This window comes from Thermoplasmata archaeon, from assembly GCA_035622275.1.
Taxonomy (GTDB): Archaea; Thermoplasmatota; Thermoplasmata; order Lutacidiplasmatales; family UBA184; genus Lutacidiplasma.
On record DASPVQ010000007.1, the window covers coordinates 54639 to 111199 of the forward strand.

General features: G+C 72.3%; 57 protein-coding genes and 1 tRNA gene (1 of these 58 only partly in view). 20 read left to right on the forward strand and 38 right to left on the reverse strand.

The annotated features are described in order from the left end of the window. The 14 genes in view from VEL82_02645 to VEL82_02710 are tightly spaced (at most 42 nt apart) and all read right to left on the reverse strand, a layout consistent with a single transcriptional unit that may run on beyond the window. Window positions 1-223, reverse strand: partial view of a CoA-binding protein gene (locus tag VEL82_02645; GenBank protein ID HXW66764.1) — the 5' portion only. Its footprint begins 212 nt before the window's first position; only the first 223 of its 435 coding nucleotides appear in the window; it begins with the start codon at window positions 221-223; the stop codon falls past the left edge of the window. A 21-nt stretch (window positions 224-244) separates the two neighbouring features. Beyond that, window positions 245-1111: a type II CAAX endopeptidase family protein gene (locus VEL82_02650; GenBank protein HXW66765.1), complete on the reverse strand. Its 867-nt coding sequence runs from the start codon at window positions 1109-1111 to the stop codon at window positions 245-247. Between the two features lie 24 nt (window positions 1112-1135). Then, window positions 1136-1381 carry a KEOPS complex subunit Pcc1 gene (locus VEL82_02655; GenBank protein HXW66766.1) on the reverse strand — a complete coding sequence of 82 codons (246 nt, stop codon included), beginning with the start codon at window positions 1379-1381 and terminating at the stop codon, window positions 1136-1138. Further along, complete coding sequence (locus tag VEL82_02660; GenBank protein HXW66767.1) at window positions 1378-2376, reverse strand: DUF1028 domain-containing protein; 999 nt, start codon at window positions 2374-2376, stop codon at window positions 1378-1380. The genes VEL82_02655 and VEL82_02660 overlap by 4 nt, the downstream gene beginning before the upstream one ends. A gap of 27 nt (window positions 2377-2403) precedes the next feature. Further along, entirely contained in the window at window positions 2404-2745 is a 342-nt protein-coding gene (locus tag VEL82_02665; GenBank protein HXW66768.1) for a hypothetical protein, read from the reverse strand. A 5-nt stretch (window positions 2746-2750) separates the two neighbouring features. After that, a complete protein-coding gene (locus tag VEL82_02670) occupies window positions 2751-3395 on the reverse strand; it encodes a hypothetical protein (protein HXW66769.1) in 645 nt (214 codons plus the stop codon). Window positions 3396-3414: 19 nt separating this feature from the next. Further along, window positions 3415-4605, reverse strand: a complete 1191-nt coding sequence (locus tag VEL82_02675) for an NAD(P)/FAD-dependent oxidoreductase (GenBank protein ID HXW66770.1) — start codon at window positions 4603-4605, stop codon at window positions 3415-3417. A gap of 24 nt (window positions 4606-4629) precedes the next feature. Further along, complete coding sequence (locus VEL82_02680; GenBank protein ID HXW66771.1) at window positions 4630-4821, reverse strand: 4Fe-4S binding protein; 192 nt, start codon at window positions 4819-4821, stop codon at window positions 4630-4632. 42 nt (window positions 4822-4863) lie between these two features. Continuing rightward, a complete protein-coding gene (gene trxB / locus VEL82_02685) occupies window positions 4864-5856 on the reverse strand; it encodes a thioredoxin-disulfide reductase (GenBank protein HXW66772.1) in 993 nt (330 codons plus the stop codon). A gap of 35 nt (window positions 5857-5891) precedes the next feature. Next, complete coding sequence (locus VEL82_02690; GenBank protein ID HXW66773.1) at window positions 5892-6422, reverse strand: flavin reductase family protein; 531 nt, start codon at window positions 6420-6422, stop codon at window positions 5892-5894. Next, a complete protein-coding gene (locus VEL82_02695; GenBank protein HXW66774.1) occupies window positions 6419-7519 on the reverse strand; it encodes an ABC transporter permease in 1101 nt (366 codons plus the stop codon). The genes VEL82_02690 and VEL82_02695 overlap by 4 nt, the downstream gene beginning before the upstream one ends. Then, window positions 7516-8448 carry an ABC transporter ATP-binding protein gene (locus VEL82_02700; GenBank protein HXW66775.1) on the reverse strand — a complete coding sequence of 311 codons (933 nt, stop codon included), beginning with the start codon at window positions 8446-8448 and terminating at the stop codon, window positions 7516-7518. The genes VEL82_02695 and VEL82_02700 overlap by 4 nt, the downstream gene beginning before the upstream one ends. Before the next feature lie 32 nt (window positions 8449-8480). Beyond that, a complete protein-coding gene (locus tag VEL82_02705) occupies window positions 8481-10664 on the reverse strand; it encodes an amylo-alpha-1,6-glucosidase (GenBank protein HXW66776.1) in 2184 nt (727 codons plus the stop codon). After that, entirely contained in the window at window positions 10661-11146 is a 486-nt protein-coding gene (locus VEL82_02710) for a hypothetical protein (GenBank protein HXW66777.1), read from the reverse strand. The genes VEL82_02705 and VEL82_02710 overlap by 4 nt, the downstream gene beginning before the upstream one ends. A 153-nt stretch (window positions 11147-11299) precedes the next feature. Here VEL82_02710 and VEL82_02715 point away from each other — a divergent pair, with 153 nt between their 5' ends. Then, entirely contained in the window at window positions 11300-12214 is a 915-nt protein-coding gene (locus VEL82_02715) for a hypothetical protein (GenBank protein HXW66778.1), read from the forward strand. 14 nt (window positions 12215-12228) lie between these two features. Here the strand turns inward: VEL82_02715 and VEL82_02720 are convergent, their stop codons facing one another. Further along, entirely contained in the window at window positions 12229-13329 is a 1101-nt protein-coding gene (locus VEL82_02720; protein HXW66779.1) for a hypothetical protein, read from the reverse strand. A gap of 53 nt (window positions 13330-13382) precedes the next feature. Continuing rightward, window positions 13383-14042 (reverse strand): hypothetical protein, encoded by a 660-nt coding sequence (locus VEL82_02725; GenBank protein HXW66780.1) that lies wholly within the window; start codon window positions 14040-14042, stop codon window positions 13383-13385. Between the two features lie 54 nt (window positions 14043-14096). On the opposite strand from VEL82_02725, the gene VEL82_02730 reads away from it, so the two are divergent. The 8 genes from VEL82_02730 to VEL82_02765 are packed head-to-tail and all read left to right on the forward strand — an operon-like array spanning window position 14097 to window position 21871. After that, on the forward strand, window positions 14097-15362 hold the full coding sequence (locus tag VEL82_02730) for an argininosuccinate synthase (GenBank protein HXW66781.1): 1266 nt from the start codon (window positions 14097-14099) through the stop codon (window positions 15360-15362). Between the two features lie 14 nt (window positions 15363-15376). Further along, window positions 15377-16759, forward strand: a complete 1383-nt coding sequence (gene argH / locus VEL82_02735) for an argininosuccinate lyase (GenBank protein HXW66782.1) — start codon at window positions 15377-15379, stop codon at window positions 16757-16759. Further along, a complete protein-coding gene (gene lysW, locus VEL82_02740; GenBank protein ID HXW66783.1) occupies window positions 16756-16917 on the forward strand; it encodes a lysine biosynthesis protein LysW in 162 nt (53 codons plus the stop codon). Before argH ends, lysW begins: the two co-directional genes overlap by 4 nt. Beyond that, window positions 16910-17761: a lysine biosynthesis protein LysX gene (lysX, locus tag VEL82_02745; protein HXW66784.1), complete on the forward strand. Its 852-nt coding sequence runs from the start codon at window positions 16910-16912 to the stop codon at window positions 17759-17761. Before lysW ends, lysX begins: the two co-directional genes overlap by 8 nt. Beyond that, window positions 17758-18783 carry an N-acetyl-gamma-glutamyl-phosphate reductase gene (gene argC / locus VEL82_02750; protein HXW66785.1) on the forward strand — a complete coding sequence of 342 codons (1026 nt, stop codon included), beginning with the start codon at window positions 17758-17760 and terminating at the stop codon, window positions 18781-18783. The genes lysX and argC overlap by 4 nt, the downstream gene beginning before the upstream one ends. A 10-nt stretch (window positions 18784-18793) precedes the next feature. Further along, window positions 18794-19588, forward strand: coding sequence for a [LysW]-aminoadipate kinase (locus VEL82_02755; GenBank protein ID HXW66786.1), 795 nt, complete (start codon window positions 18794-18796; stop codon window positions 19586-19588). Further along, complete coding sequence (locus VEL82_02760) at window positions 19585-20742, forward strand: aminotransferase class III-fold pyridoxal phosphate-dependent enzyme (GenBank protein ID HXW66787.1); 1158 nt, start codon at window positions 19585-19587, stop codon at window positions 20740-20742. Before VEL82_02755 ends, VEL82_02760 begins: the two co-directional genes overlap by 4 nt. Before the next feature lies 1 nt (window position 20743). After that, entirely contained in the window at window positions 20744-21871 is a 1128-nt protein-coding gene (locus VEL82_02765; GenBank protein ID HXW66788.1) for a M20/M25/M40 family metallo-hydrolase, read from the forward strand. On the opposite strand, the gene VEL82_02770 is transcribed toward VEL82_02765, so the two are convergent. Next, window positions 21840-22715 (reverse strand): pirin family protein, encoded by an 876-nt coding sequence (locus VEL82_02770; protein ID HXW66789.1) that lies wholly within the window; start codon window positions 22713-22715, stop codon window positions 21840-21842. The genes VEL82_02765 and VEL82_02770 overlap by 32 nt on opposite strands. 137 nt (window positions 22716-22852) lie before the next feature. Between VEL82_02770 and VEL82_02775 the strand changes: the two genes are divergently transcribed. Next, window positions 22853-23701: a DUF973 family protein gene (locus VEL82_02775; protein HXW66790.1), complete on the forward strand. Its 849-nt coding sequence runs from the start codon at window positions 22853-22855 to the stop codon at window positions 23699-23701. A gap of 10 nt (window positions 23702-23711) precedes the next feature. Here the strand turns inward: VEL82_02775 and VEL82_02780 are convergent, their stop codons facing one another. From VEL82_02780 to VEL82_02810, 7 genes are all read right to left on the reverse strand, one after another. Next, the gene (locus VEL82_02780) at window positions 23712-24770 is read right to left on the reverse strand and encodes a response regulator (GenBank protein ID HXW66791.1); all 1059 of its coding nucleotides are present in this window, start codon (window positions 24768-24770) and stop codon (window positions 23712-23714) included. Between the two features lie 101 nt (window positions 24771-24871). Continuing rightward, window positions 24872-26341, reverse strand: a complete 1470-nt coding sequence (locus VEL82_02785) for an ATP-binding protein (protein ID HXW66792.1) — start codon at window positions 26339-26341, stop codon at window positions 24872-24874. Between the two features lie 122 nt (window positions 26342-26463). After that, window positions 26464-27111, reverse strand: a complete 648-nt coding sequence (locus VEL82_02790; protein ID HXW66793.1) for a GNAT family N-acetyltransferase — start codon at window positions 27109-27111, stop codon at window positions 26464-26466. 8 nt (window positions 27112-27119) lie between these two features. Next, complete coding sequence (locus VEL82_02795) at window positions 27120-28172, reverse strand: zinc-binding dehydrogenase (GenBank protein HXW66794.1); 1053 nt, start codon at window positions 28170-28172, stop codon at window positions 27120-27122. Between the two features lie 90 nt (window positions 28173-28262). Then, on the reverse strand, window positions 28263-29078 hold the full coding sequence (locus VEL82_02800) for an ABC transporter permease (GenBank protein HXW66795.1): 816 nt from the start codon (window positions 29076-29078) through the stop codon (window positions 28263-28265). Window position 29079: 1 nt separating this feature from the next. Beyond that, a complete protein-coding gene (locus VEL82_02805) occupies window positions 29080-29877 on the reverse strand; it encodes an ATP-binding cassette domain-containing protein (GenBank protein ID HXW66796.1) in 798 nt (265 codons plus the stop codon). A 101-nt stretch (window positions 29878-29978) separates the two neighbouring features. Beyond that, window positions 29979-30410, reverse strand: coding sequence for a cyclic nucleotide-binding domain-containing protein (locus VEL82_02810; GenBank protein HXW66797.1), 432 nt, complete (start codon window positions 30408-30410; stop codon window positions 29979-29981). A 188-nt stretch (window positions 30411-30598) separates the two neighbouring features. Between VEL82_02810 and VEL82_02815 the strand changes: the two genes are divergently transcribed. From VEL82_02815 to VEL82_02830, 4 genes are read left to right on the forward strand one after another with little or no spacing between them, the layout of a single operon-like run. Further along, window positions 30599-31036 carry a metal-dependent transcriptional regulator gene (locus VEL82_02815; GenBank protein HXW66798.1) on the forward strand — a complete coding sequence of 146 codons (438 nt, stop codon included), beginning with the start codon at window positions 30599-30601 and terminating at the stop codon, window positions 31034-31036. A gap of 27 nt (window positions 31037-31063) precedes the next feature. Further along, entirely contained in the window at window positions 31064-32149 is a 1086-nt protein-coding gene (locus VEL82_02820; protein HXW66799.1) for a zinc ABC transporter substrate-binding protein, read from the forward strand. A 6-nt stretch (window positions 32150-32155) separates the two neighbouring features. Further along, window positions 32156-32992, forward strand: coding sequence for an ATP-binding cassette domain-containing protein (locus VEL82_02825; GenBank protein ID HXW66800.1), 837 nt, complete (start codon window positions 32156-32158; stop codon window positions 32990-32992). Then, window positions 32989-33888 carry a metal ABC transporter permease gene (locus VEL82_02830; GenBank protein ID HXW66801.1) on the forward strand — a complete coding sequence of 300 codons (900 nt, stop codon included), beginning with the start codon at window positions 32989-32991 and terminating at the stop codon, window positions 33886-33888. The genes VEL82_02825 and VEL82_02830 overlap by 4 nt, the downstream gene beginning before the upstream one ends. Window positions 33889-33919: 31 nt before the next feature. On the opposite strand, the gene VEL82_02835 is transcribed toward VEL82_02830, so the two are convergent. Then, on the reverse strand, window positions 33920-34435 hold the full coding sequence (locus VEL82_02835) for a helix-turn-helix domain-containing protein (protein HXW66802.1): 516 nt from the start codon (window positions 34433-34435) through the stop codon (window positions 33920-33922). A gap of 69 nt (window positions 34436-34504) precedes the next feature. Here VEL82_02835 and VEL82_02840 point away from each other — a divergent pair, with 69 nt between their 5' ends. The 5 genes from VEL82_02840 (at window position 34505) to VEL82_02860 (ending at window position 41528) form a co-directional block, all read left to right on the forward strand. After that, window positions 34505-34831, forward strand: a complete 327-nt coding sequence (locus VEL82_02840) for a MoaD/ThiS family protein (GenBank protein ID HXW66803.1) — start codon at window positions 34505-34507, stop codon at window positions 34829-34831. 14 nt (window positions 34832-34845) lie between these two features. Next, the gene (locus VEL82_02845) at window positions 34846-35976 is read left to right on the forward strand and encodes an exo-alpha-sialidase (GenBank protein ID HXW66804.1); all 1131 of its coding nucleotides are present in this window, start codon (window positions 34846-34848) and stop codon (window positions 35974-35976) included. Window positions 35977-36057: 81 nt separating this feature from the next. Then, the gene (locus tag VEL82_02850; GenBank protein HXW66805.1) at window positions 36058-36594 is read left to right on the forward strand and encodes a MarR family transcriptional regulator; all 537 of its coding nucleotides are present in this window, start codon (window positions 36058-36060) and stop codon (window positions 36592-36594) included. 4 nt (window positions 36595-36598) lie between these two features. Then, entirely contained in the window at window positions 36599-38218 is a 1620-nt protein-coding gene (locus VEL82_02855; GenBank protein HXW66806.1) for an MFS transporter, read from the forward strand. 271 nt (window positions 38219-38489) lie between these two features. Beyond that, window positions 38490-41528, forward strand: coding sequence for an AAA family ATPase (locus tag VEL82_02860; GenBank protein HXW66807.1), 3039 nt, complete (start codon window positions 38490-38492; stop codon window positions 41526-41528). A gap of 168 nt (window positions 41529-41696) precedes the next feature. Here the strand turns inward: VEL82_02860 and VEL82_02865 are convergent. From VEL82_02865 to thsB, 12 genes are all read right to left on the reverse strand, one after another. Further along, a tRNA-Lys gene (locus VEL82_02865) sits at window positions 41697-41770 on the reverse strand. A gap of 58 nt (window positions 41771-41828) precedes the next feature. Further along, on the reverse strand, window positions 41829-42767 hold the full coding sequence (locus VEL82_02870) for a deoxyhypusine synthase (protein HXW66808.1): 939 nt from the start codon (window positions 42765-42767) through the stop codon (window positions 41829-41831). 22 nt (window positions 42768-42789) lie between these two features. Continuing rightward, window positions 42790-43758: a presenilin family intramembrane aspartyl protease PSH gene (locus tag VEL82_02875; GenBank protein HXW66809.1), complete on the reverse strand. Its 969-nt coding sequence runs from the start codon at window positions 43756-43758 to the stop codon at window positions 42790-42792. Between the two features lie 6 nt (window positions 43759-43764). Continuing rightward, window positions 43765-44382, reverse strand: coding sequence for a translation initiation factor IF-2 subunit beta (locus VEL82_02880; GenBank protein ID HXW66810.1), 618 nt, complete (start codon window positions 44380-44382; stop codon window positions 43765-43767). Window positions 44383-44423: 41 nt separating this feature from the next. Beyond that, window positions 44424-45116: an HAD-IB family phosphatase gene (locus VEL82_02885; GenBank protein HXW66811.1), complete on the reverse strand. Its 693-nt coding sequence runs from the start codon at window positions 45114-45116 to the stop codon at window positions 44424-44426. Continuing rightward, window positions 45088-45999 (reverse strand): aldo/keto reductase, encoded by a 912-nt coding sequence (locus VEL82_02890; protein HXW66812.1) that lies wholly within the window; start codon window positions 45997-45999, stop codon window positions 45088-45090. The genes VEL82_02885 and VEL82_02890 overlap by 29 nt, the downstream gene beginning before the upstream one ends. 102 nt (window positions 46000-46101) lie before the next feature. After that, window positions 46102-48768, reverse strand: coding sequence for a valine--tRNA ligase (locus VEL82_02895; protein HXW66813.1), 2667 nt, complete (start codon window positions 48766-48768; stop codon window positions 46102-46104). After that, entirely contained in the window at window positions 48765-50444 is a 1680-nt protein-coding gene (locus tag VEL82_02900) for a hypothetical protein (protein ID HXW66814.1), read from the reverse strand. Before VEL82_02900 ends, VEL82_02895 begins: the two co-directional genes overlap by 4 nt. After that, complete coding sequence (locus VEL82_02905) at window positions 50441-51244, reverse strand: ABC transporter ATP-binding protein (protein ID HXW66815.1); 804 nt, start codon at window positions 51242-51244, stop codon at window positions 50441-50443. Before VEL82_02905 ends, VEL82_02900 begins: the two co-directional genes overlap by 4 nt. A 46-nt stretch (window positions 51245-51290) precedes the next feature. Then, window positions 51291-52766, reverse strand: a complete 1476-nt coding sequence (gene lysS / locus VEL82_02910; GenBank protein ID HXW66816.1) for a lysine--tRNA ligase — start codon at window positions 52764-52766, stop codon at window positions 51291-51293. A 61-nt stretch (window positions 52767-52827) separates the two neighbouring features. Next, the gene (locus VEL82_02915) at window positions 52828-53229 is read right to left on the reverse strand and encodes a hypothetical protein (protein ID HXW66817.1); all 402 of its coding nucleotides are present in this window, start codon (window positions 53227-53229) and stop codon (window positions 52828-52830) included. Window positions 53230-53315: 86 nt separating this feature from the next. Continuing rightward, window positions 53316-54941: a thermosome subunit beta gene (thsB, locus tag VEL82_02920; protein HXW66818.1), complete on the reverse strand. Its 1626-nt coding sequence runs from the start codon at window positions 54939-54941 to the stop codon at window positions 53316-53318. Between the two features lie 292 nt (window positions 54942-55233). On the opposite strand from thsB, the gene VEL82_02925 reads away from it, so the two are divergent. Further along, window positions 55234-55710, forward strand: coding sequence for an Hsp20/alpha crystallin family protein (locus VEL82_02925; GenBank protein ID HXW66819.1), 477 nt, complete (start codon window positions 55234-55236; stop codon window positions 55708-55710). On the opposite strand, the gene VEL82_02930 is transcribed toward VEL82_02925, so the two are convergent. Further along, window positions 55691-56503, reverse strand: coding sequence for an O-methyltransferase (locus VEL82_02930; protein HXW66820.1), 813 nt, complete (start codon window positions 56501-56503; stop codon window positions 55691-55693). The two genes, VEL82_02925 and VEL82_02930, sit on opposite strands and share 20 nt — an antisense overlap. Between the last annotated feature and the right edge of the window lie 58 nt (window positions 56504-56561).

The window sequence follows — 56561 nt, forward strand, 5'->3', positions numbered from 1 at the left end:
GATCGACCGGCCGCTCGGCCGGGATCGCCCGGAGCGACGGGTACGAGCGCTCGCCGAGCACCGCGGGAGCCGTCGGGTTCACGGGTACGATCTGGTAGCCGTGGCTGGCGAGGTACCGCGCGATCTCGTTCGAGTCCCGGTCCGGCTTGTCCGAGAGCCCCACGATCGCGATCGTTCTCGCGCGCGAAAAGAGCGCGCGGAGATCCGTGTCGGACGGCCGCATCCGCCGCGCGACGCGGGCCGCTTACAAGACGGTTCCGCCGGCCGGAGCGCGGGCGTCCGGCCGGTAGGCGCGCGGCCGGAGCGGCGGGGGCGCGCCCCAGACGTAGTACACGAGGGCCACCGCGGCCCCCGCGAGGATGAGGCCCCAGCGGAGGCCGGTGGCCGCGGTCGCGTCGACGAGCGAGTAGAACGCGACCGCGTCGTAGGCCCCGTGCAGGAGGGCGATCACCACCAGGTTGCCGCCGCTGCGCGCGTAGGTCGCGGCGAAGGCGAACCCGAGCAGGAAGAGGGTCGGGAAGAGGATCGGCGCGGCGGCCCCGTAGGTCGTCCCGTAGTACAGGTGCACCGCCGCGAACAGGACGCTCGATCCGATCGCCGGCCCGATCCACGTGCCGGCGCGCGCCTGCCAGTAGCCGAAGATGAAGCCGCGGAAGATCGTCTCCTCGCACGCGCCGACCAGGAACGACAGGCCGATCCACAGCCACGGGTCGCCCGCCGCCTCGGTCAGCACCGGGTTCATCCGCTCCAGGAGCTGGAGGGCCGCCGGGTCGACGACCTCGTAGATCACCACGAGCAGCACCAGCACGAGGAAGCTCACGAGCGACAGCACCCCGTACCAGCCGAGGCCCTCGAGGGTGGCCCGCCGCAGCTGCCCAGCCCAGCCGCGCAGCGGCTCGATCCCGACGAGACCGAGGAAGGCGATCAGGGGCAGGCCGTAGACGAGGGCGAGGTCGCCGGGGACGCTCGCATAGACGACGCGCGTGGCGGGCCAGTCCTGCGGCACGAAGTACTGGCTCAGGATGACGAAGACGGTCAGCACGACGCCGGCGACGTAGCGCGCGTCGCGGCCGGGCTTCGGGCTCGGGGCGGAGACCGCCGGTGCCGTCATGCGGTGCGAGGCGCCCCCGGCTACTCAATCGCCCGCCGGCCGCCGCGCCGGAGCGGCGGTCGCGCCGGTCCGCTCGGCGGCGAGGAACGCCGCGAACAGGTCGTCGAGGCTCGCCCGGGCGCTCGCCGCCGAGCGCGCGCGTACGCGCACGACGAGCTCGCGGCCCTCGGCCCGCACTCGGACGTAGTCGGGGTTGTCGGCCGCGACCGCCGCGGCGAGCCGCTCGGCCTCCCGGGAGCTCGCGCAGGCCCGCCGGGCCACGACGGTCACTTCGACGACCGGCGCCTCGCCTTCGTCGGCGGAGATGGGCTCCCTCCCTTCGGTGCGGCGCCCGGTCCGCGGCTCAGCGCGTTGGGCACGATCGGGGCCGTGGTCGTGCGGCGCGCGGTCTCCGTCGCCGCCTGCTCCCGGAGGTAGGCGACGATCGAGGGCCACACTCGGCCGTCCTCGCGCTCCTTGTTCTCGAAGTTGTGCTCGTGGACGAAGCGCGTGAACGCGGCGCGGCTCGCCGCGTCCCAGGTGCCGGTGAGGCGACCGGAGTAGTAGCCCAGCACGCCGAGATCGTGCTGAACGGCCTGGGCGAGCTCGCCCTCGATCGGGAGGAGGGTCGCCGGGTCCTCGCGGGAAAGGAACGTCAGGTCGTAGAGGCGGAAGACCCGCTTGAGTTCCTCGATCGGGGAGGGGTGGTCATCGACCCGCACGTCGATCCACCGCTCGCTGCCGCCGTAGCCGCCACCGGCCCGGACGACGAGCAGCGCGGCCGACTGCATGCCCCGCCGGTCGCCGCCCTCGCGCTGGCCGGCGCTCAGCGCCGCCAACAGCCGGTCGGGGAGGTCGCCGGGCGTCGTCTCGTAGGCCCGGGCCATCGCGCGCACGACCCCGGGTCCGAACAGGATGTTGCCCTGGCAGGCGAAGCCGTCCCCGACCTCGTGGCCCGCCCATTCCAGGCACTCGGCGCCCGTGAACGCCGCCGCGCTCCCCTTCGCGTCCACGACCCCGAGCTGCCGCCGCTCTCGGCCGGGGTCGCTCGCCGTGAGGGCGCGCACGACGTCGGCCGCGCGGGCGCCGGAGCGCAGGCGCGCGAGGCCCTCGGGGCCGTAGGTCGGGTTCGCGTCGGCCTGGGTCGCGACGGCGCCGGCCTCGACCTCGGCCCACGGCACGACCGCGCCCACGCCGAGGAATCGCGACTGCACCGCGACGCCCCAGGCCCCCAGCTCCCGGTCGACGGCGACGATCGAGAACGTCCCGAAGCGCGGGCGCGCCATCGAGAGCGGGTCAGCACCGAGCGCGGCTTAAGCTCGCTCGCGCCGGGCCCCGGCGGAGGCGGCGCCCAGTGCCCCGAGCAGCGCATCGACCTGCTGCGCGGCCGCCGCACGCTCCCCGGCGGCGAGGTGCCGGCGGGCCTCGGAGAGCCAGCCGATCTCGCGTTCGACCGCCTCCCCGCGCGCCCGCAGGGTCGCGAGGAGCCGGGCCGCGAGCGCGAGCCGGTTCGCGATCCGGTCCTCCTCGGGAGAGGGCGGAGCGTCGTCCGGGCCGGCCGGCACGTAGTCGACGAGCCCGCGCGGCCACTGGGTGACCTCCCCCTCGCCGCGGCGCACGCGGCGTCGGCGCGGGGCCGGTTCGCTCTCGGCCACGCGGCCTAGACCTCGCCGGCGGTGGGGCTCGCGGCAGCCGCGGCGGCGGGCGGTGCCCGTGCGGCCGCGACGCGCGGGCGGGGAGCGCGGGAGCGCACGGCGTCCCACACCGCGTCGATCCGCTCGAAGAACGGCCCCCCGGCGCCCTCGGTCTCGAGGAGCGTCCGGGCCTCGGCGACGCGCGGGGCGAGGTCGGCGAGGTCCACCCCGTGCGTTCCGAGCCATTCGACGCTCGCGCGGGCGAGCGCGAGCTGCTCGTCGGCCGCCCGGCGGGCCCGTCGCGCCTCCTTGTCCGCCGGCGCGAGGCCGTGCTCGGGGTCCCAGTGGGGCGGCGTCGGGGCGGGGATCGGGACGCGCAGGGAGCGGAACGGCTCGGGCAGGGTCGGCCAGCGGGGCTCCGCGAAGCGGATGCTGAGGAGATCGAGCGCGCTCAGCGCGTTCGCGTAGTCACCGGCGGCATAGGCGGCCTCGGCCTTCTCGAACGGGGCAATGACCTCCGCGCTCGGCGCGCCCTTCCACGCCTCCAGGAGCAGCGCCACCCGGCAGGGTGCGAGGCGACGGAGGACCTTGCGCTCGGGCGGTTCGGCGGCCGGTGGCGTCGCGCGCGGCTCGGGAGCGGGGTCGGGGGGGCGGTTCGGGGCGCCGGGCACGCTCGGGGGGATCGGGCGTTCAGAGGAACGCCTCGAACTCCTTGGTCACCTCGGGATACTTCTCGTGGACCGCCTTCAGGATGTTGTGGACGCTCAGCTTCTCCAGCCGGACGTCCTGGAGCGCGTCGATGATCTTGTCGAACGTCGCGTCCGAGATCGTGCAGAGCTTCTCCTTGGCGAGCCAGTTGCGGTACAGCTTCTCCTCGAGCCGGGCGCGCCATCCCTTCTCGTAGGCCTGCAGGAACGCCGCCGACGGGTCGCCGGCGCTCACCGCCCGCGCGGCGACCTCGCCGCAGATCTTGCCCGCGATGCAGCCGTTGGCGATGCCGCCGCCGGTGAGCGGGTCGATCATCCGCGCGGCGTCGCCCACGAGCATGAAGCCGTCCGTCACGGTCTGCTTGAGCGGCGCGGAGATCGAGACCCCGCCGCCGACCATGTCGATCTTCTTCCCCTTCGCGTAGCCGGGGTGCTTGTCGATCCACGCGTCGAGGTACGAGCGCGCCTCGGCCATCGACTTGATCTGGCTGACCTGGACCCCGATCCCGACGTTGGCGAGTCCCTCGTCCTTCGGGAACACCCAGACGTAGCCGCCCGGGGCGACCTTGCCCAGGTAGAAGTCGCAGTAGCGGGTGTCGCAGTCGACGTTCGTCATGCGGTACTGCAGGCAGGTGTCCATGTCGCGGAGCGCTAGGTTCGTCGGGAGCCCGGCCCACCGGCCGATCTGGCTCTCGAAGCCGTCGGCGCCGATGGTGACCGGGGCGCGGATCTCGAACGACTCGCCGAACTGCTTGGCCCGGACGCCGACGATGCGGCCGCCCTCCTTGAGGACGCCCACCGCCGAGGTCTTCAGGACGACCTCGGCGCCGGCGTTCGCCGCGTCGATCGCGAGCTGCTTGTCGAAGCCGTCCCGCTCGACGACGTAGCCGACCTCGTTGCCGGCATGTTTCTCGTTGATCTCGAAGACCTTCTCGCTGGGGGAGAAGATGCGGGCGCCCTCGACCTCGACGTTGATCCACTTGCCCGGCTTGATCCCGACCTCGCCGAGCCACTCCTTGCTCATCCCCTCGCCGCAGCGTACCGGGCTCCCGATCTCCTGGCGCTTCTCGATCATGAGCACGCGGGCGCCGCTCTTCGCGGCCCACTTCGCGGTCATGCTACCCGCCGGGCCGGCCCCGACGACGAGGACGTCGGTCTTCCGGTCCGCTACCATGGAGCCCCCGACCTCGCGGCGGCGCTAGCCGATCTCGATCGCCCCGACCGGGCACGCCCGGACGCAGATCTCGCACCGGGTGCAGATCCGCTCATCGAAGGTGATCCGGGTCTCGTCCAGATAGATGCAGTTCAGCGGGCAGATCCCGACGCAGGCCCCGCAGTAGATGCACAGCTGTCCGGACGACTCGATGTGCAGCGACTTCTTGCTCGGCACCGAACGCGCCTCGCTGCGCACCGGACCCTGCGCTATTAAAGGCTAGCGCGGAGGGGTGGCCCGAGCCGCTGGGCCGGCGAGCGCCTCGGGCGCCGGGGGCGGCGGCACGTGCTCCGCCAGCCAGCGCTCGGCGTCGATCGCGGCCATGCTGCCCGCGCCCGCCGCCGTGACCGCCTGGCGGTAGCGGTGGTCGTGCACGTCGCCGGCGGCGAAGACACCCTCCACGCTCGTGCGCGTGTGGTCGTGCACGTGGAGGTAGCCCTTCTCGTCGAGCTCGACCGCGTCGCGGAAGACGTCGGTCGCCGGGTCGTAGCCGATCGCGACGAAGAGGCCCCCCACCGCGAGCTCGCTCCTCCGGCCGCTCGGCCGGTGGACGAGCGCGAGGCCCTCGACGCGCTCGCGCCCGAGCACCTCGACGACCTCGGTGTCGAGCAGGAAGGAGATCTTGGGGTGCGCGCGCGCCCGCTCCTGCATGATCACGCTCGCCCGCAGCGCGTTGCGGCGGTGGATGATCGTGACGTGCGGCGAGAAGTTGGTCAGGAAGAGGGCCTCCTCCATCGCGGTGTCCCCGCCCCCGACAACGGCGAGCGGTTTGCCCTTGAAGAAGAAGCCATCGCAGGTCGCGCACGCCGAGACCCCGCGGCCCTTGTGGGCGGTCTCGGACGGAAGGCCGAGCCATCGCGCCGTCGCCCCGGTGGCGATGATCACCGCGTCCGCGAGCAGCGTCCCCCGGGTCCCCGTGGTCAGGCGGAAGGGCCGCGCGCGGAAGTCGACGGCCGTGACCGCATCGTCCACGAACTCCGCCCCGAACCGCGCGGCCTGACGGCGCATGCGATCGACCAGCTCCGGTCCCTGGATCCCCTCGGGAAAGCCCGGGTAGTTCTCGACCTCGGTCGTGATCAGGAGCTGTCCGCCGGCCGGGACGCCCGTGACGACGATCGGGCGGAGCTCGGCCCGCGCGGCGTACAGGGCGGCGGTCAGCCCGGCGGGGCCGCTGCCGACGATGACGAGGCGGGTGTGGGCGGCGGCGGCCATCGTCCGACGAGGGGGGCCGGGGTTAAAGCGGCCGCCTACGGCCTCGGGGGCGGCAGCCGGAGCCGCTCGGCGTCGACCGCCGCCCCGTAGTCCGATCGGAAGAAGAGGAGGGGCAGCGCGTCCGCGCCGGCTTCCGCGTGTTCGACGATCCCGATGAGGAGAACGTGGTCGAAGAGGGGCACCCGGCGCTCGACGCGGCACTCGAGCGCGCCGAGGCTGCCGTCGATCAGCGGCGAGCCGCCGGGCGCGCGCCGCAGCGGCACGTCGCGGAACTTCTCGCGCGGTGGGATCGTACGGGCGAACCGCTCGCTCAGCGCGCGCTGCTCGACCGACAGGAAGCTCGCCGCGAAGCGCCCGCTCTGCTCGATCACGGGCAGGGTGTCGGCGTCCCGGGTCAGGCTGACCAGCAGCGAGGGCGGGTCGAGAGCGATCGAGGTGAGAGCGTTGACCGTGAGGCCCGCGTCCCCGCCCGGGCCCGAGGCGGTCACGACGGCCACGCCGGTCGCCCAGCGGGACATCAGCGCGCGGAAGCGCGCGGGCGGGACGGTCGGCGGAGAGAGCGTCACTCGTCCCGCCACTGGAAGAAGCGGACCGCGAGCAGGAAGATCGCGATCGCGATCACGAAGACGATCAGCGCGTCGGTGAGGGCCCGCGCGGTGTTGGTGAACAGCATCACCTGGTTCATGCCGTCGATGACGTAGTAGAGCGGGAGGAGATGGGCGAACGCCTGCAGCGCGGGCGGGAATCCCGAGACCGGGAAGAACGTCCCCGAGAGGAACATCATCGGGAAAGTGATGATGTTGCCGATCAGGGCCGCGCTCTCCGCCGTCTTCGCGACGGAGCCCGCGAGCATGCCCAGCGACACGAAGAGGAGCGGGCCCACGATCAGGAACGGGACGATCCCGAGGGTGAGATGGACGTGAGCTCCGAACAGTACGACGCCGGCCCCGATCATGATGCCGGCGGTGACGAACGTGAGCCCCATGTACCACAGGATGTGGGAGGTCAGCCACTCGGCCCGCGTGAGCGGGGTCAACGAGAGCTGGCGGAAGATCCCGTCCTTGCGGTAGGAGGCGGCGATGTCGACCATCGAGAACATCGGGCTCGTCAGGATCGTAAAGCCGATGAGCCCCGGGATCAGGTAGTCGATGTAGGTGTAGACCGGGCTCCCGACGTTGCGCATCTCGACTCCGAGGATCGCGGTGCCGTTCGCGGCGTACAGGTTGAAGGCGTTCGTGACGCCGGTCACCGCGTAGGTCACCTCGCCGGCGCTCGACGCGTCCTGGGGGTCGGTGTAGAGCGTCACGTTGACCGGGCGATGGGCCGCGAAGTCGGCCCCGAAGCCGTCGGGGATCACGAGGCCGACCGGGTCGTCGGCCGCGCCGAGGTTCGACGCGAAGTTCGATTCGTTCCAGCTGACGAACGAGAGCGAGACGACCGTGGTGTTGTTCAGCGCCCCCAGGAACTCCTGGCTCGCGGGGGAGTCGTGGTCCAGGTTCAGGACCGTCACCGGCACGACGACCGAGCTCGCGCCCGAGAAGATGAGGCCGAACAAGGCGATCAGGATGATCGGGAAGAACAGCGAGAAGAACAGGGCGACCGGGTTCCGCAGGTACGAGCGGACCACGACCTTGAGGTCGGCGGCGATGTGGCGCGGCCTCACGCGGGCGCCTCCGACTTGAGCGTGCCATCGTCCATCGCGCCGACCAGGCGCACGAACACGTCCTCGAGCGTGTCCTGTACCGTCGAGAACGTCGTCCAGGGGATCCCGCTCGCCTCGACCGCGCTGAGGACCCTCAGCGCGTCGGTCTTGGCGGCGAGCTCGACCTCCACGTGCCCGTCGACCGCGCTCGCGCTCACCCCGAGGTGGGCGCGCAGGTACTCGGCGAGCGCCGGACCGGCCTCGATCCGCAGGCGCTCCGGGCGTCCCCGCGTCGCGATGATCTCGGCCGGCGCGCCCTCGGCGATGATCGAACCGTGGTGGATGATCGCGACGTGATCGGCGAGGAGCTGCGCCTCCTCTAGGTAGTGCGTCGTCAAGAAGACCGTCCGTCCCTGCGCCTTGAGCGAGCGGATCACCTGCCAGATCGTCCGCCGCGCGGTCGGGTCGAGGCCGGTCGTGGGCTCGTCGAGAAAGCAGATCTCGGGGTCGTTGGTCAGGGCGAGCGCCAGGCCGAGCTTCTGCTTCTGGCCCCCCGACAGGTTCTCGAATCGCGCGTCCGCCTTGTCGTCGAGCTGGACCTGGCGCAGGAGCGCCATCGGCTCCACGTCGCGATGGAACAGGCTCGCGTAGTACTCGACGCCCTCGCGCGGCGTGATCTTGTCGAAGAAGCGGAAGCCCTGCGGGATCACGCCGATCCGCCGGTGCAGCGCGGCGCTCTCGGTCCACGGGTCGAGGCCCAGGACCTGGGCCTCGCCCTGGGAGCGACGCCGCAGCCCCTCGAGGATCTCGGTCGTCGTGGTCTTGCCGGCGCCGTTGGGCCCGAGGAACGCGAACACGGAGCCCGCGGCGACGCGGAAGTCGATGCCGGCGACCGCGACAACGTCGGCGTACCGCTTGACGAGGTTCGAGACCTCGATGGCGTCGGCCATCGCCGCCGCTCTGAGCCGGGAGGTTAAGAAGGCTACCCGGCGGGCTCGGTGCGCAGCTCGGCCTCGGTCCCGGAAGCGACTCGGCGGGCGGGTCCGCCGGCATCCACGTCGAGCGCCCCCGGCCCCGACCAGCCGACCGTGAGCCGACCCCCCTCCCAGCGTACCGTCGCGGTGCCGGCCCCGACGCGCAGCCGTTCGATCGCGGCCGAGCGCCACGCGGCCGGGAACGTGGGCCGGATCGACAGGCGGCCCGCGGGTGCGTCGACGCGCAGGCCCCACAGGCGCTCGAAGAGGACGGTGAGGAACGGCGCGACGCTGAAGCCGAGCAGGAAGCAGGAGTCGAACGGCTCCGGCCGGTCCCCCCGGTAGCACTCGTTCGCATACCCTTCCTCCGCCGCCAGGCGGTCGGCGATCGTGCCGAGGTAGCGCGCGCCGGTCTCGGCCTCGCCCGCCACGAGCGCCGCGTCCGCGGCCCAGGCGGTCGCGATCGTCCAGACCTGGCCGCCGTGGTAGGCGATCGGGTCGAAGCTCGGATCGCGCGACGACAGCGTGCGCACCCCCCACGGCGTGGTGAGATCGTCGCGAAGGGCGCGCGCGACGTAGGCCCGCGCCTCGTCCCGGCCAAAGAGGCCGGCGCTGACCGCCCGCAGCGCGTTCGGCCGGATCTGCGCGACCGGACGGCCGTCGCGGATCGAATCGTAGAGGTAGCCCTCCTCGGCCCAGCGGTAGGCGCGGCGGAGGGTCGTCGCGAGCCGATCGGCCGCGCCCGCGCCCAGGGCCGTCCCGGGGTGCGACGCGCCGCCTGCCGACCGCCGTTCCATGAGGGCGAGGGTCTGCCACCAGAGCACCTGGACGTCGATCGCATGCGAGCGTCGATCGGCCGAGTCCCAGATCGTGGTGTCGGGCGCGTCGATGCCGTAGCCGACCCGCGCCAGCCCCCCGGTCGCATCGCTGATCTCCTCCGCCTCGCCGCCATTGCGCAGCAGCCCCGTGGCCGGGTCGGTGCGGGCCGCGCCCCAGGAGACGATCCGCTCGAGAGCCCGCGACCACTCCGCCGGCAGGCCTCCCGCACCGCTGTGCCGTCGCCAGGCGTCGATCAGCGCCGGAAAGTAGAGGGTCGTGTCGGAGGTGCCGTAGAAGAAGACGGGACCCGGCGCGAGCTGCATCGGCAGTTCGCCCTCCTCGCCGCCGAGCAACGGCACCGCGGTCCGGGACTGGAAGCGCAGCACGGTGTCGATCGACCGTTGCACCCAGTCAAAATCACCCAGCCACAGGAGCGCGGGCAGCATCCAGCCGAGGTCCCGGCACCAGAGGGCGGAGTACCACGGGTAACCGGCGACGAGTCCGGTCATCTCCGTCTCGGGCGCGCAGTAGAGCCGGCGCAGTGCCGCCGCCGCGCGCGCGTAGGCGACCTCGAGCTCGGGCGCCTGGGGGAAGCGAAGGGACGGGAGCCGGCCGGTCCACGCACGATCCGCGGCCGCCACGGCCTGAGCAGCGCCGACGGGATCGGCGAGGACGCAACGCGCGGCCTCGTCCGCGCGGTCCAGGTCCCGGAGGAGGCCGCCCGAGATCAGCACGCGGAGCTCGCCGACCGCGCCGGGGCCCACCGCGAGCTCGTACTCCACGCCCAGCTCGTCGACGCGCGCGCGACGGCGTCCGCCGATCCAGGATCCCCGGTTCACGAACAGCCGGCTGGGCGCCGGGCTCGAGCGGACCGAGAGACCGAACCCGCGCTGCCGGACGCGCAGCTCCTCGGCCGACGTCTCGAGGTCGAACCAGTGCGGGCGGATCCCCTCGACGAGGACCGGTACGAGGAACGGGACGAACGAGCTCGTCACGGTGACGGTGCGAGCGCCCGAATCGGATCCCGCGCAGCGCAGGGTGCGCACCACGCCCGGCGCGTCCGAGACCGCGCTCACGCTCTGGTCGACCTCGAGGTCCTGCCAACGGTGGCGACTGTGCCAGCCGCCGTCGCCGAGCCGTCCCTCCACGCGCGTGGAGGGGAGCGTCGCGTCGACGCCGTCGAGCCGGAGGTCGAACCGCCAGGCGCCGGTCAGCCGGATGCACTGGGCGGTCACGCCTCCGCACTCGACGACGGTCCCCCGCATCTCGCGGGCCAGCTCGACGTCCCCACGCCCGTCGAGGAGGGCGGCGGACGCGAGGCCGGTCAAGAGGATCGGACGCGGTGGCGGAGGCGGGGGAAGCGACGCGCTCACGCTGCCTCCGCGATCGCGCGCGGCCGGTCCCGTATGACGAGCCAGACCGTGGGCGGGATCGCCGACGTCTCGAACTCGAGGCGGATCACGAGCGGCTCGGCCGTGCTCGGAGCCCCGCCGACCAGCCGGAACTCGAGCCGTTCGCCGGGCCCGAAGGCGAGCGGCGCGTCGGCGGTGAGCGCCGCCGCGCTCCGCCAGGGCGTTCCGGGACCGGCTCGCAGTTCGACTCGCTCCGCCGGCAGCGGGACCCGGTCCACGAGCACCCGCACCGACCGGAACGCGCCGACGCGCAGCGGCGGATTATCGAGCGCGAACCGGAGGTCGGGACCGGAGCGGACGAGCGAACCGGCCTCGTAGACCGACTCCTCGACGGTCTCCGCCACCCAGGCCAGTGCCTCGATGGCGTGCGTCCCGTAGTCGATGCCGATCGACACCGCCTGGCGCGCGAGCGAGAGCCAGGAACCGGAACGGTGCATCCGCACGGCGCGGGGAGCCGGTCGGACGCTATAGGGGTTCGGCGCGCGCGCAGCCCACCGCGACGCTCGGGATGGACGGTGGCCTCCCCGGCCGCGGACCGGGGCGGGGCAGCTCTTTATCGACCCGGCCCTCCGGTCGGCCTCGGCAGGACCGGCGGTATGGCGCGCAGACTCCGGGAGGCGCTCGCGGGTACCCCGTTGTTCTTCGAACCGGCCCCGCCGCCGGCGCGCGGCTCGCCTGCCCGAGCGGCGGCGACCGTCGAGGCGATCGTCGGCCTCGTCACGTCGATCCCGAGGATCGACGCCGTCGACGTGCCCGAACTCGTCGACGAGAATCACGAGGGCCGGCCGCTCTATCGATCTGCCGACCCGCGGGCCTTCGCGCGGACGATCGGGGAGCGGACCCACCGAGAGGTCCTCGTCAACAAGGTCGTGGCCCACCTCGCCAGCGTGCTCGACGTCGAGCGGTGGGCGGAGGAGACCGTCGGCCTCGGGGTCCACCACGTCGTGCTGGTCGGCGGCACGAGCCGCTACATCCCGTACCCGGGCCCGAGCGTGACCGAGGCCGACCGGATCTGCCGGCCGATCGTCGAGCGGCACGGGGGGCTCGTGGGCAACATCGCGATCCCCCAGCGCGAGGGGGAGCCCCACCGGATGCTCTCCAAGACCCGGGCCGGCGCGACGTTCTTCACGACGCAGATCGTCTTCGACGCCGACGCGACCGGCCGCCTCCTCCAGCAGTACGACCTGCTCTGCCGCCAGGCGTCCCTCCCGGCCGCCCCGGTCCTGGTGAGCACCGCCCCGCTGGTCGACGAGCAGGACGCCGAATTCGTCCGATGGTTGGGCGCGGACGTACCCGAAGCCGCCGAGCGGGCGATCCTGGAAGGTGACGAGACCGGCGCCGCCGAGCGGAGCGTGGCCCGCTCGCTCGAGGTGTGGGACGAGGTGGTCGAACGTACCGAGCGCGCGGGCCTCGAGGTCCCGCTCGGGGTGAACGTGGAGCAGATCTCCGCGCGCCACCTCGAGCACGCGCGCGCCATGGCCGCAGCGTTCGCCGACCATCTCGGCGGTTGACGCCCGCGCCGCGATCAGCGGCGGGCGGGCGGACCGGCCACGAGCCTAGCCACGGGCCACGTCCGCCCGTCCCGCTCGATCTCGGCCCCCGAGAGCGACGCCACGAAGGAGAACCGGGGCCCGCCGCCCGTGCTCGCGGGCGGTCGCGCGCCCACCCACAGCGAGGCGACCCCGTCCCCGAGCTCCCCGACCTCGGGCGCGCGGTCGATCTCGGGGTTCAGGCCGATCGCGAGCCGCAGGGGACGTACCCGGCCCCGGCCGGACCGGACGAAGGCCGCGAGCGCTTCCTCGCCCGACTCGCAGTCGAACTCGCGCAGCCGTCCTGCCACGAAGCGCAACCGCGCCCGAGTCACGACGGGGGTCCGCGCCCAGCGGTCGTACGCGGGCCGGTTCGTCTCCCAGACGCCGGAGGCCGATCCGGCCGAGATGCGGGCCGTCCACAGCCCGCCCGGGAGATCGCCGGGCGTATCGGCCGAGGCGCGGCCGCTCCAGATCCGCGGGGGCGCCGCGGAGAGGCGCAGCGAGAGGTCGGTGCCGTTCGGATGCCGTAGGCGCAGCGAACGCGATCGCCCGAGCGAGCGCGTCAGCCGCCGGCCGGCGGCCACGAGGCGGCGGGGATCCACCAGGCTCGCGCGATACAGCTCGGCCTCCCAGCGTTCCGCATCGAGGCCGAACCGCGCCGCCGCGATCGCGCTCGCGTCGGCGACGCGGAGCCGCACGGACCGGGGTCGACCGCGCGACGGATCGCGCGCGTCCGGTGCGGCCGGACCGAGCATTCGGTCGATCCGGTCGCGGTCGATCCCGAACAACCGCGGGAACGCCTCGGGGCCCTCGAGGCGGACGAGCGCGTCGGAGCGGGATGGGCGCGCGGCGAACGGCCGCGGGGATCGAGCGCCCCGCGTCGCCAGCCCCTCGAAGAAGGCCGGCTCGTCCTCGACGACGAGGGTCGCAGTCGCGCCGCGGCGCCGCGCCGCCACGATGAGCGCTCGAGCCCAGGGGACGCCGTGGCTCCAGGCCTCCACCGTGAGGGTCTCCCCCCGCCGGAGGCAGAGGATCCGCTCGAGCACGAAGCGGGCGAGGACCTCCGCCGGCGGACGCGCCGGGGCGCCGGGCATGGTGCCAGAGCAGACCGCCCGGGTCGTGAACCTGACGGAGGGCTCGGGTCGCCTCAGTCGAGCGTCTTCGTGAGGACGCCCATCGCGGCGTTCAGGTCGGCCTGGTCCAGCAGGAAGATCGTGTCCGTGTAGCACGAGAGCGCCTCGACGATGTTGATGCCCTGCGCCGACAGCACGCCGGTGAGCAGGGTCAGGAGCCCCGGGGTCTGCTCGATGCTCTCCGGGCTCGTGACCGCGACCTCGATCAGCCCCTTGCGGACCGCGACGACCTGCGTGCCGCGGAGCACCCGGGTCACCCGCAGCACCGAGTCCTCGTCCAGGATCACCACCGTCCCGCGGGAGACCTGGATGATGCGGCAGAGCGAGTTCTCGTCCAGCAGCTCCTCGACGACATCGCCGAGGCGCTGGAGGACGTCCGCCCCGAGCCCGAGGGTCACGGCCGCCACCTTGGTCCGGGTCTCGATCCGGCTCTTCCGCAGCACGCGCCGCACCCCCGACTCGCGAACCGAGGCGCCCCGGCCCCTCGGGAAGCGACGGCAGGCGGCGACGATCCCCGCGGAGGAGGGGATCCCCAGGTCGGCGCTGATGCGACGCGCGATCGCCGAGTAGTTCCCGATCTCGAGCCGCAGCGCGTCCGCGACCGCGGGGTGGCCGTCCAGGTACTCCCGGACCCGCCCCGCTACCGAGGAGGCGGCGCCGGACTGTTTTGTCATGTTTGGGACACTCCTGCCGCAAAATGTCCACAGGCGGCCGCACGGTATAAGAGCGTGACGTCCCGTGGCGAGGCGCAGAAGGCAGGCGCCGTGAGCCGGTCCAAGGTCGTTCTCGCGTACTCCGGGGGTCTCGACACGACCGTCGCGATCCCGTGGCTCAAGGAGAAGAAGGGCGCCGACGTGGTCGCCCTGACGGTCGACGTCGGGCAGCCGGTCGATCTCGCGGCCGTCCGGGATCGGGCGCTGGCGGCCGGCGCGGTCCGCGCCGTCGTGGTCGACGCTCGGCGGGAGTTCGCGGAGGAGTTCATCGGCCCCGCGCTGCGCGCCAACGCGCTGTACGAGGGCGTCTACCCGCTCAGCACGGCCCTGGCCCGCCCGCTCATCGGCCGTCACCTGGTCGCGGTCGCGCGGCGCGAGGGCGCTTCGTTCATCGCCCACGGGTGCACCGGGAAGGGGAACGATCAGGTCCGCTTCGATCTCTCGACGACGAGCCTCGCCCCGGAGGTCGAGGTGATGGCGCCCGCCCGCGAGTGGAACATGAGCCGCGAGGCCGAGGTCGCCTACGCTACGGCGCACGGCATCTCGTTGCCCACCGGCCCGAAGACCCCGTACAGCACCGACGAGAACCTGTGGGGCCGCTCGGTCGAGTGCGGCATCCTCGAGGACCCGTCCGTCGAGCCGCCGGAGGAGGTGTACGGCTGGACGACCTCGCCGCAGGCGGCGGCCGACGAGCCGCGGATCGTCCGGCTCGGGTTCGACGGCGGCCTGCCGGTCTCCCTCGATGGGAGCCGGACACCGTTCCTCGATCTGATCCTCGGTCTCAACCGCGTCGCCGGCGCCGCCGGTGTCGGCCGGATCGACCATCTCGAGTCGCGGGTGGTCGGGATCAAGTCGCGGGAGGTCTACGAGTGCCCGGCGGCGACGGTGCTCATCGAGGCGCACCGGGCCCTCGAGGCCCTCGTGCTGCCGCGCGACCTCTTGGAGTTCAAGCGGGCGGTCGAGCTGCGCTACGCGCAGCTGATCTACGACGGGCTATGGTTCTCGCCGCTCCGCGCGGCGCTCGAGGCGTTCGTCGCGACGACCCAGCCGCGGGTGACGGGCGAGGTCGCCGTGAAGCTGTACAAGGGCTCGGCCCGGGTCGTCGGGCGCCGGTCGCCCTTCTCGCTGTACCAGCACGGGCTCGCGACCTACTCCAGCGGCGACCGGTTCCGCCAGGAGATGGCGGAGGGGTTCATCTATGTCTGGGGGCTCCCCTCGCGGACCTGGTCGTCCATCGAGGCCCACCCGACCGCGACCCTCGCGAGCAAGCTGCGCCCGTAGCGAGGACGATCGACGTGTCCGGCTCGGGTCCTGAGGCGTCGGCGCCGGCGTACGTGCGGACGGCCAACCTCCCGTTCCTTTCCTCCCTGCCGGTCGACCGGCCGCTGGCGCGTGTCGACCTCGCCGGCAGCATCGCGCACGTCGAGATGCTCGGCGCGAGCGGCCTGCTGACCGCGCAAGAGACCGCCCAGCTCGTCCGCGGTCTGCGGGCGGTCGCGCGGGAGGTCGCGGACGGATCGTTCCCCTGGCGTCCGGAGCTCGAGGACGTTCACACGAACGTCGAGGTCCGGTTGACCGAGCTGGTCGGGCCGGTGGGCGGCAAGCTCCATACGGCTCGCAGCCGCAACGACCAGATCGCCGTCGACGAGCGACTCTTCCTTCGCGCCGCCATCGGGGCGAGCGCGGACCGGCTCGCGGCGCTGGCCCGGACGCTGCTGGAGCGGGCCGCGGAGACCGTGGAGGTTCCGATGCCGGGCTACACGCATCTCCAGCGGGCCCAGACCGTCTCGGTCGCCCACTGGCTCCTCGCGCACTTCTGGCGCCTGGATCGCGACCTCGATCGCCTCCTGGCCACCGCGCATCGGGCCGACGTGTCGCCGCTCGGCGCGGGCGCCCTCGCCGGCTCCACGCTGCCGATCGATCCCGCCGCGTCGGCCCGCCGCCTTGGCTTCGAGCGGGTGTTCGAGAACTCGATGGACGCGGTCAGCGATCGCGACGCGATCGCGGAGCTCCTGTTCGATCTCGCGCTGGTCGCCGTGCACGCGAGCTCCCTCGGCGAGGAGATCGTCCTCTACGCCTCGAGCGAGTTCGGATTCCTCGAGCGCACCGAGGCCCTCGGCGCTGGTAGCAGCCTGATGCCGCAGAAGCGCAACCCGGATCTCGCCGAGCTCGCGCGGGGGAAGACCGGCCGGGTGGTCGGCGACCTCGTCGCGCTCCTGACCGTGCTCAAGGGCCTCCCGCTGACCTACAACCGGGACCTGCAGGAGGACAAGGCGCCCCTGCTCGATGCGGTGGAGACCGTCGGGTCGGTGGTCGAGGTGCTGAGCGCGTTGCTGGGCTCGGTCCGCTTCGACATGTCGAAGTTGCGGGCCGCGGCCGCGGACCCCGGCCTGCTCGCCACGGATCGCGCCGAGCGCCTGGTCGCGGCGGGAGCGCCGTTCCGCGAGGCGCACGAGCGCATCGCGCGCGAGTACGCTTCCGTGGGCTCGGCGACGGCCGCCGGCGAGCCCTCGCAGGCGCTCGCCGCGCGCGCCACCCCCGGCGCCCCGGCGCCGGACCGCGTCGTCGAGCAGCTCGCCCGGGCGCGGGCCTCGCTCGCGGCCCGCCGGGCCTCCCTTTCCTCGCTCGAGCGCAAGGTCGAGCGGATCGAGGAACTGCTGAACGAGGCGAAACCATGAGCGAATGTCCCGAATGCGGAGCGAGCGTCGAGAGTCACGACAAGGTGCTGGGCGAGGTCTTCTCCTGCCCCGACTGCGGAACCGAGCTCGAGGTGCTGGCGACGGATCCCTTCGCGGTCCAGCCCGCCCCCAAAGAGGCCGAGGACTGGGGTGAGTGACGGGTTCCGGCTCGGCGTCTTCTACACCATCGTCCGGCCCGAAGAGAAGGCGATCCTCGCCGCCGCCGAGGCGCGGGGCCTCGCCGTCGTGCGGATCGATGACGCCGAGGTGACGTTCGGGCTCGATCGGCCGGACGTCGACGCCGATCTCGTCCTCAACCGCTCCGTCAGCCACACCCGGGCGCTCTACGCGGCCCGCTTCTTTTCCCACTACGGTCTCCCGACCATCAACGCACCCGAGGTGATCGAGGTCGCCGGCGACAAGATCCTCGCCTCGCTACGGCTGGCCGAGCGCGGGATCCCGACCCCGAAGACGGTCGTCGCCCTCTCGCCGGAGGCCGCGCTAAAGGCGCTCGATCGGGTGGGCTATCCGGCGGTGCTCAAGCCGGCCGTCGGTTCGTGGGGCCGCCTGATGGCGAAGGTCGGGAGCCCGGACGAGGCCGAGCAGATCGTCGAGCACAAGAGCGCGCTCGGCGCGCCGATGCACTCGATCTTCTACGTCCAGGAGTACGTGCCGAAGCCCGAGCGGGACCTGCGGGTCCTCGTGGTCGGGGAACGGCCGATCGCCGGGATGTACCGACGCTCGGTCGGCTGGCGGACGAACGCGGCCCGCGGCGCCACCACCGAGCCCCTCGCGCTCTCGCCGCCGCTCGCCGAGCTGTCGCTGCGCGCGGCCGCCGCGATGGGCGGCGGCGTGCTGGCCGTCGACCTGATGGAGTCGCCCGGCGGGCTGGTCGTGCACGAGGTGAACCCGACCCCCGAGTTCAAGGCGCTCGCCGCCGCGACCGGCGCGGACGTCGCCGGGGCGATCGTCGACTTCGCGGTCGCCGAGGGACGCCGATGAAGGTCGCGATCGTCGGAGGCTCCGGCTACGTCGGTGGCGAGCTATTGCGACTGCTGCTGCGGCACCCCGAGGTCGAGGTCGCCCAGGTCACGAGCGACTCGATGGCCGGTAAGCCGGTCGCGCGGGCCCATCCGAACCTGCGCCGGGCGACCGAGCTCGCATTCTCGCCGCACGCGAAGCTGGGCCGGGCCGACGTCACCTTCCTCGCGACGCCGCACGGCGAGTCGGTGGCGCGGGTACCCGGGCTCGTCGACGCCGGTGGCATCGTGATCGATCTCTCCGCCGACTTTCGTCTGCGCGATCCGGCCGCCTACCCCCGGTACTACCACCGCGAGCACCCGCGCCCCGCGCTCCTCGCCGAGGCCGTCTACGGTCTACCAGAGCTCCACCGGGAGGCGCTGCGTTCCGCGCGACTCATCGCGGTCCCGGGCTGCATCGCGACCGCCGCGATCCTCGCCCTCCATCCGCTCGCGGCGGCCGGCGCGCTCGCCGACCGGCCGGTCGTCGTCGACGCGAAGACCGGCTCGTCGGCGAGCGGCCAGGAACCGGGGCCGGCGGGCACCCACGCCGAGCGCTCGGGGGTCATGCGGGCGTACGCCCCGGCGGGCCATCGGCACACGGCCGAGATCGAGCAGGAGGTCGGCGCTACGGTCGCGCTCTCCTGCCACGCGGTCGAGGCCGTGCGCGGGGTGCTCGCGACGGCCCACGCGTTCGTCGCCCGCCCGCTCGACGACACGGCGCTCTGGCGCCTCTACCGGGGCCGGTACGCCGCCGAGCCGTTCGTTCGGATCGTGCATGACGCCGACGGGATCCACCGCGAGCCGGAGCCGAAGATCCTCGCGGGCACCAATTTCTGCGACGTCGGCTTCGCCTCCGACGCGCACGCCGGGCGCGTGGTCGCGATCGCCGCCCTCGACAACCTGATGAAGGGCGCCGCGGGCGCGGCCGTGCAGTGCCTCAACGTGCGCGCCGGATGGCCCGAGACGACCGGGCTCGAGTTCGCCGGGCTCCACCCGATCTGAGGGCTCGCGGATGACGATCGTCGTCAAGATCGGCGGGGCCGCCGGGAACGCGCGGGACGCGGTCCTGGACGATCTGGCGGCCCGTCGCGATTTCCTCGTCGTGCACGGCGGCTCGGAGCGCGTGGATCGCCTCGGCGAGGCGCTCGGCCGACCGGCGCAGTACTACACCTCCCCGAGCGGGGTCGTCTCGCGCCGCAGCGATCCGGCCCATCTCGAGGTCCTGGTCCTCGCCCTCGCCGGCGCCGTGCAGACCGAAATCGTCGCCGCGCTGCTGGCTCGGGGCGTCCGGGCGATCGGACTCTCGGGGGTCGACGCCGGACTCCTCCTCGCGCGCCGCAAGGAGGGGGCGCGCGAGGTCGTCGACGGGCACGTGGTGCGGCTTTCCGACGACCGGTCGGGGACGATCGAGCGCGTCGATGCGGCGCTCCTCGGCTCCCTCACGGACCTCGGTCTCGTACCGGTGATCGGGCCACCGGCGGTGAGCGAGGGCGGTGAGATCCTCAACGTCGACGCCGACCGCGTCGCGGCCGAGGTCGCGGGCGCCGTCGGGGCGGAGGCGCTGCTCCTGCTGACGAACGTGAACGGGCTGCTGCGCGACCGCAGCGATCCCGCCTCGCGGATCTCGCGGGTGGCGCGCGACGGCATCGAGCAGGTGCTGCCGCTCGCGGCCGGGCGGATGAAGAAGAAGGTCCTGGCGGCCCAGGCCGCGCTGCGGGCGGGTGTCGGCCGGGTCGTCATCGCTCCCTCGCAGGGCCCGAACCCGGTCGATCGCGCGCTGGCCGGCGACGGAACGGTGTTCGAATGACGGCCGCCGCCTCGCTCGAGTTCGGGGGCTCGACCCGTCGGCCGCTCACGATCGTGCGCGGCGAGGGGGCGCTTCTGTGGGACGCGCAGGGCCGCCGGTACGTCGACCTCGGCGCCACCCACGGCGCCGGGAGCCTCGGCGCGGCGAACCCGGAGGTCGCGGCCGCGGTGGCGGCCCAGGCCCGCACGCTCGCGTACCTCGGTTCGGGCTACCGCAGCCCGGTCCGCACGCAGTTCCTCGAGCGGCTCCTCGGGCTGCTCCCGCCGTCGTTCGGCCGGGTGTTCCTGTCGAACTCCGGGACCGAGGCGGTCGAGGCCGCCCTCAAGATCGCGCGAAGCGCGACCGGCCGCCCCCGGGTCGTCGCGGCGATGCGCGGGTTCCACGGCCGCACGCTGGGCGCGCTGAGCGCCACCTGGCGCAAGGAGCTGCGCGAACCGTTCGAGCCGCTCGTCCCGGGGTTCGTCCACGTACCGTTCAACGATGCCGCGGCGCTCGAGGCCGCGGTCGACGAGACGACCGCCCTCGTGCTGCTCGAGCCGGTGCAGGGCGAGGGCGGGGTCCACGTCGCCACCGAGGGGTTCCTGCGCGCGGCGCGGGCCGCGTGCGATCGGACGGGTGCCCTCCTCGCCTTCGATGAGGTCCAGACCGGGATCGCGCGGACCGGCCGCCTCTTCGCGTTCGAGCGCTGGAGCGTCGTCCCGGACCTCCTCCTGCTCGCGAAGTCGCTCGCCGGCGGCGTCCCGATCGGAGCGACCGTGACCACCCCGGAGGTGGAGCAGCGGTTCCGCGGAAGCCATCACTCGACGTTCGGGGGCAACCCGCTCGCCTGCGCCGCCGGGCTCGCGGCCCTCGACTTCGTGGTGCGCGAGCGCCTCGCCGAGCGGGCGGAGCGCCTCGGCGAGGCGGCGCGCGCGCGACTGGCGGGCCTCTCCCGCGAGCGAGTGCGGGAGGTGCGGGGGCTCGGGCTGCTCCTCGGCATCGAGCTGCGAGAGAAGGTCGTGCCGTACCTCGCCGCGCTCGAGTCCCGCGGCTTCCTCGCGATCCCCGCGGGCGCCACGGTGCTGCGCCTGCTGCCGCCCCTCGTCATCGACGAGGCGGACTGGGCGGCCGGGCTGACGGCGATCGAGGAGGTGACCGCCCACGGGCCCGGCTGACGTGCTCGCCCGCCTGGTCGCCCGCTACAGCCCGTCCGGGCGGGAGCGGGGGGCGGTGCGCGAGTTCCGGCGCATCGCGCGGGACCTCGGCTTCGCGACCTCGGTGGACCGGGCCGGCAACGGCTTTGCCCGACGCGGGCGCGGGCGTCCCCGCCTCTGGTTCCTGGGGCACATCGACACGGTCGAGGGCCGGCGGCCCGTGCGACGCCGGGGGGGCCGGGTCTACGGGCGCGGCTCGGTCGATGCGAAGGGTGCCCTGGCCGCGGCCCTGTGGGCCGGCCGGGGCTTCGAGGGCCCCGGCGAGGTCACGATCGTCGCGGCGGTGGGAGAGGAGGCCGACAGCCGGGGCGCCCGCCACCTGCTCGGCCGCCGCGCGCCGGACCGCGTCATCGTCGGGGAGCCCAGCGGCTGGGACGGGGTCACGATCGGCTACAAGGGCGAACTGCAGGTCGTCGCGACGTTCCGCGGCCGCCGGACCCACTACTCGAGCCCCACACCCACGACCACCGACGTCGCGCTCGACTGGACCGCCGCGGTCCGCGGCCTCGCGCTCGCCCGCCACACCGAATCGCTCTTCGCGTCGTTGACGGCCAAGACGGTCGCGGTCGAGAGCCGCCGGGCGGGCGATTCGGAGACCACCCGCGTCACCGTCGACTTCCGGCTCCCGCCCGGCGTCTCGACCGAGGAGGTCCTCGGGATGCTGCCGAGCGATCCCGGCCACCCGCGGCTCTCCGTCCGCATCCGGGCCGAGCCGATCGAGGTGAGCCGCGTCAACCCGACGGTGCTGGCGCTGTCGGAAGGGATCCGCGCGCTGGGAACCCGGCCGACGCTCTGGCGCAAGAGCGGCACGTCGGACCTGAACGTCGTCGTGCCGGTGTGGGCCGTGCCGGCCGCCGCGTACGGCCCCGGGGACGCCAAGCTCGACCACACCGCGCGCGAGTCGCTCTCCGTGGCCGAGCTCGAGCGCTCGGCGACCGTGCTGCGGACGGCCTTCGAGCGGCTCGCCCACGAGGGTCGGGGGCTCGGCCGGACGCGCGGGAACCCGCGTCGATCGGCCCGAGCCTCCCGCCGCGCGCGGGGCGCCGGTCCGCGCCGGCCTATTCCTCGAGGATCGGGCGCCGATGCTTGACGAACTCGCCGGTCTCGAGCTCCCGGACCGCCGAGCGCAGCTCCGCGGGCGTGTTCATGACGATCGGGCCGTACCAGGCGACCGGCTCGTGGAGGGGGCGGCCGGACACGAGGAGGAAGCGGTGGCCGGCCTCCGAGGCACGGACCCGGACCGGCCCGCCCGGCCCGAAAAGGGCGGTCTCGCCCGCGCCCACCGGCGCGGGGTCCGCGCCGGCAAAGGTGCCGGCGCCGTCGATCGTGTGGCTGAAGACGGTGTAGCCCGGCGAGGTCGGGAGCTCGAACTCCCCGCCCGGCGGAACGCGCACGTCGAGGTACAGCGGGTCGACCGGGATCCCCCGCACGGGGCCCTCGACGCGCCCGAACGTCCCGGCGACGACCTTGACGCGATCTCCCGCGTCGGTCGCGACCTCGGGGATCTCCTCGGCCCGGAGGCCCCGGTAGGCGGGCACGCTCATCTTCTCGCGCGCGGGTAGGTTCACCCAGAGCTGGAAGCCGGACATCGGTCCGTCGGTCCGCTGCGGCATCTCCTGGTGGATGATGCCGCTGCCGGAGTTCATCCACTGGACGTCGCCCGAGGCGATGACGCCGGAGTTGCCGAGGGTGTCGCCGTGCTCGACGAGGCCGTCGAGCACGTAGGTCACGGTCTCGATGCCGCGGTGCGGGTGCCAGGGGAATCCCGCCAGGTAGTCGGCCGGGTTCGACGAGCCGAAGCGGTCGAGGAGGAGGAACGGGTCGAACAGCGGGACCTCCGGATTCGAGAACGAGCGGCGGAGCCGCACGCCGGCGCCCTCGATCGTCGGCTGTCCCGGAAGGCGGTGCGTGATGGAGCGGGTCGGTTCCGGCATCAGTTGCCTCGCTTCACTCAATTACTTTGGGTTACTTAAGCAGGACGGGGCCGCGGGGTAACTCGCGAGGGCTGCCCCCATTCCGACGAGCCACCGAGAGGACGAGCCCTAATGGGGTCGACCGCGTTCGGCCACCGATGGCGGCGCTGGGCACGTGTCCGTACTGCGGACGGCCGTATCCGGCCGGAGCGACCTTCTGCCCGTCGTGCGGTGCCGCGGTCGGCGCCGGCGCCATGGGAACGGCGGCCCCCGCGGGGCCGCCCGTCGCGGGCGCCTACGCGCCGATGTACCCGCCGACGTACGCGGGCGCCCCCGCAACGCCCCCGACGCTCGGGCCGAGCGACCAGGAGCCGCTGGAGAAGGTCGCCCTGGGCGCGATCTTGGCGATCGTCGCGGCCGGGCTCAGCATCGCGGTCCTCCTCCTCGGCGGCCTTCGGTCCGTGAGCGCCTCGGGCTCCGGTGCCTCGATCTACGGGGGGAGCCGCGGCTGGATCGAGGTCGGCGTCGAGCTGCTCGCCGTCGCTCTCGTGATCACCTATACGCTCCTCTACCGCTCCGCGTTCGTGCGGCTCGCCCTCCGGGACCGGCGCTTCTCCACGCCGGCGAAGCTGACGCTGCTGCTGTTGTTCGGGATCGTGCTGCTGTTCGGCTCGTTCGCCTGGCTCCTCTACCTCCTGGTCCAGACGCTCAACTGCGCGGGAGGGCTCGCCCCGGGCGCCATCCCCGCGAGCTGCGTCCCCGGCTCGCTCCTGCTCGCGCTCGGGCTGCTGCTGATCTTCGCGATCATCGTCATCGTGGGCTTCGTGGGACTTTTGGTCGGGATCTGGCGGCTCGGCACCCGCTACCAGGACGACCGGTTCAAGGTCGGCGCCGTCCTCTTGATCTTCCCGTTCATCAACGTCGTGGGCGCCGTGCTCGTCCTCGTGGCGGCGCGGCGCAGCCAGGAGCGCCTGCGCTCCGCACCCGCAGGGTTCCCGCCGGGGTAGACCGCCCCCGCTAGGGGCGGTCGTCCGGGCGGCCGCGCGAGCGGTCGGCGAAGGCGAGGTTCGCCGAGTCGTCCGCCGGGGGAAGGAAGGCGGCGTCGCTCAGGAGGCGGACCGCGGCCTCCCCCCGGCCGCTGAGCCGGTAGTGCTCCGCCTCGTGCCGCACGAGACCGGCCTCCACGAGCCGCCGCAGGTGGAAGGACATCTTCGGCGAGTCGTCGAGGCCGGCCGCGGCCATGGCGTCCCCGAACGACGCCGGCCCGTCCGCGAGCCGTTGCAGCACCCGGCGCCGGATCGGGTTCGCGACGGCGTCGAGGGTCACGTGCGTCGCGTCACCGGCGACCGCCCCGCCGACGGCCGCGGCGGCCGCCGGCAACAGCCGTCGCGCGTCGAAGCCGACGCGCAGCGGTCCGTGCCCCGCCAGGGTGTCGCGGAGACGGTCGAGGATGCCCACGATCTCCTCGAGCCGGTGCCCGGCAAGGAGCTGCTCGGCGCCGGCGAGGACGACCGCCGCGTTCGGGTGTTCCAGCGCGAACGCCTCGGTCTCGCCGACGAGCCGGAACGGCTCGCTCGCCTCGAGGGGCCGCACGGTGATGTGCGGGCCGGGCCGGGGCGCGGGCTCGCCGAAGAAGAGCACGTCGTGACGGCCGGACTCGGCCAGCGCGAGGGCCTCGCGGACCGGGTCCCGGCGTGCCTCGGGCGGCGCCTCGAACTCGTGCTCCGCCGCCGCGAGCCGCAGGGTCTCGCGGATCTGCTCGAGGCGAAACGGCTTGCGAACGTAGTCGAACGCCCCGTGCTTCATCGCGTCGAGCGCGGTGTCGACGCTCGCGAAGCCGGTCACCACGACGACGAGGGTCCGCGGCCAGCGCTGCCGGACCTCCCGGAGCAGCTCGAGACCGCCCTGGCGCGGCATCTTGAGATCGGTCAGGACCACGTCGGCCTCCTCGTGCTCGAGCGCCTGAAGCGCCTTCGCGACGGAGGGGACCGCGACCGCGCTGTGCCCGTCGTCGCGCAGGAGCTCGGCCAGCTCGTCGCGGAAGACCGCGTCGTCGTCCACGACGAGCAGCCGCACGCCGGTCGTACCGGTCGGCGCGGATTAGCGTTTGCGACGCCGCGGCACCCTGCGACGGGCCGGGCGGCCGCCGCGGTTCCCCCAAGGGGTCGAGGGGTGGGTCAGGCCGCCGCGGCCGCGCCCCGCCGCAGCGGCAGCGACACGAGGAATCCCGCGCCCTCGCCGGGCACGTTGCGCGCGGTGATCGAGCCGTGGTGCGCGTTCACGATCCCGTGGCAGATCGCGAGTCCGAGCCCGGTGCCCTCCCCTTCGGGCTTGGTCGTGTAGAACGGCTCGAAGAGATGCGGCATCGCCTCGGCGGAGATCCCCGGCCCGGTGTCGACGACGTCGAGCTCCGCGCGCCCACCGTGGGCGCGCAGGTAGATCCGAATGGTGCCCCGCCCACCCATCGCGTCGCTCGCGTTGTTGAATAGGTTCGTGACGACCTGGAGGAGCTGGCCGCGGTCCCCCGCGACCTCCACCGGCGTCGGCGGTAGCTCGAGCTCGAGCGCCACGTCGGCCGGCTGCTTGCCGCGCAGGAAGTCGACCGCATCTCGGACCACGCTGCCGAGGTCCAGATCGGCGACCTTCGGTTCGTCCCGCCGCGCGAAGTCGAGGAGGCCGCGCACGATCCGGGCGGCGGCCTCGATCTGCTCGGTCATCGCGTCGAGGCGCTGGCGGGTCGCCAGCTCCGGGCTCCGTCGTCGCAGGCTCTCGGCGATGAGCATCACGTTCGCGAGCGGGGTGTTGATCTCGTGCGCCACTCCGGCGGCAAGCTGGCCGACCGACGCGAGCTTGTCGGCGTGGGCGGACCGCAGCTCCCAGGCCCGCTGCTCCGAGAGGTCGACCGCGACGCCGAGGTAGTGGGTGACCTCGCCCGAGGGCGCCCGGATCGCGGTGATGCTGAGGAGCACGGGCCGCTCCCGTCCCCAGCGGTCCCGGTTCAGGATCTCGCCGGCCCAGTAGCCGCGCGCCGGGTCGGTCAGGTCGCGCCACATGCGCTCGTAGACCTCCGTCGGGGTGTGGCGGCTGCGGACCAGGTTCGGCTTGCGGCCGAGGCACTCTGCCCGCGCGTAACCGTAGACCCGCTCGAAGGCCGGGTTGACGTCGATCATCACCCCGGACGGGTCGGTGAGCTGCATCGGGTTGGTCGAGGTGCGGAACGCCTCGTAGAACAGCGTGGCGCGCAGGTGCTCCTCGACGCGATCGGTCACGTCGCGGATCATGAGGAGGGCCCGCGCCGGTCCGCCGTCGTCGGACGGCAGCGGCCGCACGTCGACGTCGAGGTAGACGCCCCCCGGAAGGTGCCGATAGCGCGCGCGGACCGAGCGGAAGGTCGCGGAGGCGTTGCCGGCGAGCGCCGCGTCCACCGCGGAGCCGATCGGCCTCGACCAGGTGCCCTCTTCCTCGAGCAGGCGGTGGAAGTCAAGACCGACCGTCTCCGGCCGTCGGCCCGTCACCTCGAAGTACGCCGGATTCGCCCAGCCGATCGTCCCCGGCGCGACGATCACGGCGATCCCCACGGGGACCCGCGTGAGCAGCTGCTCGAGCTCCCCGGGTCCGATCGGCGCGCGCGTATCCGGTGAGCCCATCGTCGGTCTCGCGGCCTTCACCCGGCTACGCCTCATGTCGCTGTCGCCGTCGGGGCCGCGCACCGGGGACCCCCCTCGGCGACGAAGCCCGCCGACGAGGCGCTCCGGTCCCCCGGGGCGGCTCACGGCAGGGACCGGGTCCACGCGGGCGGGGGCCCGCGGTGGGCGGTGTCGGTCGCGGGCGGACGCGATACGTCGAGCGTCACCCGCCCCTCGGTGCCGTTCCAGACGAAGTCGCTCGGGAAGCCCGCGCCGCGGAACACGTCGAGCATCGCCTCGTTCTCGCGAAGGACCCAGGCGTAGAACCGGCGGACGCCGAGGGCCCGGGCGCGCCGCGCCAGATCCCAGAGCAGCAGCGTCGCGGCCCCCTGACCCTGACGGTCATCGGCCACGAGGAACGCGACCTCGGCGCGGCTGGGATCCGGCGGGTCGCGGACCGATTCGCCCTGGGCGATGACGATCCTCGGGGCCGCGTCCATCGTCTCCATCAGCAGCGAGACTCGACCGGCGACCGGTCGGGTGCCGAGGATGCGATCCACGACCTCGTCCGCGCGCACCGGGGCGAAGAAGCGCAGCTCGAGGGCGTCCCGGGAGAGCGCATGGACGAACGCCCCCAGCCGCTCCCGGTCGTCAGCCCGCACCGGCCGGATGCGGACGCGCGAGCCGTCGCGCAACCGGACGACGGTATCGGAGGACCCGCGCGCGAGCGGGCGGCGTTGGGGGCCGGGCGCCGGGGAGGGCACCGCGCCCGGGGGCGTGGCATCCGGCATGGTCGCATCTAGTCGAACCGGATCAGCGGCTTGATGATCCCGTCGCCCTTCGTTTCCATCAGCCGGAACGCGCGTTCGATCTCGTCGAAGCGGAAGCGGTGGGTCGTCATCGCCGACGGGTCGAGCCGTCGCAGCTCGAGCAGGCGCAATAGACGGCTCATGCGCTCGCGCCCGCCCGGACACAGCCCGGTGCGGATCGTCTGATCGCTCATCCCGACGCCCCAGTCGATCCGGGGGATGCGCACGAACTCGCCCTCGCCGTGGTACCCGACGTTCGAGATCGTACCGCCCGGACGCGTCACCCGGACGCAGTTCTCGAACGTCGCGGCCGCTCCGAGCGCCTCGATCGCCGCGTCGACGCCGGCGCCACCGGTCCGCGCGCGGATCTCGGCCACGGGGTCGACGCGCGCGAAGTCGATGACGTCGGTCGCCCCGAACCGGCGCGCGAGCTCCTGTCGCGCCGGGACCGTCTCGACCGCGAGGACCGCGCCGGCGCCGAGGAGCCGACTGCCCGCGATCGCCATCAGCCCGACGGGACCCGCGCCGAAGACCGCCACCGTGCCGCCGAGCGGGATCCGGGCGTGCTCGGCCGCCATGAAGCCGGTCGACATCATGTCGCAGGCGTAGACCGCCATCTCGTCCGGCACCCCGTCCGGGATCGGCGCGAGGTTCGCGACGGCCTGGTTCACGTGGAAGTACTCGGCGAGGGCCCCGTCCTTGACGTTCGCGAACTTCCAGCCGCCCAGCATCTGGGTGCACTGCGAGGGGAAGCCCCGCAGGCAGTTCTCGCAGACGTAGCACGGCGTGATCGCGTTGACCGCGACGCGCTGGCCCTCCCGGAAGCCGCGCACCTCCGCGCCCAGGCGATGGATCACGCCCACGGACTCGTGCCCGAGCGTCAGGTCGTGGCGCTCACCGATCGCGCCGTGGACCGTGTGGCAGTCGGACGTGCAGATGAGGGCCCGCGTGGTCCGCACGATCGCGTCGTTGGGACCCGGCTCCGGGACGGGCTTGTCGAGGGTGGCGACCTCGCCGATTCGGCGCATCACGAACGCGCGCATCGCTCTGAAGCAGCCGGAACCGACTAGAAGGGGCCGCCGTCAAGCCCGGTTGACCCAGGCGCGGGCCCGCCGCTGGGCCCGGCGGCCGGCTCACTGGGCCATGCGGGGATACAGTCTCGACTCGAGCAGCACGAGCGCCACCGTGGCCGCGAGGAGCACCGCGAAGTCGACCCCGATGGGGAACAGGGAGCTCGCCCCCGGGATCATCAGCGTGCGCACCGCGTCGACGAGATAGGTCAGCGGGTTGGCCAGCGCGATCGGTCGGAGCCAGCCCGGCATGATCGACAACGGGTAGATCGCGCTGCTCGCGAAGAACAGCGGCATGGTGAGCAACTGGCCGATCCCGAGGAAGCGCTCCTGCGTCTTGACCAGGCTCGCGATGATCATCGACAGGGTGGCGAACAGGCAGGCGCCCAGGACGACGGCGAACAGGACGCCCAGGATCGAGAGCGGGTCGAGGCTCGGTCGGACCCCGAGCGCGATCGCGAGCGCGTAGACGATCGTCGCCTGGGAGAGGCCCCGGACGCTCGCCGATAGCGCCTTGCCGGCTACCAGCGACACCCGGGAGGCCGGGCTCACGAGGAACTTGTAGGCGATCCCGAGCTCCCGCTCCCGGATCGATGCGATCCCGTAGAAGATCGCGATGAACAGGACGCTCTGGGAGAGGATGCCGGGCGCGAGGAACTGCAGGTAGGTGAGGTTCCCGGTCGGGATCACGTGGACCTGCGTGAACACTTCGCCGAAGACGAGCAGCCAGAGCGCGGGCTGCACGGCGCGCAGGAGCAGCTCCGACGGGTCGTGCCGGAGCTTGCGGACCTCGTAGTCCACGATCGCGAAGGTCCGGTCGAGATGGGCGGCGAGCGCGCTCCCGATCCCCGGAACCGCGGGCTCCGTCGCGCGCGCCATGTCACTCAAGTCGGATCGCGGTGCGCCGGGTCCGCTGGATCTCGCGGAAGCCCGCCCCCGAATCCATCTCCTCTCCGGCGAAGTGCGCGAACACGCTCTCGAGGCTCGCGTCGGGGGTCCCGAGATCGGCCTTGAGACCGGCCGGGGTGCCCGAGGCCACGACAACGCCCCGGTGCAGGATCGCGAGCCGGTCGCACAGACGCTCGGCCTCCTCCATGTAGTGGGTCGTGAGCACGATCGAGGTCGCGTGCTCGTCGCGCAGCCGCTCGATCTGGCCCCAGACCGCCTCTCGCGCGAGCGGGTCGAGCCCGACCGTCGGCTCGTCCAGGAAGAGGATCCGGGGCCGATGCAGCAACGCCTGGGCGATCTCGAGCCGCCGGATCATCCCGCCCGAGTAGTGCTTGACGGGGGTGTTCGCGAAGTCGCTCAACCCCATGAACTCGAGCGCCGCCCGGATCCGTTCCGCTCGTTCGGCGCGGGGAACCTGATACAGGCGAGCGAACACGCGCAGGTTGTCGTAGCCGCTGACCTGCGGGTCCGCGGAGATGAGCTGCGGGACGTAGCCGATGGCGGCCCGAACGCGGGCGGCGTCGCGCACGATGTCGAAGCCGGCGACCGTGGCGTGGCCGCTCGAGGGCGGGAGGAGAGTGGTGAGCATCTTGATCGTCGTGGTCTTTCCGGCGCCGTTGGGGCCCAGGATCCCGTAGGCCTCGGCCGCCTCCACCTCGAAGGAGACCCGATCGACGGCCGTGAAGCGGCCGAAACGACGGGTGAGCTCGCGTGCGACGAGGGTCGGCATACAGTGGGTGGCCGCGGCCGGCGCGGCCGGTTGGTGAGCGCGCAGCGCGCCGGGCTATTTGCCGATGGCGCGCCGACGGACGGCCGGCGCCCGGCGGGCGCTCACTCCGAGAGCGACTGGTCGGTCTCGCGCAGGCGGCGGGCGAGTTCCTTCGTGATCCCCTTGTAAACGCCGCGGTGGCTCTCAGCGAAGCCGGTGAATTCCCAGCGGGAGAGCACGCCGAACTTGGTGGCCTTCGTCGCGACGACGTCGGCGGACCGAGGCTGGTCGTCGAAGAGCGCCATCTCGCCGAAGAACTGACCCGGCCCGAGCCGGGCGAGCACGCGGTTGCCGCGCCGTACCTCGACCTCGCCGGAGAGGATGATGTAGAAGCCGATCCCGTCGTCGCCGCGCTTGATGACGGTGTGACCCGCGGCGGCATCGCGGACCAGCACCTCCTTGGCGAGCCCGCGCAGGTGCCGATCGGGTAGCTCCCCGAGGATCGACGCCCGCCCCAGTGCCTCCGCGATCGTGGCGATGGAAACGTCGCTCACGGGACCCGGCCGACCGAGCACCTGCCCAGATATAGACATCACCCCCCGAGCGACCGACCCACCCTCCTGGTCGGGCGCCCACGGCCCGACGCAGGCTCGCCGGTCTCCCCCGGGGGTGGCCGATCGAAGATAGTGGCACCAAAATTATTAGGGTACCATTTATATTCGGACTCGCCCTCTCCGGCTCGATGGAAGCCCTCCGCCTCCTGACCCGACGGCAGCTCGAGACCCTCCAGGTCGTTCGGAGCCGGGAGACCCAGGAGCGAGGCGCCTCGCTGAAGTCGATCGCCGCCGCCCTCCGTCTCACCGCTCCCTCCGCGCTGGGACACCTCACCCCGCTCGAGGCGCTCGGCCTCGTCGAGCGATATCGCGGAAAGAGCCGCCTGACCGAGAAGGGCCGTCGGACCCTCCTCGAGTACGCCCGCCACCACCGAGTGGCGGAGACGCTCTTCGGGCGTCTCGGGCTGTCCCCCGATGCGACCTGCGCCGCGGCCCACGAGATCGACCTGGCGCTCTCGCACCGGACCGTCGAGGAGCTCTGCCGGGCGCAGCGACACCCGACCGAGTGCCCGCACGGCGAGCCGATCACGCCGTGCCACGCGCCGGGCAGCGGACGGCCGGGCTAGCGCCGCGGAGCGGCGGGACCAGGGGCCATGCAGTGGACTCGCAAGTCGATCGTCATCGCGGTCGTGCTGGTCGCCGTCGTCGCGGGGACGGCCTACGCCGTCGCCACGAGCCGGGCTCCTCCCGACATGTGCCAGGGGGTCGCCCTCGGCATCCCGACGGAGGCCGCTTCGACCGGCTCGACGCCGGTCGCGGTTCTACCGGACAGGTCCGTGGACCCGGCGCCCGCTCATCCCCCACCCGCGGTCGCTCCGGCGGCCGACCGAGCTCCTGCGGCCCTCGCTCCGATCCCGGTGGTGGCCGCCGAGAACTTTTGGGGCAGCCTGGTCGCCCAGCTGGGCGGGAACGAGACGTCGGTGCTGAGCATCGTGACCGACCCGAACGCCGACCCCCATGAGTACGAGGCGAACACGTCCGACGCGCAGGCGATCGCCGACGCCCAGCTCGTCATCGTGAACGGCGTCGGCTACGACCAGTGGGCCCTGGATCTGATCGCGGCGGACGGCAACCCCGGACAGACCGTTCTCAACGTCGGCGAGCTGAACGGTGTCAACGTCACCGGCGGGATCGTGAGCGGCAACCCGCACATGTGGTACGACCCGGTCTACGTCAACCGTACCGTCGCGGCGATGTACGCCGATCTGGTCGAGATCCGACCGAGCGCGACCGCCTCCTTCGCGGCGAACTACGCGACGCTGAACGCCTCGCTCGCCTCGCTCTACGGGCAGGCGGCCCTCATCCGGGAGAGCTTCGCCGGGACCGTCGTCGCGTCGACCGAGAGCATCTTCGTCTACCTCGCGAACTATACCGATCTCGACCTCGTCAGCCCGCCCGCGTTCATGGAGGCGATCGCCGACGGGAGCGACCCGTCGGCCCAGAGCATCGTTCAGTTCGAGTGCCAGCTGCAGAGCGGGCTCGTCAAGGTGCTGGTCTACAACGAGCAGACCGTGACGCCGCTGACGACGAACATGAAGGCGATCGCGGCGGCCCACAACGTCACGGTCGTCGGGGTCACGGAGACGATCCAGCCACCGAACGTCTCCTTCGAGTCCTGGATGTACGGCGAGTACCTCGACCTCGAGAACGCGCTCGACGCTGAGGCCCTCGGCCGGTAGGGCGCCATGGCGACCTCCTCCCTCCGCTCGGACGCGCCGGCGGCCGGCGCGGACGGGGCGCCCGCGCTGCGGGCCGAGGGCCTGACGGTCGCCTACCGCGACAAACGGGTCTGGCAGGACGCGAACTTCGAGGTCGAACCCGGCGAGTTCGTCGCCGTCATCGGACCCAACGGTGCCGGCAAGACCACCCTCTTCCGCCTCCTGCTCGGACTGCAGCGACCGGCGAGCGGGCGCCTCCGCCTGTTCGGTGCGCCCCCCCGCCGAGGGAACCCCCGGATCGGCTACGTCCCCCAACGCCACACGATCGACAACGACACCCACGTCGCGGCGAACGCCCTCGTGCAGCTGGGGGTCTCGGGCACGCACTGGGGGCCCGGCTGGAAGGCCGGCCGAGATCGCCGGAGCGCGGCCGAAGCGCTGGCCGCGGTCGACGCGTTGGAGCTCGGCACACGCCCTCTCAGCGCCCTCTCCGGCGGGGAGCTGCAGCGGATCTTCCTCGCCGAGGCGCTCGTCGGGAGGCCGGACATGCTGCTGCTCGACGAGCCGCTGTCGAACCTCGACCTGCGTCGGACGCGGGAGCTGGTCGAGGTGGTCCATCGCCTGGTCCGGGCCCGCCACGTCACGACGCTCCTCGTCGCGCACGACATCAACCCGCTGATCGAATGCCTCGACAAGGTGATCTACATCGCGAACGGCCGGGTCGCCACCGGGACACCGGCCGAGGTGCTGACCTCGGCGTCGCTCACCGAGCTCTACGGCGTGCCGGTCGAGGTCCTCCACGACTCGCGTGGCAACATCGTGATCGTGGGCGGCGAGGACCCACACGAGCGGGAGGGCCGATGACGAACTCGTTCAGCTGGAACTTCGTCACCGACCTTCGGGCGATGTGGCAGTACGAGTTCATGCGGAACGCCTTCGAAGCGGGCACGATCATCGCGATCGTCGCGGGGCTCGTCGGCTACCTCGTCGTCCTGCGCCGGTCCGCCTTCGCCACGCACGCGCTGGGGCATGTGGGCTTCTCGGGAGCGGCCGGCGCCGTGCTGTTCGGCGTGAACCCGGTCTACGGGCTGCTGCTGTTCACGACGACCGGGGGCACGGGCATGGCGCTCCTCGGCAAGCGCGCCTCGACCCGCGACATCGAGATCGGGACCGTGCTGGCCTTCCTGCTCGGCGTCGGGCTCGTCTTCCTGAGCCTGTACGCCGGATACGCGACGGAGGCCTATTCGATCCTCTTCGGCGAGATCCTAGGGATCAGCGACGCGGGGGTGCTCCTCACGCTCGAAGCGGGGGTCGTCGTCCTCGTGGCGCTCGCGCTCATGTACCGACCGCTGCTGTTCGCTTCGCTCGACGAGGACGTCGCGGAGGCGAAAGGGCTCCCGACGCTGGCGCTCGGGCTCGCGTTCATGCTGATCCTCGCCGTGGCGATCTCCTTCGCGGTGCAGGTCGTCGGGGTGCTCCTGATCTTCGCGCTGCTCGTCACCCCAGCGGCGATCGCGGTGCGGCTCACCCAGCGGCCGAGGTGGGCCGCGCTCGTCTCGGTCGCGGTCGCGCTGCTCGCGGTATGGCTGGGCCTCTTCCTCTCCTGGTACGAGCCGTATCCCGTCAGCTTCTTCATCGTGACGATCGCCTTCGTGCTGTACCTGCTCGTCCGCGCCGCCGGCTTCGCGCGCCAGCGGCTCGTCGCTCGGTCGGATCGGGAAGCGCCGTCGGCGGCCGCGGCGGGCCCGGAGTCCACGTAGCCCGACCGCGGCGCGCTCGGTGGCCCAGCGCTCAGGCCGTCGCGCGCACCCCGGGAGTCGGGGGCACGAGCCGCTCGACGGGCGGGCTCGTGCGACCCGCCCGGCGTCGCGGGCTCGCCACGGGCGCCGCCAGGACCCGGCGGACGTACGCCTCGTCGAAGATCTCGGTCAGGGAGCGGGGCCGGCCGTCGGCGAACACCCGGTCGGCGTGCCACTTGGAACCGAAGCGCACCAGGGTCATCAGCACGGGCAACACGTCGTTGCCCTTCTCCGTGACCTCCCAGCGGGCGTACTTGGGCCCCCGCTCGACGCGCACGATGAAGCCTTCGCGCTCGAGCTCGCTCAGACGCAGCGCGAGGACCCGCTTGGTCAGGCCCGGCGTCGCCCGCATCATCTCGTTGAACCGCTGCGCGCGATAGAGCGCGATGTCCCGGAGGATCTGCAGAGCATACTTTCGCCCGAGGATCCCGAGACTGGCCGCGACCGGGCAGCACTCAAACTCGACCTTGAAGCGGACGGTCGGCGTCGGGCGCGCCGGGGCGATCATGGATGTCCTACTTTCATTCCCCCAGCCGCTCATATCGGTTTACGGTCTTACGCCAGCGCAGGCACGGACGTGATCGCTCGGAGCGAAGAGTCCAATAGCCCGAGGACGCTGCTCGCCGCCGTGCCCGGCCTGGACGTGCATCTCGACAGCTGGCTGCGCGAGTTCGGACCGCGGGGGCGCGAGACGATCGACGCGGGCTCCGTCGACGAGCTCCTCGACGCGCTGGAGGCGCGGTACCCCCGGCTGCGCTTCCGACTGCGGGACGAGACCGGGCAGCTCCGGCGCTACGTTCGCGTGTTCGTGGACGGGGAGGACGTGAGCGGGACGACGGGCCTCACCACGTCGCTGGCCGGCGCCCGGTCGGTCGATATCCTCCATTCCATCGCCGGAGGCTGAGGAGGAAAGAGGGCATGCCGCGGAACCAGAGAGTCCGGGTCCTTCTCGGGACCCGCAAGGGAACCTACGTCGTCGACAGCGACCGCCGCCGCCGAACCTGGAGAGTGGGCCCGGCCGCCCATGCGGGCAGCGAGGTCTACCACGTGGTGGCCGACCCGCGCCACCCGGGAGACCTCTACGCGGCCGTGAACAACGGTTTCTGGGGCCCGATGGTGCAGCGCTCGCGCAACTGGGGCAAGACCTGGAAGGAGATCGCCACGCCCCTGACGCCGGTCCGCAAGGACCGTACCGGGCCGTTCTTCGACGACAGCCCGGGCGCCGGGACGCCGCGGCCGCTCACGAACCTCTGGCACATCGAGCCGGGGCTGCCGAGCGAGCCCGGGACGCTGTTCCTCGGCGCCGACCCGCATCTGTTGTTCCGCAGCCCGGACCTCGGGGCGAGCTGGCAAGGGGTGGCCAGCCTCAACGAGCACCCGGACCGCAAGAACTGGGGGCCCGGTGCGGGCGGGGCGTGCCTGCACACGATCCTGCTCGATCCGCGGGACCCCCAGCGCCTCTACGTGGGCATGTCGGCGGTCGGAACGTTCCGATCCGAGGACGGAGGCGGGAGCTGGAAGCCGGTCAACCGCGGCGTGATGACCCCGTTCCTGCCGACCAAATACCCCGAGACGGGCCAGTGCGTCCACCACGTCGCGATGGACGCGGCGAACCCCGACGTCTTCTACCGACAGGACCACGGCGGCATGTACGTCTCTCGCGACCGGATGGAGCGCTGGACGCGGATCGGCCGAGCCCTCGGCGACGACTTCGGCTTCTGCGTCGCGTCGCCGGCAAGCGCCCCGGGCCGCGCCTACTTCGTCCGCCTGAACGGGCAGGCGCGCGTGACCGGTGAGGGATACTTCCAGGTCCACGCCTGGGACGACGAGCGGCGCCGCTGGTCGAGGCTGCTCCAACCGGGGGCCTTCCCCGGCCACTTCGGCGTCCAGCGGGAAGGGATCGCGACCGACGCCCTGACCCCGCACGGCATCTACGTGGGCACGACGACCGGTCAGCTGTTCATCAGCCCGAACGCCGGCCGGTCCTGGCAGCTTGTGGCCTACCAGTTCCCGGGCATCCACTCGGTGAGCATCGCGAACCCGGACTGAGGTCCCCGGGGGCGAGGCCGCTCGTCGGCCGGATCGCCGACAATTTTATATTGTTTCCAAATTGTTCGCTTACCGAACTAAATGAGCTCGACGTCGGATGGCTCGGCCGGTCGGCCCCCGAACCCGGCGGACCGGCTCGCCCGGACGGTCGGTCGACTGGTCCGGAACCGGATCAAGCACGGGCGCGAGGAGGCGAGGGCGCTCGGTCTGACCTTGCCGCAGCTGTTCGTGCTCGTCGGCCTGCGGGAGTTCGAACCGATGCCCGTGAGCCGATGGACCGACGCGATCGGGGTTTCTCCCTCCGCCACCACGGGGCTCCTCGACGGCCTCGAAGAGGCCGGCTACCTGGCCCGCGTCCACGGCCGGACGGACCGACGACAGGTGCTGATCTCGCTCACTCCGGCTGGTCGCCGGCTGGGGGCACGGGTCGAGCGCGGGGCCCGCGCCCGATGGCGAGCCTTCTGCCGGGGGGTGTCCGAGCAGGATCTCGGGGCCGCGGCGGACACGCTCGAGCGGATCGTCCGACGCATGGGACCCGCGGCGGACCTCGCTCCGCGGGGTCGGCCGCGATCGCGGACCCCGCCCGGGACGAGGCGTCGCGATCGCCGGAGCGGATAGTCGGATGGCCGCCGAGCAGGACGCGCCGCCCTCGAACGCCGGCCCCCCGACCCCGGCGCCGAAGACGCTCGCGACCTTCGATCGCGCGTACGCCAATCGCGTGATGGTCCTTCTCGCCGCGATCGTCGTCGTGGTCCTGTACATCGAGGGGATGCTCACGCCGTCGCTGCCGACGATCCAGTCCGACTTCCACGTCGACACGGCGCAGGCGAGCCTCATCATCTCCTCCTACGCCGCCGCCGGGGTGGCCCTGTCGCCCGTCATCGGGAAGCTCGGCGACATCCACGGCAAGCGCAAGGTGCTCAGCGCCGTCATGCTCGCCTACGCCGCCGCGGTCTCCGTCACCGGCTTCTCTCCGACGTTCTCCTTCATGGTGGCCGCCCGCACGGTCCAGGGGATCGGGCTCACGATCCTTCCGCTCGGAATGGCCCTCGTGCGCGAGGAGTTCCCGCGGGAGCTCGTCCCGCGCGCCCAGGGGCTCCTCAGCGCCATGTTCGGCGTCGGATTCGTGGTGAGCCTGCCGGCCGGGTCGTTCATCTCGCAGAACTACGGCTGGCGGGTCACCTACCACTCCGCGATCCCGTTCGTCGTGCTGCTCGCGATCCTGGTCGTCCTCTTCGTGCGGGAGTCGTCGTACCGACGGCCGAACGCCCGGGTCGACTACGTCGGCGCGGCGTTCCTCGGGGGCGGGCTCGGCGGCGTGGTGACGGGGCTCGCCCAGGGCCAGCTGTGGGGATGGACCTCCGCGCCGACCCTCAGCTTCCTGGGCGTCGGGATCGCCCTGTTCGTCCCGTTCGCGCTCTACGAGGGCTGGTGGAAGCGGCGCAACCGCGAGCCGATCATCGACGGCCGGCTGCTGCGGGAGCGGAACGTCCTCGTCACGAACCTCGTCCTCACCGTGGTCGGTCTCGCGATGTACGTGGCCCTGTTCTCGCTGATCTACCAGTTCGAGTTCCCGCCCGCCTCGGGGGGCTACAACGGGTCGTTCCCGACGATCAACATCTTCACCGCCGGCCTCTACATCGTTCCGCTCGCCCTCGCCATGATCGTCGTCGCGGCGGTCGTGAGCTTCACGGTCTCGCGCGTCGGGGTTAAGCCGCTCGCCCTCGGCGGCGCCGTCGTGACCGCGCTCGGCTTCTATCTCGTCTCGACGGCGGGTGCCCTCTCCCAGGCCCTGCTCTACGAGACGGTGATCGGGGCCGGGATCGCGATGCTGAACGCCTCGGTCATCAATCTGCTCATCCTCACCGTCGACCCCAAGGACATGGGGCAGGCGACCGCGATGAACAACGTCTTCCGCAACATCGGCGGGAGCGTCGGCGCCCCGATCGCCGGCTCGCTGCTCGCCACGTTCGTCCTCACTTCGGGGCCCTGGGCGGGCTTCGGGGTGCCCGCCCACCTCGCCTTCCAGTACGCGTTCTGGATCGCCGCGGCGGTGATGCTGGTCGGCGGGATCACGATCCTCTTCGGGCAGGAGGTCCTGGGCCCCCGTCGGCACAGCCGATTCGCCCATCTGCCCGTGCTGCCTCCCCACGCCCGCCGCGCCGCCGGGCCCGGGCCTCCGGATCCCGCGCCGGCCCCGGCCGTGGAGGGTACGCCGCTGGCCGACCCGGCCGCGCCCTAGCGTGCGGAACGGGCGCCCGGCGTCGAGGGCGCGGCCGGGCGCGAGGGAATTCGACTCACCCGCCGGTCGAGTCCCGGCGATCGGCAGATTCCCGGTTCGCGTCGGTCGCTGCCCTGGGCTGGATCCCTGGAACCGGACCAAGGTTCAGGCGTCCTTTCGCGAAGCGGCCTCGGTGACACCCGTCCGACCCCGACGGTTCGATACGGGCCTTCCTCCGCCGCCCCCCATCATCGGATGAATTAGATAGAGCAAGAATCGTCTCCCGTCACGAATGGTGCCCCCGGGAACCCGGCGCCTCTCGGCGATCTTCTTCGTTGACATGATCCGGTACAGCGCGCTCAGCCAGCGCGACGAGCCGCTCGCCCTCGAATATGCGCGCGACCTTCAGGCTCGGGTCCGACGTCAGGTCGAAGGGCATCGGGGCCGGTTGATCAAGACCCTCGGAGACGGCGCCCTCGCTGAATTCGAGAGCGCGCTGGAGGCGACCGAATGCGCCGTGGAACTTCAGCAGGAGTTGTCCGCGTCGAATGCGAGCCGGCCGGGACCCAAGCTCGAGGCGCGGGTCGGCATCCACGTCGGGGACGTCGTCCACGAGGGGGACGACGTCCTGGGAGATACGGTCAACATCGCCGCACGGATCGAGCCGCTGGCAGAACCCGCGGGCGTAGCGTTCAGCGGGACCGTCTTCGAGCAAGTGGCCCGCAAGATTCCCTACACGGCGACCCAGCTCGAGCACGTCCTCCTGAAGAACATCGACACGCCCATCGCCGTCTACAGCCTCGACCTTCCCTGGCACGCCGCTCCCGCCGCCGGCATTACGCCGTTCACCGATCGGACCACGGAGCTGGAGGGCCTTCGCGAGGCGGTCGCGCGGGCCGCCCAGCAGCACGGAGCCATGGTGTCGATCGTGGGCGAATCGGGAGTCGGCAAGACCCGACTTTCCGACGAGGCGTTCCGTCTGGCGGCCCGCCAGGGGTTTCGGATCGCCCGGGCGCGCGGGTTCGAAAACGTCCAGATCGGCCCATACGCGCTGTGGGCCCAGCTCGCTCGCGAGCTTCTCCGGGACGCCCCCTCGCTCACAGTCCATCAGGCCGCCGAAGGATGCGCCCGCGAGCTCGCGAGCCTCGTTCCGGAGATGGCCGAGCGGCTCGGTCCCCTCCCTCCGCAGCCGGCACTCGCTCCCGACGCGGCGCGCCTCCACTTCTTTACCGGGATCTCCCGTTTTCTCGAAAACCTCGCACGGCAGGCCCCGCTCGCGCTCCTGCTGGACGACCTCCAGTGGGCGGATCCGGAAACCTTCGCGTTGCTCCAGCATCTCAGCCAGCGAATCGGAGAGGTCCCGGTCCTGGTGGTGCTGACCTATCGCGACCAGGAGCTGAACGCGGACGACCCCCTGCTCCGCGGCCTCCTCGACCTGCGGATGAAACGGATACTCACCGAGATCCCGCTGCGCCGCCTCGGCCCTCACGACACCCGCTCCATGGTGGAAGCCGCCCTTCGAGGGGCCCAGGTCGCTCCCGATCTGCCGACGTCGATTGCGGAGAAGACCGGCGGAAATCCGCTCTTCGTCGAGGAGGTATTGCGGTCCCTCACCGAAGAGGAAGGGCTGGTCCGGACACCGGCCGGCTGGACGATCCGGCCCGGGTCGACGATCACGATTCCCTCGACCGTGCGGGAGACGGTCCTGCGGCGGATCCGCCGACTCGGGCCAGAGCTCCAGGGGGTACTCGAGTCGGCCTCGGTCCTGGGCAACGAGTTCGAGTTCGACCCTTGGACGGAGCTCTGTGGCATGGACGAGACTCGTTTGCTCTCTCTCGCGGAGGCCGGCCTGCGCGCACGGCTTCTCGTCGAGCGCGAGGTTTCCCCCGGGCGGGTCGTCTACCGCTTGGCCGACGAGCAGGTCCAGGCGGTGCTCTACGGGACGCTCTCGCTCGTCCGTCGACAACGTCTTCACCGTCGGGCCGGAGAGATCCTGGAGGCGCGACTGGGAGCTCAGGCCGACGATCGGGCGGCCGAGCTAGCGCAGCATTTTTTGCGGGGCGACCGTCCCGAGAAGGCCTTCGAGTACTTCTTCCGCGCCGGCACCCGGGCCCGGGAGGTCTTCGCGCGCGACCGGGCGATCGACGCATATCGACAGGGGGCGGAGCTGGTGGATCGCGCCCTCGCCTCGGCTCCGGGCGATGCCGACTGGGAGGCTCGGGGTGTCCAGGTCTACGAGGCGATGGGGAACGAGCAGTACGAGCTGGCCGCTTTTGTCGATGCCCGCACGAGCTACCTGCGGGGTTCGGCCCTGGCCGGCGCCCGGGATCCGGTCGGGGCGGCGCGTCTCCTGGCCCTGGACGCGGAGTCGCTCGAACGGACCAACGATTACTCCGGTGCGCAGGGCGAGCTCACGGCCGCCGAGGCGATGCTCGAACGTATCGCCCCGGATGCGCGGCACGAGGCATGGTGGACCGCGTGGAAGGAGGTCCAGTGGGCTCTCTTCGACGTCATGTACTGGCTGCACGACACGGCCGGACGGGAGCGAGTCTTGGCTCGCCTCGGCCCCGCCGTCGAGCAGAGAGGAATCCCGGACGAGCGAGTGTCGTTCTGCTACCTGCAGGCTCGCCACGGATGGCGTCGAGACCGAACGGTCACCGACGAGACGTTCCGGTTCGCCCAATCGGCACGGGAGATCCGGGAGGCGCAGCGTTCGCTCCGCGGGGAGGCCGAAACGGACACCGAGCACGACTTCATGCTCGGGTTCTTCCAGTACTGGCACGGGGACTTCGAAGAGAGCCGGGCGGCGTTTCAGAAGACCATCGAGTACGCCCAGAAGGTCCGGGACGTCACCCTCATCTCCCGCGCGCTCAACTACCTCCTCGCGACCGAGCGACGGCGCGGGAATGTCGCGGAGGTACGTCGCCTCGTCCCGTCCGCGAGAGAAGCCGCCCAGAAGGCGAGTCTGCCGGAGTACGAGGCGTTCGCCGACGCGAACGACGCATGGATCCGGTGGCGCTCCGGGGAATACGACCGGGTGGACGTACTCGGCCAGTCGGCCCTCCGCACATGGGCGAACCTGCCCGAACGGTATCCGGTCGACTGGATGGCGCTGTGGCCGATGATCGCCCTGAGTCTTTCCCGCCAGGAGACCGGACGCGCCATCGACCTCGCTCGGGGTCTGCTCGCGCCCTCGCAGGAACCGCTTCCTCCGGCATTGCACACTCTGGTCAGCGAAGCGGTTCGCGCCACGGAGAGCGCGAGTGAATCTCAGGCCGCGGAAATGCTGTCTCGTGCCGTGGAGATGGCGGAGCGCGCAGGATTCCTGTAGCCACGCCCCCCGCGATCGCGCCGCGGAGTATCGTAGCGCCGAGCCGGTCGCCGTTCGTACCGGCCACCCCGTCGGCTCCCGGGGCGCGCCCCCGGAGCCACGACGAGTCGAGATCGGAGATCGCCCGACACCCACCTTCCCAAGGGCGGATCCGGGAGGAATCGAAACCGGGCCCGAGGGGATTCGAACCCCTGATCTTGCGGTTAAGAGCCGCCTGCTCTACCGGGCTGAGCTACGGGCCCACGACGGCTCGCTCGGACCTGCGCCCGGGAGATAAAGCCTCGGAGCGAGCCGGGCGCCTCACCGGATCCGCTCGAGCGCCGCGCCGACCATGAGCGGCAGCAGAACGGTCACGTCGCCCTCGACGCTCACGTGGCGCGCCGTGGGCTTCACCTTGCCCCACGAGACGGCTTCGCGGGTCCGCGCGCCGGACAGGCTGCCGTCCCACTCCACCGCGGTCGTGAGGTAGAGGGCGGCGTCGAGCCCGCCCCGGAACTGGTTCCACCAGATCGTGTGGTGCTTGGAGATCCCGCCACCGAGGAGGATCGCCCCGCTCCGCCGCGCCTCGAAGACGAGGTCGCTGAGGGCCTGCTCGTCGGCGAACAGGTCGAGGGCGAAGGCCCGGTGGTCCTGCCAGAAGAGCCACAGCTGGGAGCCCACGGCACCGTCCGTGATCCCGGGCACGAAGACGGGGACGCGGCGGTCGTGGGCCGCCCGCAAAAGGCTCGAGCGCGCCGAGGCCGGGATCGCGGCGCCGATCGCTCGGGCGAGGGCCGCGCTCGAGAGCGACCGCGTCCCGTCGGCCCACAGCCGGCGCAGGATCGGCCGCATCTTGCGCTCGATGATCCGGCCGTAGTTCGCCTCGGGGATCACGAGGTTGCCGAGCCGATAGAGGTGGCGACGATGCAGCGCGACGTCGTTCAGGTCCCAGGCGCCGTGATAGTACGGCCGGAACGACCGGGCGAGGTCATGGTCGAGGGTGCCGCACGTCGTGATCACCGCGTCGACGTAGCCCTCGCGCACCAGGCCCGCGAGCACCCCGCGGGTCCCCGTGGCCATGAGGGCCGCCGGGAACGACAGGAACCGGGTCATCGACCGGTCGCCGAGCATCCGGGCGAGCAGGTCGACGCCCTCGGCGACCTGCTTCGCGCTGAACCCGCCCGCCGCGTCCATGCGGCGCACCAGGACGTCGAGCGACGGCGCGTCCCCTGCCTCGAGGTCCTCGACGCGTCGCGGCACGCTCGGGCCGAGGCCCGGAGGCTTAAATGCCCGTGCCGAAGCCGAGCGAGAACGAGTGGAAGACGAGCAGGTAGGCCACGATGTACCCGGCGAGGGCCCCGCCGTTGAGGAACGGGAGCCCGGCCTGCGCGTTGCCCCGCAGCACGATCCGCATCAGGACGGCGTAGCCGACGAGCGAGCCGAGGAGCGCGCCGAGGCCCGCCCAGAGGTTGCCCCCGAGCCCCCACACGACCGGCGCGTTCGGCAGCCAGATGAACGCGCTGACGACCAGGGTCCCCGGGATCACGACGTCGCCGAGGCCCATGAACAGCGCCTCCCGCTGCTCGACGGGCTGCGCGCGAACCGCCTTCAGGTTCGGGGCGCCGGGGTAGTCGTAGCCCGCCGACTCCGGCATCACCATCAGGATCGGCAGCTTCATGTCGGTCACGACCTCGGCGAGGCTCACCATGTGCTTGGTCCCGTAGACGGCGATCGCGTCGTAGACGAGCAGGGCCACGAGCAGGATGAACGCCGGCAGGATCGCGAAGGAGATGCCGAGGATCGCGATCAGCGAGCCCGCGGCGAGGAAGCCCACGAGGTCGATGACGTACCACTGCGGCTCCATCAGCAGCGCGAGGTAGAGCGAGGCGCTGACGATCGCGGCGAACACGAGCGCCGGATCGATCACGACCTCGGCCGCGGTCGGCGGCAGGAGGACGAGCCCGGGCGGGAAGATCGCGAACGTGGCGTACAGGGTGACGTAGAGCGACGCCGCGATCCCGAGCAGGATCAGGTGGCGCAGGGCGGAGATCCCACCCTGCCGCCGGGCGATGAACAGGATCGCGAGCGGCGCCACCACGATGATGACGATGATCTCGAGCGGGCCGGCGAGGCTCTGGGGGTTGGAGGACGAGGTCAGGCCGGCGGAGCGGAACGGGTCGGCGAGCAGGAGCGCGACCGCCTGGGCGCCCACGTAGAGCGCGAGGAGCCCGATCCAGCGGAGGCTCCGCATGTACGGCTACGGCTGGACCACGGCGTAGGCGTTGTTGCCGAGGACCTTGGTCACCTTCGCGTTGACGGTCGTCCCGCGCTGGTTCGCGCCCGTCACGAAGATCACGAACCCTTCTTTCTTAGCGACCCCGTCCCCGCGCCGGCCGACGTCCTCGATCGTCAGGCGATAGACCTCGCCGACGACGACCGGGGTCTTCGGACGCTCGGGCGCGACCACGCGGCGCACGGTCACGGGCCGCTGCGCCCCGCACGCCTCGCAGACGAGCAGGGTCAGCCGACCCTGCTTCTCGAGGTGCGTGTCGGGCCGCTTGCACTCCGAGCAGATCACGTACTTCGCCGTGTACTCCCGGATCCTCAGCGCGATCTGGTCCTTCGTGAGGCGGCTCTTGAGGACGCCGCGGGGCAGGTCGAGCACCCCGGGACAGCCGAGCTCCTTCGCCAGGTACTGGATCACGTGGTCGGGCTCGCGGCGCAGCACTCCGGCGATCTCCTGGAAGTTGCGGACGACCGTGTTCTTGCCGTCGGTCATCACGTCCGGCTCGGGCACCTGGAACCGGTCGCTGCCGATCTGGACGGGCGGCAGCTTCGCCCGCGCGCGCTCGAGGAGCGACTGGTAGCTCTCCATCGGGACGCGCGGGGACCGTGGGCTCGGGTAAAAGGATATCCTCAGGCGGACGGCGGCGCGGGGTCCGACGGGAACGCGGAGAGGACGTCGAGCACCCGCTCGAGGCTCCCGTCCTCGACGATCGCGCTCGCGCCGTGCCGGACCGCGTCGTCCTCCGGCCGGAACGCGACGCCGATCCGGCTGCGGCGGAACAGGCCGACGTCGATCTCCGAGTTGCCGACCGACGCGGTCTCCGACGGGTCCACCCCGAGCCGGGCCTGCAGGTCGGCGAGCACGTCGGCCTTGCGGTGGATCGGGACGCGGACGATGCCCTCGCCGGTCAGGCGGCCGGCCGCGTCGACGCGGAACCCGTTCGCGAGGACGACGTCGATCCCGAGCTCGTCGGCGATCCGACGCGCCAGCAGGTCGATCCCTCCGCTCACGATCGCGGTGCGCGCTCCTCGGGCCCGTAGGCCGCGGATCAGTTCGGAGGCGCCCGGCATCAACGGCGCGCGGTCGAGGATCCGCCCGATCTCGCCGAGCGACAGGTCGGGTCGGTGGCGCCACCAGATCCGGACGTCCGAACGGATGAACTCGAGATCGTCGATCTCGTAGGCCATGAACCGCCGCAGCCCCTCGGGGTTCGCGTCGCCGAAGTGCGCGTGGACCATCGCCCAGGAGCTCGGGACGTCGACGAGGGTCCCGTCCATGTCGAGCGCGACCAGCCTAAGCACGTTCGCCCCGCGCGATCGCATCCGCCGCGTCGAGGACCCGGTCCGGCGGGCGGATCGCCCAGGCGGCGAGGTTCGAGTCGACCTGCTCGGGCCGGGTCATCCCCACGACCGGCGCGGCGCCCTGGCGGGCGAGCCAGTGCAGCGCGATCGACGCGAGGGGCACGTTCGCGCTCCGGGCGAGCTCGCGCAGCGCGCGGGTGCGCTCAAGGACCGTCGGCAGGCGATCCGGCTCGAACAGGCGGTGGGCGTAGCGGCGCACCTCCGCGGGAACCGAGCGGCCGTCGAGGTACCGGCCGTGCAGGAGCCCGCGGGCGAGCGGTGAGTAGGCCTCGATCAGGATCCCGTGCGCCCGACAGTACTCCCGCACGGGATCGGCCTCGTCCCGGTCGAACAGGTTGTAGCGGACCTGGTTGACCGCGATGCGGGCCTCCCGGAGCGCTTCCGCCGCCGCCGTGAGCTCCTCGACCGAGAAGTTCGATACGCCGATCGCGCCCACCCGCCCGTCCTTCCAGGCGGCCTCGAGGGCGGGCATCGTCTCGGCGAGCGGCACGCGCGGATCGGGCGCGTGCACGAGGTAGAGGTCGACCGAGCGGCGACCGAGCCGCTCGAGGCTGTTGATGAGGCTCGAGCGGACCTGCTCCGGCCGCAGGTGCTCCCAGGAGACCTTGGTCACGACGAACGCTTCGGGGGCCTCACCGGCCGCCCGGCGCAGGACCTCGCCGAGCACGCGCTCGCTGCGGCCGTTGCCGTACACTTCGGCGGTGTCGAACCAGCGGAGCCCGGCTTCCCAGGCGCGGCCGATCGTGGCCTTCGTCCGGGCCTCGTCCTCGGGACCCCAGCGGCCGAGCGCCCACAGTCCGACGCCGAGCGCGGGGTGTGGCTTGGCCGACCCCGGGAGCGGCATCGTCCCGGGGAGGCCGGTGGGCGCCGGGGGCTTCTTCGCGCGGGGCGCGGCCGCGCGATCTCGGGTTCGGGAGGGGCGGGTTCGGGCGGGCACGGGGCTTCCCTAAACGCCCGGTCTCAAGTGCTCGTCGATGCGCCGGATCCGCTCCGCGAGCTCCCGGGCCTTGTCCCTCGTCGCGCGGACGACCTCGGGCGGCGCGCGGGCGCAAAACCCCTCGTCCGCGAGCCGGCGTTGTTCCTTGTCGAGGAGGCGGGTGAGCTTGGCGCGCTCGCGCTCGAGCGCCTCGGTCTCCCCGGCCGCCGGGGCCGGTCGGGCCAGGTAGCATTCGCCGAGCTCCGCCACCCGCCCCGCCGCGCCCGGAGGCGAAGCGGCACCGGCGGACAGGAACTCGAGCGGGCCCACCCGTGCGAGGCGCGTCACGGTCGCCGTCTCCCGCTCGAGGACCCGGGCGACCTCGGGCCCCGACGGGCGGATCCAGGCGGCCGGCACGGCGGGCGCGGCGATCGCCTCGTCCGCCCGGAGGTTGCGCAGCAGTCGGACCGCCTCGAGCACGGTCTCCATCTCGAGCTCCGCTTCGGCGTCCGGCGCGACCTCGTCCGCGGCGGGCCAAGGGGCCGTCGCGAGGAACTCGCCGTCGTGCGGGAGGGCATGCCAGAGCTCCTCGGAGAGATGCGGGACGAACGGGTGGAGACGACGCAGGGTTCGGTCGATCACGAACCGCAGCGTGGCGCGCGTCTCGCGGGCCGCGGGCTCACCCTGTCGGCCGGCGAGCGCGTCCTTGGCGATCTCGACGTACCGGTCCGCGAGCTCGTGCCAGACGAAGCGGTAGAGGACCGCGGCCGCCCGGGAGGGCTCGAAGCCGTCGAGCTCGGCTTCCGACTCCTCCGCGGCCCGACGGTAACGCGAGAGGACCCAGCGGTTCTCGAGACGCGCGCCCCGCGTCAACGACGGCGCGTCGCGCACCGCGTCGCCCCCGGCCGAGACGTGCGGGGCGGCGAAGCGGACGAGGTTCCACAGCTTCGTGAGGAAGTTGCGGGCCCCGTCGAGCACCGCCATCCCGAAGGGCCCGTCCTCCGAGGCGGGGTTCGGGAACAAAAGGCCGAAGCGCAGCGCGTCCGCGCCGCGCTCGCGGATGAGGTCGAGGGGCTCGGGGGAGTTGCCGAGGTGCTTCGACATCCGCCGTCCCGTCTCGTCCTGCACCATGCCGGTGAAGTAGACGTCGCGGAACGGGCGATCGCCGCGGAAGCGGTAGCCGCTCATCATCATCCGGGCGACCCAGAAGAACATGATGTCGCGGCCCGTGACGAGGACGCTCGTCGGGTAGTAGCGCTCGAGCAGCTCCGTTCGCTCGGGCCAGCCGAGGGTCGCGAACGGCCAGAGCCAGGAGGTGAACCAGGTGTCGAGCACGTCCGGGTCGGGCGACAGCTCGCTCGAGCCGCAGCGCTCGCAGCGCGTCGGCGTCTCGAGCGCGACGTTCGCCGTCCCGCAGGCACGGCACGTGTGCACGGGGATCGGATGCCCCCAGAGGATCTGGCGCGAGATGCACCAGTCCTGGATCCCGTCCATCCACCGGAAGAACGCCCGGTTCCAGCGCTCGGGATGGATCCGGATCTCCCCGGCACGGACCGCGGCCACGACCGGTGCGGCGAGCGGGGCCATCCGCACGAACCACTGCGTCGAGAGCCTCGGCTCCACGACCGCGTCCGAGCGCTCCGACCGCCCGATCGAGTGACGGTAGGGCTCGGATCGGACGAGGAGCCCGGCGTGATCGAGCGCGGCGATCACCTTCGCGCGCGCCTCTTCCCGCTCGTAGCCGTGGAACTCCGCGGGGACGCCGGCGCCCGTGAGGCGGGCGCTCTCGTCGAAGATCTCGACCGGCGTCGCGAGCTCGGGGTGCCGGAGGGCGATCTCGCGATCGACGGGGTCGTGCCGCGGCGTGATCTTGAGCGCGCCGGCGCCGAAGGTCGGGTCCACCGCGGGATCGGTGATCACGGGCACGCGCCGGTGGGAGATCGGGACACTCACGTACCGGCCGACCGCGTCGGCGTAGCGCGGGTCGTCCGGGTGGACAGCAACGGCGACGTCCCCGAAGATCGTCTCGGGGCGGACGGTCGCCACTTCGATCCCGCCGAGACCGCCGTCGGCGAAGGGGTAGCGGACGTGGACGAGCGTCGTCTCCTCCTCGGTGTTCACGACCTCGAGGTCGGAGATCGCGGTCCGCAGCCGGGGGTCCCAGTTGACCATCCGCTCGCCGCGGTAGACGAGGCCGTCGCGGTACAGCGCGACGAACGCGTCGCGGGTGGCCCGGACGCTGGCCGGGTCCATCGTGTAGCGGAACCGGCTCCAGTCGACCGAGAAACCGCCGGCGCGGGTCTGCTCGATGATCCGCCGCTCGTGCTCCGCCCGCCAGCGCTCGAGCTCGGCGAGCGCGGCCTCGCGGCTCAACTCCTCGAAGCGGACCCCTTCCTTCGCGAGCCGCCGCCGCACCTCGACCTGCGTCGCGAGGCCGGCGTGGTCTACCCCCGGGACCCAGAGGGTCGCACGTCCCTGCATCCGGGCCCGGCGCACGAGGGCGTCCATGACACTGTCGCCGAGCATGTGGCCGAGCGTCAGGACGCCGGTGACGTTCGGTGGCGGCAGGACCATCGAGAACGTCGGCCCGTCGGGCCGCTCCTTCGCGCGGAAGATCCCCGCCCGCTCCCAGGCCTCCTGCCAGCGCGCGTCGATCGCGGCGGCGTCGAAGCGGGTCGGAAGGCCGGGGTCCGTCAGATCGGACGCCTCCTATCGTGGCCCAGGGCGAGGGGCGCCGCGAGGGCGAGCTCCGCGATCGCGACGGCGCCCATGCCCGCGAGGCCGAGGTCGATCGAGGAGCTGGCGAGGAGGTGGAACGCCACGAGCGGCGCGCCGGCCGCGACGACCCCCGGGATCGACACGAGGAGCGCCCACCACGCGCCGGCGTACAGGTTCGCGACGGGCAGGCCCCGGGACCGCGAGCGGCGGAACAGGATGCCAAGCTCCAGCAGCGCGGCCGCGACGACCGCGGGCAGCTCGGCGGCGATGAAGGCGACGAAGCGCGTCGGCTCGAAGATCCTCAGGAGCGTGATGCCGAGGACGAGCCCGCTCGCGACGAGGTAGATCGCCGCGATCAGGCCGGCCTTGGCGAGGACGATCGCCCGGTCGCCGAGCGGCAGCGTGCGCCCGTAGGCGTAGGCATTCACCTCGATGGCGAAGAAGGCGGGGCCGAAGAAGGTTGCGAGCAGCGCGGCGGTCGTCACGGCGCCGATCGCGATCTCGCGCGCGTCGCTCGACGAGGGCGCGGCGACGAACGTGAAGAGGCCGATCACGACCGCGTCCAGGCACGGCAGCAGCACGAGGAACGCGTAGCCCGGCGTCCGGCTCGAGATCCGTAGATCCTTGGTCAGCACCGCGCGGGCGGCGCCGTGCGTCGCGAGCGCGAAGCGCGGGGGGACGAACTCCCGCGCGGCGAGCGGTGGCGCGAGGCCGACGCGGCGGACGGCGCCCATCAACCAGGAGAACCCGCCGATCGCGACCGCGAGGTAGCTGCCCGCCGCCGCGCACAGGATCGCGAGGCCGTCCGGGGTGAGCCCGAAGCCCGCCCGTCCGCCGGCGAAGAGCGGCGGGAGGGTCGCGAACGTGAAGGGGAACGCGGCGAGGAGCGCATCGCGCGCGAGCGACGGGCCGCTCGCGAGCGTCGCGGCGAGCAGCGCGAAGAACCCGCCCGCGGCGACGACGAAGGCGAACATCGCGAACGCGGGCAGGAGCCACAGGACGAGGTAGGCCCATCGCACGATCGCGCGCCCCCCTCCCCCGCGCGAGCCCTGCACGCGCCGCACGAAGGCGCGGCCGGTGAGCAGCGCGAGCGCGAGCGCGAAGACGATCGCCGCGAGCACGCCGGGAATCGTCGCGATCCCGGCGAGCGGGCCGAGCACCTCGCCCACGAACAGGGGGGTCGCGACCAGGACCGCGATCGCGGGGAGGTCGAACAGACGAAGGTAGAGCAACCCCGCGGCGCGCCCCAGGGTCCGGGCGTCGATCGGCAACGGCTCGAGCACCGCGAGCACTCCCGACGCGAGGAGCGTCGGCAGCACCTGGAGCCCCGTCCACCACAGGAACGCCACGTCGAGGCTGAGCAGACCGGTGAGGACGCCGGCCTCCACGACCGGCACGGCGACCGGGACGCCGAAGAACGGCCCCTCGGCGAGCCGCGGGGCGAGATGGAGCACCAGCGCGCCACCGGCGGTGATCAGGGTGAGCACCCCGGCCACGAGGATCTTGCTCTGGACCACTCGCCGCCGGGCGAGGGCCGCCGCCTTCGAGGTGTCGACCGAGGTCGGCAGATTGCCCTGCCGGAACGCGTAGACCGCCTGCAGGCAGACCTCCCCGAAGGCGACCGAGCTGATGCGACGGGCCTCCCGCCAGGTCATCGGCGGCCCTCCATCGCGCGGAGGGCCGCATCGAGGCCCTCGTCCTCGCGCGTGAGCCGCAGGAAGACGTCCTCGAGGGGTGCGTCGCCGCGCGCCGCGCGCTCGCGCAGATCGGCGAGCGAGCCCTCCGCGCGCAGGACGCCGTGATCGAGGATCCCGACGCGGTGGCAGAGCTGCTGGGCGATCTCCATGGTGTGCGTCGAGAACAGGGCGCCTCGGCCGCTGCTCCCCACGTAGCGCGCGAGCAGCTCCTTCATGAGGCGGACGGAGCGCGGATCGAGGCTGTTGAGCGGCTCGTCGAGCACGAGCAACGGAGGATGGTGGAGGAACGCGGCGATCAGGAGGACCTTCTGGCGGGTCCCGTTGGAGAGCGAGGAGATCGGCTCGTCGAACTCGGCCTCGAGGCGGAAGGCGCTCGCGTAGCCGGCGGCGCGCTCGGAGGCGACCGCTTCCGGCAGCGCGCGGACGCTCGCGACGAACTCCAGGAACTCGCGCGGCGTGAGCGCCTCGTAGAGCAGCGAGGTCTCGGGAACGTAGCCGATCCGCGCCTTGGCCGAGAGCCCGTCCGCGACCACGTCGAACCCGAAGACGCGGATGCGGCCGGCCGAGGGGGGCACGAGGCCGACGATCGCCTTGATCGTGCTCGACTTTCCCGCGCCGTTCGACCCGAGGAGGCCGTAGATCTCGCCGGGGCGCACTGCCAGCGAGAGCCGGTCCACCGCGCGTCGCTCGCCGTAGGCGATGGAGAGCTCCTCGATCACGAGCGGCGGGCCCGTCGGGGGCGGCTCGCCTGGCGCCACGAACGTACCGTCGGCGCGCCCGGCCTATAAGCTCCCGCGGCCGCGGCTAGCGCTGGCGCACGGGCGGGAACAGCAGGACGTCCTTGATCGACGCGACGCCGAGGAGCCCCATCACGACGCGGTCGACCCCGAGGCCGATGCCCGTCGCCGGCGGCATGCCGTAGCGCAGCGCTTCCACGAAGTCGGCGTCGTAGGCGTAGACGTCGGCCCCCCGGGCGCCCAGCTGCTCGCGGAAGCGGCGCTCCTGCTCGTCCGGATCGTTGAGCTCGGTGTAGGCGTTCCCGAGCTCGACGGTCCGGTAGAACATCTCGAAGCGCTCGACGCGCCCGGGCTTGGAGCGGTGCCGTTTCGCGAGGGGGGTCGTCGCGGCCGGATGATCCACGACGAAGGTGAGCGCCTCCAGGTGCGGCTCCACGTAGTGCTCGAACAGCTTCTCGAGGAACGTGCCCGCCGGCGAGTCGTCGGGCACGGTCGATCCGGCGGCGCGGGCGAGCGCGCGCAGCTCCTCCCGGCTCTTCCCGAGGAGGTCCGGGATGCCGCTGCGCCGCTCCAGCTCCTCGACGAAATCGACCGTCGCGAACGGCGGGCGGAAGTCCCGGGCCCCGCGCACCGCCTCGGGCGAGTCGGGCCGCAGCTCGGCGGCGCGGTCCGCGAGATGCTCGAAGAGGCGCTCGACGAGGCGACGCATGTCGTGGTAGTCGGCGTACGCCCAGTACGCCTCGAGCTCCGTGAACTCCGGGGCGTGCGTCGAGTCGAGGTCCTCGTTGCGGAAGGTCCGACCGAGCTCGTAGACGCGCTCGAGGCCCCCGACCAGCAGGCGCTTGAGCGGCAGCTCGAGGGCGATCCGCAGCTGGACCTCTCCGTCGAGGTAGTTCGAGCGGGTCACGAACGGGGCCGCGGCCGCGCCGCTCGCGACCGGCAGCAGGATCGGGGTTTCGACCTCGAGGAACCCGTGCGCGTCGAGGAAGCGACGCATCTCCCGGACGAGGAGCGTGCGCGAGCGGAATCGCTCGCGCGCCTCGGCCGAGGCAAGCAGGTCGACGTAGCGGCGGCGCAGCCGCTCTTCCACGTCCACCAGCCCGTGAAACTTCTCGGGCGGCGGCGCGATCGCCTTGGCGAGGAGCGTGAGCTGGCCCACCTCGAGCGATGGCTCCCGGCTCTTGGAGAGGGCCGGATGTCCCTCCGCGCCGACGATGTCGCCGGGATCGAGGTCGCGCAACCACGCGCGGAACGCCTCCTCGCCCAGGGCATCGGCCCGCAGGATCAGCTGGATCGAACCGGCCCGGTCCTCCAGGTCCGCGAAGGCCGTCCGCCCGTGGAGCCGGGTCGCCTTCAGTCGGCCCGCGACCCGGCAGGAGGTCTCGGCGTCATGGTCGCCGGGCGCGAGCGCGGACGCCGCCGCCCGGACCCGGTCCGTCGTCTCCCGACCCACGAACGACCAGGGATACGGCTCGCGACCCGCGGCGCGCCAGCGCGCGATCTTCTCCCGGCGCTCGTGCTCGAGCGGCGTCTCGTCGGTCACGCGGCTCCTCCGGGCCGGCGTCCGGAGCGACCTCGAGGGAAAAGCCTGTCGTCGGCGCGTGCTAGCTCGGCAGGCCCTCGAGCGAAAGGCGCTCTACGCCGCCGGGCCGGACGAGCGCGAGGTGCTCCGGGACCGCCGCGTCGCTGCCGGAGCCGCGCGCCGGCTCGTGCAGCAGCAGATAGGACCCGAGGAAGAACTCGGCGGCGGCGTCGCCGCCCCCGATGCCGTAGCTGACGTAGTCGGAGAAGTAGACATGGATCGCGCCGCTGCGCCGCTGGCGAAGCGCCTCGAGGAACTTCGTCCATTCGCCCGGTCCCTTGCGCTCGAGCTCGTCGACGAGGTCCCGCAAGAGCGGCCGCTGGCTGAGCCCGGCGAGCCCGTCGTAGGCGAGATAGATCGCCGGGTGCGGCTCGAGGGCCACGACGTCGAGTCGCAGGACGCCCTCCACGGGCTTGGTGCGCATGCCGAGCGCCCTACGGGTCCCGCGTTAAGAAGACTTCGCCACCGGCGGCGCACGCCGCCGGTGCCGGAAGGGGTTCGGCGAATTCCCTAGTGGTCGTGCGGGGCGCCGGCGCCCTTGTCCGAGGGGCTCGACTTCTTCGCGGCGATGATGTCGTCGATGCGCAGGACCATCGCGGCGACCTCCGCCGCGGAGGCGAGCGCCTGACGCTTCACCCGGAGCGGCTCGACCACGTGGAGCTTCCACATGTCGGCGGCCTTCCCGTCCGCGAGGTTGATCCCGATGTTCTTGTTCGCCTGCGGCCCGTCGTGGGCGCTCCGCAGTTCGATGAGGGTATTGATCGAGTCGTAGCCGCCGTTCTCGCTGAGGGCCCAGGGGACCGCCTCGAGGGCCTGCGCGAACGCCTCGCCCGCCAGCTGCTCGCGGCCACCGACCGATGGCGCCCACTTCCGGAGCTTGACCGCGAGGTCGATCTCCGTCGCGCCGCCGCCGGGGCAGATGACGCCGTCCTCGAGCACGCTCGCGACGACCTTGAGCGCGTCGTTGAGCGAGCGCTCGACCTCCTGCGTGACGTGCTCGGTGCCGCCGCGGATGAGGATCGAGACCGAGCGCGGGTTCGAGCAGCCGGTGACGAACGTCATGTCGTCCTCGCCGACCTTGCGCTCCTCGACCTTGGCCGCCGAGCCGAGGTCCGCCGGGGTGAGGTCCTTGAAGCCCGTGACGATCTTCGCGCCGGTCGCGCGAGAGAGCTTCTGGAGATCGGACTCCTTGACCTGCTTGACCGCGTAGATCCCGTCCTTGGCGAGGTAGTGGAGGACCACGTCGTCGATCCCCTTCTGGCAAACGACGACGTTGGCGCCGGACGCCTTGATCTGGTCGACCATCCGGCGGAACGTCTTGTCTTCCTCGTCGAGGAAGCTCTGGATCTGGCTGGGGTTCTTGATGTTGATCTTGCTCTCGATCTCGGTCTTCTTGATCTCGAGCGCGGAGTTGAGCAGCGCGATCTTCGCGGGCGCGATCTCCGCCGGCATCCGGGGGTGACCCCGCTCCTTGTCCAGGAGGATCCCGGCGATCAGCTCCGTGTCGGAGATGGTGCCGCCGTGGCGCTTCTGCACCTGGATCTGGTCCACGTCGGCGATCGTGCGGCCGCCCCGCTGTTCCGCGATCTTGCGGACCGCCTCGACCGCGATCTTGGCGAGCGCGTCGCGCGAGCCGAAGACGCCCTTCGAGCCCATCGCGGTCGTCGCGCAGTCGACGAGCACCGACTGATCGTCGGGCTTGACCGGCGTACCGATCTCGGTCTCGAGGAGGCGCTGGGCCTCCTGGACCGCGAGCTGGAAACCGCGGACGATCACCGTCGGGTGGACGTTCTGGTCGAGGAGCGACTCCGAGCGCTTCAACAGCTCACCGGCGAGAACGACCGCGGTCGTCGTGCCGTCGCCGCACTGCTGGTCCTGGGTCTTGGCGACCTCCACGAGCATCTTGGCCGCCGGGTGCTCGACGTCGACCTCCTTCAGGATCGTGACGCCGTCGTTGGTGATCGTGATGTCACCCATCGAGTCGACGAGCATCTTGTCCATGCCGCGCGGTCCGAGGGTCGATCGTACGGCGTCGGCGACCGCCCTCGCCGCGGCGATGTTGTTCGACGTGGCGCTGCGGCCGTGTTCGCGCTCGGTTCCTTCCTTCAGGACGAGAATGGGGGTGCCCTGGAGCATTCTGGCTCACCGTCTTTGGCAATTTTGTTCTTCTATATAATGATTCCCCGGCTCCCTGGCGCGGGGGCTCGCGCGAGGTTCGTGGCTCGCCGTGGCTGCGCGAGCGGGCGTCTGGCGCAGGACCTCGCGGTGCGGGGCCACCGGGGGCGCTACTTCGTGGAACCGCCCGGAAGTTGCGCGCGCGCTTCGGGGCCGTTGGAACGGAACCCGGGATCGCGCTCGCGCGGTCGCCGTATAGAAGTTATTTTATAGTAACATAAACTAATCGTTAGCGTAAACGCCGAGGTGGATCATGACGAAGGAACTGCAAACGAAGGAGAGCAACCCCTGGGCCGATCTCGATCAGGTCGTGGACGATCTGGGCCGCCGATTCTACGAAACGTTCGGCATCGCCCCGTTCGGCGCCGTCCGTGTGAGCGACGCCGGTCCCCAGTACCTGCGTGCGGCCCGCACCGACGTGACCGACACGGGTGCGGCGTTCCGGATCGTGGCCGAGGTCCCGGGGATCCCGAAGGACCAGATCGAGGTTCGCGTCCGCGGAGCGAACGTCGAGATCCGAGGCGAGAGCACGCAGGAGACGAAGGAGTCGAAGGCCGAGTACGTTCACCGGGAACGGACGTACGCGGGCTACTACCGCAGCCTCGAACTTCCCGAGCCGGTCGTCGGCGGGGAAGCGAAGGCGACCGTGGAGAACGGGCTCCTGACGCTCGAGCTCCCGAAGCTCACCCCGACGCCGGTCGAGACCGACGTCAAGGTCCCCGTCCAGTAGGACGGTGGGCCGGGCCCCCGGGAACCCCCGGGGGCCCCGATTTATTCTCCGTCGTGCGCGCCGAAGTCTCGCGGTCGCCGGGCCCGACCGAGCTCACCGCGGGCCAGGAGACCGCGGGACCCGGGCCGACCCAGGCGATCGCCATGCCGTCATAGCCCTTGACACCGACCATCGGGACGACCGTGGCGCGCAGCCGGGGATCGGCGCCGAGCGCCTCGAGGAACTGGCGCACGGCCGTGACGACGGCGTCCGTCTGTTTCGGTTCCGCGATGGCGCCCTCCCGAACCACGTTGTCGGCGACGAGCACGGTACCCGGGCGGGAGAGGGCGAGGGCCGCGCGCAGGTAGTCCGGGTACCCGGTCTTGTCCGCGTCGAGGAAGACGAGATCGAACGGCGGCGCTCCTTCCCGGGAGAGCTCGGCCAAGCTCTCGCGCGCGGGCCCCGGTCGGATCTCCACCCGCTCGGCCAGACCCGCGCGCGCGACGTTGGCCCGAGCGACCTCCGCATGGCGGCGATCTAGCTCGAGGCTGACGAGCCGGCCCTCCGGTGGCAGCGCGCGTGCCATCGCGATCGTCGAGTATCCGGCGAGCGTCCCGATCTCCAGGACGCGACGGGCCCCGCTCGCACGAACGAGGAGCTCCAGCAGGCGCGCCTGGATCGCGGAGACCTGGATCGGCGGAAGTCCGGCCTCGGCCGCAACCCGGTTCGTCGCCTCGAGGACCTCGTCCGGGCCGAGCAGCCGCGCCTCGATCCATCGGTCCACCGCCGCCCAGCGTTCCGTCTCCGCGCCCATCGACCCCCCAGCATGGTCCCGCCCCTAACGGTTCCCGGATGCGGGCCGAAGTCACTTA

Coding starts and splice junctions, on each gene's coding strand:
- VEL82_02855 (HXW66806.1), top strand. CDS start 36,599: ATGGCCGCCGAGCAGGACGCGCCGCCCTCGAACGCCGGCCCCCCGACC.
- VEL82_02845 (HXW66804.1), top strand. CDS start 34,846: ATGCCGCGGAACCAGAGAGTCCGGGTCCTTCTCGGGACCCGCAAGGGA.
- VEL82_02875 (HXW66809.1), bottom strand. CDS start 43,758: ATGCGGAGCCTCCGCTGGATCGGGCTCCTCGCGCTCTACGTGGGCGCC.
- VEL82_02805 (HXW66796.1), bottom strand. CDS start 29,877: ATGCCGACCCTCGTCGCACGCGAGCTCACCCGTCGTTTCGGCCGCTTC.
- VEL82_02770 (HXW66789.1), bottom strand. CDS start 22,715: ATGCCGGAACCGACCCGCTCCATCACGCACCGCCTTCCGGGACAGCCG.
- VEL82_02660 (HXW66767.1), bottom strand. CDS start 2,376: ATGGCGCGCCCGCGCTTCGGGACGTTCTCGATCGTCGCCGTCGACCGG.
- VEL82_02925 (HXW66819.1), top strand. CDS start 55,234: ATGACGAAGGAACTGCAAACGAAGGAGAGCAACCCCTGGGCCGATCTC.
- VEL82_02890 (HXW66812.1), bottom strand. CDS start 45,999: ATGCCGCTCCCGGGGTCGGCCAAGCCACACCCCGCGCTCGGCGTCGGA.
- VEL82_02675 (HXW66770.1), bottom strand. CDS start 4,605: ATGGTAGCGGACCGGAAGACCGACGTCCTCGTCGTCGGGGCCGGCCCG.
- VEL82_02885 (HXW66811.1), bottom strand. CDS start 45,116: ATGCGATCGCGCGGGGCGAACGTGCTTAGGCTGGTCGCGCTCGACATG.
- VEL82_02835 (HXW66802.1), bottom strand. CDS start 34,435: ATGATCGCCCCGGCGCGCCCGACGCCGACCGTCCGCTTCAAGGTCGAG.
- VEL82_02815 (HXW66798.1), top strand. CDS start 30,599: ATGGAAGCCCTCCGCCTCCTGACCCGACGGCAGCTCGAGACCCTCCAG.
- VEL82_02650 (HXW66765.1), bottom strand. CDS start 1,111: ATGACGGCACCGGCGGTCTCCGCCCCGAGCCCGAAGCCCGGCCGCGAC.
- VEL82_02850 (HXW66805.1), top strand. CDS start 36,058: ATGAGCTCGACGTCGGATGGCTCGGCCGGTCGGCCCCCGAACCCGGCG.
- VEL82_02825 (HXW66800.1), top strand. CDS start 32,156: ATGGCGACCTCCTCCCTCCGCTCGGACGCGCCGGCGGCCGGCGCGGAC.
- VEL82_02800 (HXW66795.1), bottom strand. CDS start 29,078: ATGGCGCGCGCGACGGAGCCCGCGGTTCCGGGGATCGGGAGCGCGCTC.
- VEL82_02755 (HXW66786.1), top strand. CDS start 18,794: ATGACGATCGTCGTCAAGATCGGCGGGGCCGCCGGGAACGCGCGGGAC.
- VEL82_02725 (HXW66780.1), bottom strand. CDS start 14,042: ATGACAAAACAGTCCGGCGCCGCCTCCTCGGTAGCGGGGCGGGTCCGG.
- trxB (HXW66772.1), bottom strand. CDS start 5,856: ATGGCCGCCGCCGCCCACACCCGCCTCGTCATCGTCGGCAGCGGCCCC.
- VEL82_02915 (HXW66817.1), bottom strand. CDS start 53,229: ATGCGCACCAAGCCCGTGGAGGGCGTCCTGCGACTCGACGTCGTGGCC.
- VEL82_02860 (HXW66807.1), top strand. CDS start 38,490: ATGGTGCCCCCGGGAACCCGGCGCCTCTCGGCGATCTTCTTCGTTGAC.
- VEL82_02930 (HXW66820.1), bottom strand. CDS start 56,503: ATGGGCGCGGAGACGGAACGCTGGGCGGCGGTGGACCGATGGATCGAG.
- VEL82_02785 (HXW66792.1), bottom strand. CDS start 26,341: ATGGGCTCACCGGATACGCGCGCGCCGATCGGACCCGGGGAGCTCGAG.
- VEL82_02795 (HXW66794.1), bottom strand. CDS start 28,172: ATGCGCGCGTTCGTGATGCGCCGAATCGGCGAGGTCGCCACCCTCGAC.
- VEL82_02760 (HXW66787.1), top strand. CDS start 19,585: ATGACGGCCGCCGCCTCGCTCGAGTTCGGGGGCTCGACCCGTCGGCCG.
- VEL82_02715 (HXW66778.1), top strand. CDS start 11,300: ATGGCGCGCAGACTCCGGGAGGCGCTCGCGGGTACCCCGTTGTTCTTC.
- lysW (HXW66783.1), top strand. CDS start 16,756: ATGAGCGAATGTCCCGAATGCGGAGCGAGCGTCGAGAGTCACGACAAG.
- argC (HXW66785.1), top strand. CDS start 17,758: ATGAAGGTCGCGATCGTCGGAGGCTCCGGCTACGTCGGTGGCGAGCTA.
- VEL82_02900 (HXW66814.1), bottom strand. CDS start 50,444: ATGACCTGGCGGGAGGCCCGTCGCATCAGCTCGGTCGCCTTCGGGGAG.
- VEL82_02830 (HXW66801.1), top strand. CDS start 32,989: ATGACGAACTCGTTCAGCTGGAACTTCGTCACCGACCTTCGGGCGATG.
- VEL82_02720 (HXW66779.1), bottom strand. CDS start 13,329: ATGCCCGGCGCCCCGGCGCGTCCGCCGGCGGAGGTCCTCGCCCGCTTC.
- VEL82_02790 (HXW66793.1), bottom strand. CDS start 27,111: ATGCCGGATGCCACGCCCCCGGGCGCGGTGCCCTCCCCGGCGCCCGGC.
- VEL82_02775 (HXW66790.1), top strand. CDS start 22,853: ATGGCGGCGCTGGGCACGTGTCCGTACTGCGGACGGCCGTATCCGGCC.
- VEL82_02820 (HXW66799.1), top strand. CDS start 31,064: ATGCAGTGGACTCGCAAGTCGATCGTCATCGCGGTCGTGCTGGTCGCC.
- thsB (HXW66818.1), bottom strand. CDS start 54,941: ATGCTCCAGGGCACCCCCATTCTCGTCCTGAAGGAAGGAACCGAGCGC.
- VEL82_02880 (HXW66810.1), bottom strand. CDS start 44,382: ATGGAGAGCTACCAGTCGCTCCTCGAGCGCGCGCGGGCGAAGCTGCCG.
- VEL82_02700 (HXW66775.1), bottom strand. CDS start 8,448: ATGGCCGACGCCATCGAGGTCTCGAACCTCGTCAAGCGGTACGCCGAC.